Source organism: Jhaorihella thermophila (genome assembly GCF_900108275.1).
Lineage (GTDB): Bacteria > Pseudomonadota > Alphaproteobacteria > Rhodobacterales > Rhodobacteraceae > Jhaorihella > Jhaorihella thermophila.
Genome location: NZ_FNVD01000020.1, coordinates 1 through 42,708 on the forward strand (window position 1 = coordinate 1; position 42,708 = coordinate 42,708).

Genomic DNA, 42,708 nt, shown 5'->3' on the forward strand with positions numbered 1-42,708 from the left:
CCGCAAGCGCCCCCATTCCGCCCTTGGCGGCAAACCCCCAGCCGTGATCTACTGGCTGAGAAAAGACGAAACCCAACCCGGTCAGCAGGAGCAAAGAGTAGCTTAAATCAAGCCGGAAACTGTCCAGACATTGGGGAGTAGCTCAACAGCCAGCCCTCCGCCGTCCATATGCAAGAGATGTCGGCTCCCCATTTCCGGTCCGGTTTTTCGGCCTGGAAGTCCCGGTCGATCAGGTTGGGCGCGACAGGCCGGGCATGCTGGCTGTCCGTCGTGCGCTTGAAACGCCGCTTGGAGCGAGCGATCAGGCCGTTTTCCCTCATCAACCGCGCGACGCGCCGCCGACCGATCCGATGGCCGTCATCGACAAGATCGCGGCGCATGCGCGGGCTGCCATAAGTGCCGATGGACAGCTTGAACGCCGTCCGGATGTGAGCAAGAAAGACCATGTCGTCGCGTTGGCGGCGGCTGGCTGGCCGCGTCTTCCAGGCAAAGTATCCGCTCTGACTAACGCCCAAAGCGGCACACATCCGGGAAACTGGAAATCGGGCCTTCTCGGCATCGATGAACGCGAAGCTCATCGATTTCCCTCCTTCGCGAAGAAGGCCGCGGCTTTTTGGGAATGTCACGCTCCTGCTTCAGGATCGCGTTCTCCCTGCGAAGCCGTTTCACTTCCGCCTCTGGATTGTCCTTGACGTCCTGCGGTTCAGCTTCCCCTCGATAGCGGCTCACCCACCGGGTCAAGGTCGAAAGCCCGATCCCCGGATCGTCCGCAACCTCCCTTCTTGTCCTGCCGCTGGTCAGCGCCAGCCGGACTGCTTCACGCCGAAACTCCGGCGTCGGTCCATTTCCATGGGACATTGAACACCTCCTGTCCGTCCAGTTGGCGCTCTCCACTTTTGCGAAGCAAGTCCAGTCCTTCTACGAAACAGTCGAAGCGCTGCAGGCCGACCTTGATGCCTGGCTGGCTCACTACAACACCGAACGCCTGCATCTGGGCTACCGCAACCAGGGCCGCCGGCCCATCGAAACCGTCATGTCATTCGTCAGTCAAGAAGGTTAAGAGAACACTCTATCGTCACCCGGTGACCGGAGCAACATGGCCCGGTCGAGGACGAAAACCACGATGGCTCAAGGAACTGGAAGCAGCCGGAACGCCCCCGGAAAAAGCTGTCTTGGAAGAGTAGGGCCCAGACTGCGGCACTGGTTGGGATTGCTTGGTTTGGCCTCGTCTGGGAAGGTGGCGTTTATGTCTGCCGTTGCGTGTCGGCATTATTTGTTATTTGCTCAAAGGAACAACGGCAAACACCCACAGCCCGGAAGGGTGAATGCCTTCCGGACCGAGCTTTGATATCTTGTTACAACCGAAGCCGGCTCAGTTCGTGCCGGTGGTGGTCGTGGTGGTCGTGCCCGAGCTGGACCCGCCCGCCGCGGCGCCCAGCAGAATCAGGCCGCCACCGGCCAACAGAGCGCCGTTGACGCCGGTGAAGGCCGCGCCGCCGGTGCCGCCGGACTCCAGCAGCTTCAGGCAGGCTTCGAGTGCCTTGTTGGCGGGATCGGCGCAGTTGAATTCCTTGCCATCGACGGTGACGATTTGCGCACCGGCCGAGGTGGCAAGAACGGTTGCAGTCAAGGCTGAAGCGAGCGCTTTGCGGATCGTCATCTGGAATCTCCTAAAGTGTTGCCGTCATTCAGATACCACGCCGACCTGCGAAAGACAAAGAGCGATCTTTGCGCTGTCATCGGATCGGCGGCCGCATGGCCGCCTGCGGACAGCAAAGCCGCCCGCACCGGCGGACGAGCGTCGCGGGTCTCTCGACCTTTTGCACGAACTGTGACCCCAAAGCCGCAGCGGCGGACAATTTTCGGGGCCAAGGCGGCCGGAACGCCGGCAGGATTCGCTTGCGGTTTGATTTTGTGGCGGCGGTTTGGCAAAGATGCGGTCAAAATGAAACGGTCGCACTTGACGAGCAGCGGCCCATTTTGAGGCAGTGAACAGGCAGGGCTCCGGTTTGGCGGGCTTTTCAAGACGTATTTTTTATGGCGCGGGCGCAATCGGCGCCCTTGTCGCATCGTCGGTGCCGCCGAGCGCGCAGAACCTGTCCACTTACGGCACCCCCGGCCTGATCGACATGCCGACCGCCGAGACCATGCCGGACGGACAGCTGGCGGGCACGGTATCGGTCTTCGAGAATACGCAACGTTACACGACCACGTTCCAGATCCTGCCGAGGTTGTCGGGAAGCTTTCGGTATTCGATCATCGGCGGGGACGGGTCCCAGAAAACCTATGACCGCAGCTTCGACGTCCACTACCAGTTCCTGACCGAGACCGCGCGCCGTCCGGCAATGGCGATCGGCTTGCGCGACATCATGGGGACCGGGATCTATTCTTCGGAATATGTGGTGGCAACCAAGACTGTCGCCGATCGGCTGCACCTGACCGCAGGCATGGGCTGGGGACGGCTGGGCAGTCGGGGCGGGTTCACCAATCCTCTGTCCATCTTCGGAAATGGCTTCAAGACCCGGCCCGGACGCGGCGCAACCGGTGGTTCGCGGGGCGGCAAGCTGACCACGGATGCCTGGTTCCGGGGCGATGCGGCGCTGTTCGCGGGTCTGCGCTATGACGTGAACGACCGCTGGTCGGTGATGGCCGAATATTCGTCGGACGCCTATTCCGAGGAAAGCGCCAAATACGGGTTCACGCCCGACATCCCCTTCAACTTTGGCGTCAGCTACCGGTTCCGGAACGGACTGACCGCCAATGGCTATTACATGTATGGTCAGAGCCTCGGCTTTCAGCTGAGCTATGCGCTGAACCCCAAGCACCCTCAGGCGCCGGGCGGCGTCGGGCCGGCCGCACCCGCCCTGAAGCCGGTGTCGCAGGTGGCGGCGGCAAGCTGGAACCAGGCGACCGAAGTCGCGCAGCGGCACGAGAATGCCCGCGACGTGCTGAGGGCCGAACTGGACCGCGAAGGCATCCGTATGGTGGGTTACGATGTCTATGGCGACACCGCCACGGTCGAGATCGAGAACAGGCGATACGACGCCTCGGCGCAGGCCGTGGGGCGGACCGCGCGGGCAATGGCGAACACGCTGGATCCTTCGGTCAAGACCTTCCGGGTGGTTCTGACCAAGCAGGGCGTTCCCGTCAGCCGGATCACCACGAGACGCGCCGACCTCTACAAGCTGGAACACGAGGTGGACGGGAGCTGGCGCAGTTTTGCCCGCGCGGGGATCGCGGATGCCGTTGTCGGCGTGCGCGGCGAACCCCTGCCCCATGCCTGGCCGCATTTCGCCTATCGTTTCGGGCCTTATCTGACCTTCTCCTTCTTCGATCCGGACGACCCGCTGCGTTACGAGGTCGGGGCACAATTCCGGGGCGACTACATGATCCGGCCGGGGCTGGCGATCTCGACCGATCTGCGGCTGCCGCTCTTTGGCACGATGGACAAGGTCACGCGCGTATCCAATTCGGTGCTGCCGCATGTGCGGTCGGACTGGGCGAAATACGCGCGGGAATCGACTTTCCGCATCAATCGGTTGACCACGGACTATTATTGGCGCCCCGGCAAGGATCTCTATGCCAAGGTGAGCGCGGGTTACCTCGAAGAGATGTTCGGCGGCGTGGCGGGAGAGTTGCTGTGGTATCCGCAGGGCAGCAAGCTGGCGCTTGGTGGAGAGATCGCCTATGCCCGCCAGCGCGACTATGACATGCTGCTGGGGTTCCGGGACTACGACGTGGTGACGGGCCATGCCTCGATCTATTACGACCTGCCCGCCGGGTTCCGCGCGCAGGTCGACGCCGGGCGCTATCTTGCCGGCGACTGGGGCGCCACCTTTGCGCTGGACCGCGAGTTCAACAATGGCTTCAAGGTGGGCGCGTTCTTCACCCGCACCAACGTGTCCGCGGCAGAGTTCGGCGAGGGCTCGTTCGACAAGGGAATCCGGTTCGAAATCCCGCTGTCCTGGTTCACCCGCGAACCCACGCGAGAAACCTTCGGCCAGACGATCCGGCCGCTGATGCGCGACGGCGGGGCGCGGTTGAACCTGGCCAACCGTCTGTATGACTACACGCGGGATGCAAACGGCACGCAGCTTGCCAACCGTTGGGGGCGGTTCTTCAGATGATCGGTCGTGCCACCCGTTTCCTTGCGCTTGTCGCGCTTGCCGCCTGTTCCAACGCCGCGAACGAGGATGACGTTTTCGTCAAGGCCCTGAACCTTGGCGGCGACAAGGTGGTGCCGCGGGCGCAGGCGCTTTACGATGCGGGCGCCCCGCGGATCGTGATCGGCATTCCCAAGACGGACAGGTCCGCGATCATGGTGCTGGAGGCGCGCCGCGACGGGCTGGAGACCTGGCTTTCGGCGGATGGCGCCGCCGTGATCCTCGATCGCGGCCTGCTGCGGGGCACGCGGGGGCTGGGCGCGGGGCTTCTGGCGTCGGACGTATCGCAGTCCGCCGCGCTGGTGCTGGCCGGGCGCGAGGGCCGGGCGACACGGTTCCATACCTTCCTGACCGGCACCGACGAGACGGTGACCCGAACTTATGAATGTCGGGTCGAAGACCGCGGGGCGCGGACGGTGGAGCTGGGCAGCCGCCAGGTCTCCACCCGCCTGATGGCCGAGAGCTGCAACAGCACCGACCAGCAGTTCGTGAACCTCTACTGGGTGGACGACGGAGACGGCCGAATCGTGCTGTCGCGGCAGTGGACCGGAGACTACCTGGGGGATATCTCGCTGAGGGCGGGCGATTCGCGGTCCTGATCGGGGAGATTCGTCAGCCCTTGGTGATGACGGGGGAAGGATTCGCTGTCCTGTGGGTGTCGGGACACGATTCGCAGGTGCCCGATCTGCCAATCCATTGAGATTGTTTCCAAAAAACGAACAAATTGTTTGCGGCTGCCGAGAATTTTAGCGTCTTACCGAGACTTTGCGGGTGACAACAGGTTTCCAGACCGTTAAGACTCCACCTGTCTGATCCTGTTTCTCGTCAGTTTTCGGCGCGGATGTCTCTTGCCGCAAAACGTTTCTGAATCAAATGCTTGCTGTCTCGGTTGCTGCCTTCGTCGCGTCATTGGCCACCTGCCTTGGGTTGATCGCCATCGCCCCGAAACTCGCCTTCCAGAAAGCCGCCTTGGCGGACACCAGGGCGCGTCAGGCGTCACATGTCAGACCCACCCCCAGGGTCGGCGGCCTGTCGCTGGCCGCCGCGGCGCTGGCCTTTCTGGCCCTGTTCGAGAGGGGAGGGTTCAGCGATCCGTCGGGTCTGATTCTGGTTTCGGCGCTGCCGATCTTTCTTGTGGGTCTCAAGGAGGACGTGTCCCGTAACGCGAGCCCGAAGGTCCGTTACGGCGCCGCTATTCTGTCGGCGCTGCTCGCCTTCTGGTTGCTGGGGCTGTGGATCGACCGGGCCGCCCCGTTCTGGCTGACGGCAATGCTGGCCTTTGCGCCGGTCGGGGTGGCGATCACCGTCTTCACCACCGCCAGTTATGCCCATGCCTTCAACCTGATCGACGGGCTGAACGGGCTGTGCGCGGGCACCTCGGTCCTGATTTCCGCCGGGCTGATCGCCGTGGCGATGCAGTCGGGGCAGGACGGGCTGGTGCCGCTCTTGCTGATGATGATCGGAGGGCTGGCCGGATTCCTCGTTTGGAATTTTCCGGCGGGCAAGATCTTTCTGGGCGATGCCGGGGCCTATACGATCGGCCATGTCCTGTCCTGGATCGGCGTCGCGCTGATCGCAAACAGCACGCAGGTCTCCGCCTGGGCGATCATGCTGATCTTTTTCTGGCCGCTGGCCGATACGCTCTTTGCCATCGCCCGCAGGGTCGGGTCCGGTGAAAGCATCGACACGCCGGACCGGATGCATTTCCATCAGCTGGTGATGCGGGTGCTGCAGCTGACCATCCTGGGCCGCAACCGGCGCGAACTGGCCAATCCGCTGGCGACGCTGGCGCTGATGCCCTTGATCGGTGGCACCGTGGCCTTGGGTGTGGTCTTCTGGAACGACAGCCGGGCGGCGGTGCTGGGTCTGATCGGCTGCGGCGCGGCCTTCGTGCTGGGGCACGCGCGCCTGCGCCGGCTGGCGCGGCGGTATCGCAAACCGGGCACCGTTGAGGCCCTGAAGTCCAAGGAGAGGAAAACCGCCGAGAAACCCGTGGAAAAGGCTGCATGAGCGACATGACCTCTGCGACCGATCCGGCCTGGAGCCTAGTGCAACTCAAGCCCAACGGACTGAATACCGCCCTGCGCAACCTCGGGCGGCAGGGGTTCGAGGTGTTCGTGCCCCGCCATTCGGTCACGCGCCGCGTGGGGGGGCGGTTCCGTGACCGGCTGGAGCCGCTTTTCCCCGGTTACATCTTTGTCGAGGTGGGCCGGGCCGCCAGCCCATGGCGCAAGATCAACAGCACGCTGGGCGTGGCGCGGCTGGTCCAGTTCGGCTCCGGCGGCCCGGCAATCGTAGCGTCCGCGCTGGTCGAGGGGCTGATGGCGCGCTGCAATGGCGACGGGGTTCTCGAGCCGATCTCGGAGATCGCGCCGGGCGACATGGTGCGGATCAGCCGCGGTCCCTTTGCCGATTTCGTGGCCAAGGTCGAAACCATCGACAAGGACCGGCGGGTCTGGATGCTGCTGGACCTGATGGGGCGGCAGACGCGGATCGCGGTCTCGGCGCGGGACGTCTCCGCTGCGTGAACGGAGGGACCAGGTTGCGACCTATTGGCAACGACAGGGAAAAAATCCTTTCCGGGCAGGTTGTTCCGGCAACCCGATCGGGGTCTATTGGAGTGTAATTTCGCGTCAAGCGAGTATCCGTCATGCCCGGCGACGAAACGGGCAGCCGGAGATCTCGGGACAGGGACAAAAGCAGAATCGGGCAGGTTCGCAGATGAAATGGAAAGTCTTGGCGTCAGCCTTGGTGCTGGCGGGTTGCGGCGTGATCTACAACGCCCCTCACGTTTCCGAAGGCGTCGATGATTCCGGCGTCAAGGTCCGGGTGGTGCCCGTGACACCGGAAACGGTCGCGATGGCAAACCGGACTCCCTATACGCCCAAGGCACTCCCGGCGGCGTTCTTTGCCTCGGCGGGCGGGGCCGGCGGGATGAAGGGCGCGGGCGCCCTGCCCGAACCGGCGCTTCTGCCCGAGGCGCGGCCCGGCCGCCTGGAGTTGCGGGTGCCGGATCCGGTGCCGGACGCGCCCTACCGGATCGGCGTCGAGGACGAGCTGCGCCTGGCCGTTCCGAAGATGGGTTCGACCGCCGAGGAACTCACCGGCCTTCTGGCCAAGGCAACCAGCCGCGAAGGCTATCGCGTGCAGGATGACGGCACGATCTCGATCCCCGATGTCGGGCGGGTGCGCGTGGCCGGCAAGACCCTGGAAGAAGCCGAGGACGCGATCTTCAACAAGCTGGTCGAAGCCGGGCTGAACCCGGTCTTCAGCCTCGAAGTGTCGGATTTCCGCTCGCAGCGCGTGTCGGTGGGCGGGGCGGTCAAGAAACCCACCGTGGTGCCGATCACGCTGTCTCCGCTGCGGCTCAACGAGGCGCTGAGCGCCGCCGGCGGCGTGGCCCTGCAGGATCTGGACTATGCTTCCATCCGGATCTTCCGGGACGGCAAGCTCTACCAGATCCCGGTGAAGGAGCTTTATCGTCGGCCCGACCTGCAAAACCTGCGGCTGAAGAACGGCGACAGCATTTTCGTGGATACGGATTTCGAACTCGACAAGGCCAAGGCCTATTTCGAGCAGCAGATCCGCCTGTCCGAATTCCGGCAAAAGTCGCGACAACTGGCCTTGGACGAGCTGAACGCCGAGATCGATCTTCGGCGCGGCGAACTGGAAGAGCGGAGAAGCAATTTCGAAGCGCAGTTGAAGCTGGATGCCGTGGACCGCGATTACGTCTATATCACCGGCGAAGTTGCCCGCCAGTCGCGCTACCCGCTGCCGTTCGAGCATCGGGCGACACTGGCGGACGCGCTCTACAGCGAGGGCGAAGGGGTGATGTCGCGCACAGGTGATCCTAGGCAGATCTACCTGCTGCGCGGCTCGAACGATCCGGCGGAATTCGGCGCGATCACGGCTTGGCAGCTGGATGCCTCGAACGTGGCCAACCTTGTGCTGGCAACGCGCATGGAGCTGCGGCCCAGCGACATCATCTTTGTCGCCGAACAGCCGGTCACGTCGTGGAACCGCGTGCTGACCCAGCTGACGCCCTCGATCGTGACCTCGAGTGTGGCGGCGTCGGTGAACTGATCGGGCAACCCGTCGCCCGGGAACAAGGCACGCCGCGTTCGCAGGAGCGCGGCGTGTTTTCTTTCATATGCCGTGAGGTGCCGCCCTTTGAGCGCGCGGCGCCTGTGGGACGGGAGTGGGGCCGCTGCCCCCGTCCGCGCGGGTCGCGCGGACTCCCCCGGGGTATTGGGGACCAGAAAGAAGCAGGAGGGCCGACCTTCCGGTCTGGCGGGTTGGGGGTTGCGCGGAGCAGGCCGGCGGTCGGCGGCCGCCCTCTCTTCAATGCAAGAGCCCAGACCAGCGGTGGCTGGCCCGGGCTTTGAAATACGGGGCGGCGGCGGCGATCAGTTCTTGTAGTATTTCGCGCCGTAGCGGGCATAGGCGCCATACTTGCCGCCATAGCCGTATTTCTTCATGCCCTTGCGGTTGATCATGTTCAGCACAAGGCCGGTCGGGCGAATGTTGACGGATTCGAACATGCGTATCGCATCCACGATCTGGTCCTGTTCGGTCGAGTCCCATTTTACCGAGAACACCAGCGCATCGGCCACTTGGGCGATCGTCCGCGCATCCGGCACCACCAGAACCGGCGGGGTGTCGATGATGACGATGTCATAGCTGGCACGGGCCTCGGCGATCAGTTCGGAAAAGCGGTCCGACGCGAAGACGTCCGCCGCGTTTACCGAGGTCTTTTCCGCGCGCAGGAGATCCGCGCCCACGAGGCCGGATTTCTGCACCGCCTCGGTCAGACTCTGGCGCCCGGTCAGGACGGAAAGCAGCCCGCCACCGTCATGCTGGTCCTGGAAATAGCGCTTGAACGCCTGACGCCGCATGTCGCCCTCGATCAGCAGCACGCGCTTGTTGAGGCCGGCAAAGCTCTGCGCCAGCGCGATCGACAGCGTGGTCTTGCCTTCGCCCGGAATCGATGAGGTCAGCATGACGACCTGCGGCGGCTGGTCCACGTTGGAATAGAGGATCGAGGTGCGCAGGTTGCGGATTGCCTCCGCTCCGGCCGATTCGGGTTTTGCCGCGAGGTATTCGATCTGTCCGCGCCGCTTGCCGCCGGGTATCATCGGCACCTGCCCCAGCACCGGCAGCCGGGTGAGGTTTTCCAGATCGTCCGCAGTGCGCACCGTGCGGTTGGTGAATTCGCGCAGCAGCACGAAGGCCGCGCCCAGCATCATGCCCAGAATCGCAGCCAGCGCGAAGATCCGGGCCTTTTTCGGCGCCGAGGGAACGGTGGGGATCACGGCCTCGGACAGCACACGGCTGTCGGCCTGCTGGATGCCTTGCTGGGCCGAGGTTTCCTGCAGCCGGTTCAGGAAATACTCGTAGACCGAGCGCAGCGCCTCGGCCTTGCGCGTCAGCTGTTCCAGCTGCACCAGATCCTGCGACTGCATCTTGATCTGCTCTTCGATCTGCGCGACCGCCGCGCTCAGGCTTTCGATCTGTGACCGGCTGCGGGCGACGGCCGCCTTGGTCGAATTCATCAGCTGCAGATAGCGCGTCTGGAACACCCGGTCCGACATCGTCGGCGTCGGCGCGCGGTCGCCGCCGATCTCGGCCGCCACCTCTGCCATTGCGGCGCGGTCCTTGCTTTCCCAGGCCTGTTCGAGCCTGGCAAGTTGCGCCTCCTGCGTGGCCAGGTTCGACTTCAGGATCGCAATCCGGTCGCGCGTGTCCTTGGCCTGCCGGTTCAGCGCCTCCAGCGCCTCGGGGCTGACCAGTTCGGTGCGGGCGTTGAAATCCTTGACCGCGGTTTCGGCTTCGGCCAGATCGCGCTCAAGCAACGCCACCCGTTCGGCCAGCCAGTCGGTGGCTTTCCGCGTCGCGTCGAACTTCACGTCCAGCTGGTTGACGATGTAGAGATCGGCCAGCGTGTTGGCGATTTTCGCGGACTTCTCGGGATCCTCCGTGGTGACGCTGATCTTGAAGACATAGCTGTTGCGGATGTTGGAGACGTTGATCTTCTCCTTCACCGCGGTGACGACCTCCTCCAGCACGATCTCGGGCGTGGGCGGCGGGGCAACCTCCTGCTCGCCCGCGATCATCCCGCGCACCCAGGCCTGCAGCGTGCCAAGAGAGAAACCGGGTTCTTCGAGCAGTCGGGAGTTGAATTCGGGATCTTCCACCAGGTTCAACTCATTGACCAGCTTGCGGGTCAGGCCGCGGGATTTCAGAACCTCGAGTTCGGTATTGATCGTCGCCTGGTCACCCGAGAGCCCAGAGATCACGTTTTCGAAATCGACAACCTGGCCCTGCCGGGAATCCAGCGCCACATAGGATTCGGCCGTGTAGACCGGCACCGCGGCCACGAAGACGTAGTAACCGGCGATCAGGATGGCAACGAGCGTGGTGAAGGCGATCCACAGCTTGCCGCGCCAGAGCGTCCGTACCACCTGCAACAGGTCGATCTCGTCATCCTCGACCGGCTGCTGCAACATCAGCGGCGCCGTCTGCGCGCCGCGCGGTTCGATCAATTTGCGGTTGTTCCTGACCTTTTCGTCCAATGTCCGTTCCACGTTCATGCCGGTTCTATTCTCTATTGCGTCCGCCGAAGCAGCCTCGATTCAATCTTGTTCGGAGCAATTCCGGCGCCTGACTAGGCCAATTGGCGGCATTTTGCCAGTCTCCACCTGCCGTGGCGGCGAATATTCTTCCTTTCTTGTGCCCTGCCCGTTCGTGGTATATCCCACAGGCGGCATTCCGTCCACAACTCGGGCAGCGAAGGAACAGGGAATCAACCATGCGTGGAGTGCTGGGACAGGTCTTTTCTTCCCGTGACGAACGGCGTCCGAGGCATTTCCTTTCCCCGCTGACGGTTGCCCGGCCGGCCTATTACATCGGCGACATCCACGGCAATTACGATTCGCTTGCCCGCCTCATGGACGTGCTCGACAGGGATCCGGCGCGCGAATCGACGGTCGAAGTCGTGTTCCTGGGCGATTACGTGGACCGGGGCGAGAGATCCCGCGAGGTACTGACCCTGCTCCAAGCCATCTCGCGCGAGGCGCCGCAATCGGTCATCATGCTGATGGGCAATCACGAACGCATGATGCTGGACTTTCTGGTGGACCCAGCGCGCAAGGGGGCCTTTTGGCTTACCAATGGCGGGCTGCAGACGCTGGCAAGCTTCGGTATCGGCGGCGTGACCGAGAGCGCCTCGTCCGCGCTGATGGAAAATGCGGCCAAAGCCCTGGCCGAAAAGCTGACGCCGCCGCTGATCGAATGGCTTCAGGGGCTGCCGCTGTGGCATCAGAACGGCAACCTCTTCGCTGCGCATGCCGGAGCCAATCCGGACCTGCCCGTGAACCTGCAATCGGAAAAGACCCTGCTCTGGGGCCATCCCGAGTTTCGCGAGACCCCCCGCGAAGACGGCAACTGGATCATCCACGGCCACACCACATATGCCCATCCGCAGGTGGTGGATGGCCGCATCGGCATCGACACCGGAGCCTATCACTCGGGCATCCTGACGGCGGCCTATGTCCAGCCGCATGCCCCGGTGCGGTTCATCGACAGTCGGGCCTAGGCCGGCTGACAGGGCGGGATCCAGGGTCGTCTGCGGCCGAAGGCTCGGGCGGTGGTTTGATCCGGATCTGGCGTCGCCGGTTTTGGGCGGGTGCCTCGCCTCTCTCTTCCAGTGCGCTCGGAACCGCTGAACGGTTTCCAGAGCCGTGTAGAACGCCAGCCGTTTGGGAGTGGCGGCTGTAACCCCCGAGATGTGGCGCTGGCGGCGGCATTCACCGCATCAGTTCACCTCTCCTGCGGAGCGTATGCTCGCGCTGCGAGGCCTGGATTCGTCGTTCAGATCTTGCACATAGATCGTGGAAACTGCGCCCTCGTGCAGCTGAACCTCGGTGACGGGCCGCGCACCCATTCGGTGGTAGAAGCGGTTGGCGGCGTCGAGTTGCTTTCCGACGAGGATGCGGAAGGACGTAACCCCCCTGTCCCGAAACCCCGCGCAGAGGCGACGGTAAAGTCGTTCCGCGACGCCTCGACGGCGTTGATCGGAGGCAACGACGATGCTGAACAGTTCGTGCCGAGGCAGGGGCGGTCCATCGCCATTGCCGCCGGCGCCGCCGTGACCGGAGGCAAAAAGCACCTCGACGATGCCCTTGACGCGGGCCGGGCTCAGCAGGGCCGGGGCAAGCGCCGCGGCGAGGCGCAAGGGATGGCGCAGGAGCCGTTTGTAGATCGAGCCCATGCCGCTGCCGCCGGTCACTCAAGTTAAAATCGCCGACATGGAACGGAAACTAGTTGTCAGGGTGCCGGACCTTTTCACGGGTCCCGATGTTAACTGTGCGCGGCAAAACATTTATGCTCCATGGCTCAGTATCGCGCGAGATGACCGCACCGCCACCGACGACACTTCCCTCTCCAACTCGAACATTTGTCAACAACAACGCGTGGGCACCGACAAACGCATCCTTACCTATATGCACGGTTTTCCGCGTCTTCGCGCTTTTCGTCTATGCCGCGCGAAATCTGCGGCTCGACATAGAATGTCAGCAAGACTGTGCCAACGGAGTTCACGAGGCCAGAAAGTTGGCTGATCGAAGCTCGATGTTCGAAGTGCAACAGGGCGAAGTAGAACGAGATGAAAATTCCGGTGGAATAAATCGCGAAGACCATGCAAGCGCCGAAAGCAATCCGCAAGGCATCGGGCGTCTCGACGATACTAAGTATCCTCTCCGAATGGAGCCGGTTTCCGTCATGGTCGCCGAACGAGCGGCCAAACAATGAGGAAACAAAGGATCGACCGTTCTTATAGCGCCCAATCACAGACGCGTAGTACCTAACAATTCGTTCGCGCATTTGGAGCGCCAACAAGCTGAAAAGCGCGGCGAGGGCTAGGGCGCACAGCGTTACCGCGACGTAGGTGTCACTCGGTATCCGCATGTCGACGAGAAATCCAAGCATGGGGAGCAGCGACACAATGAACATTCGGGTTCCGACATACACGGCCTGCTGAATCGAGTAGCCGACGAGGTGGCTGGCCTTGCGGATGCCCGCGACCCGCGCGAGGATCGCTGAAAACTCTAGAAAGTGAATGGCAGCAAAAGCGAATGGGACAAGGATTATAAAGGCGGATATCACCTCCACACCCCCCGCGTGTCCACGATGCAGCCCTTCGGGGCGGTGCTGTTCTTGAACGGCTTATGATCCACGAGCATGACGTGAATGTCTGCCCTGGCGCTGTCAAGTTCAACCAGGCGCGCATCGGCGAGACCCGCGGGAAGTGCTTCCACATTGGGCTCCACGACCAGCACCGGACCGCTGTGTTCCGAGGCGATCTGTCGCGCGATCTCCAGCGCGGGGCTTTCGCGCAGGTCGTCGATGTCGGGCTTGAAGGTGAGCCCGTAGAGGGCCACCGTTACATCCGCCGCGGTCTTGCCCGGGTTCTCCATCAGGTAGGCGCCGATGGCCGCGCGGACCTTCTCCACCACCCAGCCCGGTTTGCTGTCGTTGACCTCGCGCGCGGTGCGGATGAGCCGTGACCGCTCCGGCGCGGAGGACACGATGAACCACGGGTCCACCGCGATGCAGTGCCCGCCGACGCCGGGGCCGGGCTGCAGGATGTTCACCCGCGGATGCCGATTGGCCAGCGCGATCAGTTCCCACACGTCCATGCCCAGCTCGTCGCAGATCAGCGACAGTTCGTTGGCAAAGGCGATGTTCACGTCACGAAAGCTGTTTTCCGTCAGCTTCGCCATCTCGGCAACGCGCGGACCCGAGGCGATGACGCATTCGCCGGCGACGAAGGTCTTGTAGAGCTCGGCCGCGCGCGCCGAACAGGCCGGAGTCATGCCGCCGATCACCCGGTCGTTGGTGATGAGTTCCTGCATGACCTTGCCCGGCAGCACCCGTTCGGGACAGTGCGCGATGCGGATGTCCGAAGCCTCTCCGGCGGTCTGCGGAAAGCTCAGGTCGGGGCGGGCCTCGGCCAGCCAGTCGGCCATCGCCTCGGTCGCGCCCACGGGCGAGGTGCTTTCCAGGATCACCAGATTGCCGGGCGCGAGCACCGGCGCGATCGCCTTTGCCGTGGCTTCGATATAGCTCAGATCCGGATCGTGGTTTTCACCCTTGAAGGGGGTCGGAACCGCGATCAGGAAGGCTTCGGCCGGCTCGGGGGCGGTGGTCGCGCGCAGATAGCCCTCGGACACCGCCGCGCGCACCACCATGTCGAGATCCGGCTCGACGATATGCACCTCGCCGCGGTTGATCGTCTCGACGGCATGCCGGTTCACGTCCACGCCGATCACCTCGATCTGACGCGAGGCGAACATCGCGGCGGTCGGCAGGCCGATATAGCCCAGACCGATGACGGAAATGCGTTTGAAGGAAGGGGTGGAAATCATCCTTGAACCTTGTCGATGTTGAAGAAATCTGCAACTGCGTCGCGAATGCGGCTGGAGGCGAGACCATCGCCGTATGGGTTGTGCGCGCGCGCCATGGCCTCGTGGGCGGCGGCATCGTCCAGCAGCCGGGTTGCCTCGCGCACGATCAGATCCGTGTCCGTGCCCACCAGCCGGACCGTCCCGGCCTCGACCGCCTCGGGCCGTTCGGTGGTGTCGCGCATCACCAGCACCGGCTTGCCCAGCGACGGCGCCTCTTCCTGCACCCCGCCCGAGTCGGTCAGGATGATGTGCGACCGCCGCATCAGGTGAACAAAGGGCAGATAGTCCTGCGGCGGGATCAGCGTCACGCGGTCCAGCGCGCCCAAGCTTTCCTCGACCGGCCCCTTGACGTTGGGGTTGAGATGCACCGGATAGACGATCTGAACGTCCTCGCGTTCGGCCAGCCGGGCCAGCGCCTCGCAGATCCGCCGGAACCCGCCGCCGAAGCTTTCGCGCCGATGCCCGGTGACAAGGATCATGCGCCGCTCTGGGTCGAACCCGAATTCCGCATCGAAGGCCGCGCTCTGGCGCGGATCGTTTTCAAGCCGCCCGACCACGTCCAGAAGGGCGTCGATCACCGTGTTTCCGGTAATCGTCACCGTGTCCTCGGCCACGCCTTCGGCGGCAAGGTTGGCCGCCGATTTCGGGGTCGGCGCAAAGTGCAGCCGCGCGATGGTGCCGGTGACCTTGCGGTTGATCTCTTCCGGCCAGGGGGAATAGATGTTGCCGGTGCGCAGGCCCGCCTCGACATGACCCACCGGGATCTGCTGGTAATAGGCGGCCAGCGACGCTGCCAGCGTGGTCGTGGTGTCGCCATGAACCAGCATCAGATCGGGCGAGAACTCCTCGAGGATCGGCTTCAGCCCGGCCAGCACCGCCGAGGTGATCTCGGTCAGCCCCTGCCCCGGCTTCATCAGGTTCAGGTCGTAGTCGGGCTCGATCCCGAACAGACGCAGGACCTGATCCAGCATCTCGCGGTGCTGGGCGGTGACGGCGATGCGGACATCCATTCCCGGCGCCTCCGACAGCGCCGCGTAGACCGGGGCCATCTTGATGGCCTCGGGCCGGGTTCCGAACACCATGAGAAGCTTTTTCATCAATCCCTCTTCAATCTGTTGGACCCACCAGCACATCTGTGCCGTCGTCGGGTCGCATTCGAAAAATTGCGGCGAACGGAGTGGTTCATGCGTCCTTGCGCGCCGGCCTGCCCGACGCGCCCTTGGGGGCATGATCGTCCAGTTCGGCGCCCAGGCTTTCGATCTCCTGCCTGAGCGCTTCGTATTCTTCCATCTTCCGCGCAAGAAATGCCCGGGTCAGGGCGGCCTTGCGCGCCAACCCCTTCGGCGTCAGAACATAGGCATAGCGGCGCTTGTCCCTTGCGGCGGTGAAATTGCTCAGCTTCAAATGCCCCTTTTCGATCAGCGCCTTGAGCACATAATGAATGCCGCCGACGCTCACGCCTACGGCCTCGGCAAGTTCGCGCTGCGACATTTCAGGGTTTTCCTGCAACAGGCGCAAAACGCGAAAATGCGTGTCTTCGCGCAGTTTGCTGCGATTGCTGCTCACGTCCGGGATTTGCCCAAGCTACCGCAAAAGGACTGCCCGCGGGCGCCTTGTTCGCAGAATACAAACCTGATCGACGACATCAGCATCGTTCAATTTTGAGCGATATCAGATGCTGCGCCTGCATACAAGTCGCAATGCGATACGGGCTTGGAGGGCTCAGCGAAAGCTTCGATGCCCGACCACCTGCCCGGCTCGCGAAAAGGTTGGCCGAACTGCGATAACCTCAGTAACCACGACGGCCGCAATACGCCCCAATCATCCGCGCTCCGGGCCGGAACGGCGGGTCGATAGCAGCTTCCTTTCCCTCGGGCAAGGGCGACAGGCTCGGGCGATGCCCGCCATGAAAGAGGGGTCAGGGAAGCAGTTGATTCCGACATGCCCGGTCCATGAGGCAGGACCGAGCCACCGACGTCTCCATTGTTCCCGGAGACGAACGACCTTCCCCGTTGTGGCCCTGCGCATTCCTCGCAGTTGGGCAAGCAGGCCTATTGCCCACAACATCTAGATTCTTCTTGCGCGAATCCGATTCATCGGCCAATAGTCACGGAAAAGAGCAGACAAACGCGTATTTCCGTGAACACGGTAGGCGGGTTCGAGGGCAGATGGACGCGACGGACCAACATGAAGACCTGAACGCGGTCATCCGTCAACATTCGGAGTGGTTGGCGACCCAGCTGCATGTGCAGCGCGAGAGCCTGTTTCCGCCCGATGCGAAAAAGGAGATGCGCAAGTTCACCTCCGGCGAGGCGGCGGCGCTTCTGGGCGTGAACGATTCCTACCTGCGCAAACTGCATCTCGACGGCAAGGGCCCCTCGCCCGAGCTCACCCCCGGCAACCGGCGGATCTATTCGGCGCAGGACATCCAGGAGCTGCGGGTTCTTCTGGAAAAGACCGCCCGTCGGCCCGGCGACTACCTGCCCGGTCGCCGCGAAGGGGACCATCTGCAGATCATCGGCGTGATGAACTTCAAGGGCGGGTCGGGCAAGACGACCACCTCGGCCCATCTCGCCCAAAGACTCGCGCTCAAGGGCTACCGGGTGCTGGCGATCGACCTCGACCCGCAGGCCTCGCTCACCGCGCTGCACGGGGTTCAGCCCGAACTGGACCTGCAGGAGGGCGGTACCCTCTACGACGCGATCCGCTACGACTCCCCTGCCCCGATCTCGACGGTGATCCGCAAGACCTACATTCCGAATCTCGACCTGATTCCGGGCAACCTGGAACTGATGGAGTTCGAGCACGAAACCCCCCGCGCGCTGGCGCAGGGCAATGCGGGGCTGTTCTTCTTTCGCGTGAAAGAGGCGCTGGCGCAGGTCGATCCCGACTATGACGTGGTGGTGATCGACTGCCCGCCGCAGCTGGGCTTTCTCACCATGTCGGCGCTTTCGGCGGCGACCGGCGTGCTGGTGACGATCCATCCCGAGATGCTCGACGTGATGTCCATGTCGCAGTTTTTGCGCATGACCGCCGACCTGATGGATGTGATCGCCGAAAGCGGCGCGGACATGTCGCATGACTGGATGCGCTACCTGCTGACGCGTTACGAACCCGCCGACGGCCCGCAGAACCGGGTCGTGGCCTTCCTGCGGTCGATGTATGGCGACAAGGTGCTGAACGCGCCGATGCTGAAATCCACGGCGATCTCGGATGCGGGGCTGACGAAACAGACCCTATACGAGGTCGAACGCAGCGCCTTCACCCGCTCCACCTACGACCGCGCAATCGAGAGCCTCAACGCGGTCAACGACGAAATCGCCGAGCTGATCCAGAAGACATGGGGGCGCAGATGACCGACAGCCGCAAGAAACGGATGGCCCTTCTCGACAATCTCGCCAATGCCGGGGCGCCCTCCCCTGCCCCGCCGTCGTCGATGATGTCGGCAAACCGGGCGCTGCGTTCGGCGCGCGACGCGGTGGACGCGCACCACGTCTGGGATCTGGACCCGGCGCAGATCGACGACGGCCGGCGCATGGAGGACCGGCTGGACCCCGGCGACGTTCAGGATCTGCGCGAGGCGATCGAGGCAAACGGCCAGACCGTGCCGATCCTCGTGCGCCGCAACCCGGAAAATCCCGACCGCTATCTGCTGATCTATGGCCGCCGGCGGCTCGAGGCGATCCGGCAATCGGACAAGGTGACCAGGGTCCGGGCGCTGGTGGCGAACATGGACGACACTGCCGCCCTGCGCGCCCAGGTGTCGGAAAACATGGCCCGCCGCGACCTGTCCTTCATCGAAAAGGCGCTGCTGGCGCGGTCGCTGGTCGAGTCGGGCTTTGGCAATCAGACCCAGGTGGCCGAGGTTCTGACCGTCTCGAAATCCGCGATCTCGATGGCGATCAACGTCGTCGAAGCGATCGGAGAGGATCTGATCCGCGTCATCGGTCCCGCCCACGGCATCGGTCGCCCGCGGTGGGAGGCGCTCGCCCGCGCCATCGCGGAAACTGGCGCCGACACGCAGCGGCTGATCGACGTGGCGATGGACGCCCGCGACAGGATCGCGCTGGAACGGCTGACCGAGGACATCTCCGCCGAGGACATCGACCCTTCGGTGGCCGCCTTCGAAGCCGTTTCCAGGGCGCTCGATCATGCGCGGCGCCGGTCTGCGCCTGACGCGGCCTCCTCCCCCGCCCCCACGCGCAGCCGCAAGCTGACGCTGGGCGGCAAACCCGCCGGCGCAGTGCGGCGCACGGCCAGGGGGCTGACCATCGCGCTCGACGATGGTCCCTTTGCGGATTGGGTCGAGGCCGAGGCCGAAAAGCTGATCGACGAGCTTCACGCGCGCTGGCTGCAGCGCGGCGAAGACTGAGGAAGAGCAGACAACAAGAGGAGGCACGAGAAAGGCAAAAGAAAAGGTCCCGCAAAGACGACGCTCCACGAGACCCTGACTTGTTCTTAGCACCTTCAAGTTAAGGCGCGTGGACCATGACCGCAAGTCCAAAGTGATTCGCGGCGCGGGTATTTTTTGTCTTCGTGACAGTGAAAGATGGAATACACCCCCGTAACGCCGTTTCGGCGAATGGTTGATGCTGTCCTGTTGCAACATCGGCAGGTGGTCGAAGAAGATCTGCCCGAACGGGGCGTCAACAAATGGGAAGCGCTGCGCGAGCTTTCCGCGGCCCGCAGCGCCTATGGCCTGTCGGACCGGGATCTGGCGGTGCTGCAGGCGCTCATCAGCTTCCATCCGGGCGAGATCCTCGGCGAGGACGAGCAGACGCTGATCGTGCATCCGTCGAACCGGGCGATCTGCGAGCGGCTGAACGGGATGCCGTGTTCGACCATGCGCCGCCATCTGGCGCGGCTCGTCCAGGCGGGCGTTGTCGTTCGCCGCGACAGCCCCAACGGCAAGCGCTATGCGCGCCGTTACGGTGAGGAGAAGATTGCCTTCGGCTTCGATCTCAGGCCGCTTGTCCTTCGCTTCCACGAGTTCTGCGAAGCCGCCGAGCAGGTGAGGGCAGGTGAGGCGCGCCTGAAGCGCCTGCGGGAAACCGTGAGCCTGATGCGCCGTGATCTCGCGGGGCTCGCCGAATACGGGGGCCGCATCCGTCCGGACCTTTCGATCTGGGACGCCTTCGAAGATCTTGCAGTTCTGACGGGCCGGGCGCTGCGCCGCAGGCTCTCCGAGGACGATTTGCAGGAAATGAAAGCGCGGCTGTTGGAGGCTCTGGAGCGCGCCCGAAAGATTCTGGAAGGCATGGAAACACAAAATGTGAGCACCAAAGCAGACCAATCCGAGCAGCACTATCAAAATTCAAAACCAGAAAGTCATGATTCTGAACTTCGCCAAGAAAAGGCGAAACCGGCGGCGGGCGGGCCAAAGCCAAAGCCTCGTAATGGTTGCGACGCTTGCAGCCCGTCAGAAGCACCCAAGCGCGCAGTCGATCAGCGCGAAGCGAACAACATTGCCATTGAAGCAGAACAACAAGACAATCGTCCGAACCTTCCTTTGGGCCTCGTCCTTGAGGCCTGTCCCGCCATTTCCGACTACGCCGAGGGTTCCGTTCGTCATTGGCATGACCTTGTGCGTGCGGCGGATCTGGTTCGGCCCATGATGGGGATTTCCCCGTCTGCCTGGGACGAGGCCAAGCTGGAGATGGGCCCGGAAGAAGCGGCGGTCGTTCTGGCCGCGATGCTGGAGCGTTTCTCGGAAATTCGCTCGCATGGAGGTTACCTTCGACATCTCACGGCGAAGGCTGCACAGGGCGAGTTCTCCTGCGGGCCGATGGTGATGGCGCTGATGCGGCGTGAAGCGGCGTAAAGGTTCACAGTTGTGAACTCTTGCGTGCCGAGCCGGAGCGGATGGTGTCTTCGCCCCAAAGTTCGGTCCATGAATCAGCCTGCCCATCCCATCTCTGGCGCCAAAGTTCACAGCTGTGAACTCGCGCGTTCTTCGCGCGGCGACCCACGCTTTGCGCTGCATGTTTTCCGCCTTCCAGCGGTGCTGGGTGGCGCAGGCGGTCGCTCTTGGCGACCCGCCGGCGGTGATCCGACAGACATCTGCCGCCGCTCTTTTCCTTGTTGTTTTCTATCTCCGTGTCGCCAGTTGGATCGCGTCGAAGATGTGTGTTTCCTGCGCAAATGGCTATTCGGCAACGTTCATGGTAAGGTGATCGCACGGGTTTCCGCGGCCTATGTTTTCATTTGGGAAATGAGATGTTCCGGCGAGTTCTTGTCCTCTTTCTCTTGCTGTCCTATTCCGTAAAGGCCGAGGAAGAGCCACGGCAGGTTGCGATCGCGCGCCCGGCGGAGGGTGCAGTCAACGACTATTTCGACGACGCGTCAAAGACATCCGGCGGCGTTCTGGTCGGATTGCGGCTCGCTCCACGGGTAGATCTCTCATTCGACCCGGAGAATGTGGAGATCACACTCCCCCTGGAGCAAGGCAATTTCGTTTGCGTCAGCGGCGTCAGCAGGGATGGGCTCTACTGGAGCCGAACGCCCTATCGTATCGACACGGTCACGCCATCTGCCGTAGTTCTGAAATTGCAGCCTTTCGCCCAGGAAAGATATGCGGGCCGCCTGCGGAGCTACCCTTGGTCTTCGGTCGCGATCATTGCGTTCGAGAGCGCCGATCCCGATTGTTTCCTGTTCGATAGCCGTTTGCTGCCCGAGGTTCCCCCGAACAGCGATCCCGCCACTCTGGCCGTTTATGTCAATTCCAACAGCCAGAAACTCAAGGCGTCCCTGGATATCGCGGGGGCCACGGTTCGGGCGGATTGTTTGCAGCGGACGGAAGCGCGCGTTGCTTTCGACTACGCCTGCACCCTCAAGTTGCCGCACCGGGACAGTGCAGACGTCGCCACGCTTGTGCTCGAATTCGATGATGGGATGACCGTGGATTCCGAAGCCTTCACTGTCGTCCTTCCTGCGTCGGGCAACAGATAATACGACACTTTGGAAACAGCGCGGCGCGGCCTTCGCCGGATGGGCGCATGACACAGCGATGGACGCGAAGGAGACTATGAAATGGGCCCACGAAAGCTGACCCGCCGGCAGCACGGATGGCTGGCAATTGCCAGCCTGTTGCTGGTGCTGGTCGCAGCGCTGGTTGCGCTTCGCCTGTCGTTTCAATCCCCGCCGGTCCTTTTCGTTTCGGTGAAATCAAACCACCTCGAGTATCGGGTCAAACGGCCGGTTCTTGCGCGTCTGGCCATCGTGGGCGGCATGTGGATTCGGCCGGAAGTCAAATGCAGGGGCGTCGCGCTGTCGCGAGGTGATCGTCATACCTTTCTCCTCAGCCCCCCTCCCGGCAGCAAGGTCGAATATCTCAGCCTGCCGCAACACATCCAGGTGACGGTGACGCCGGAGCAGGGGGACAAGGTGAGACTACTCAACACGCGCAAGAGGATGGGGTGTGATCTCGACGGGACGGTTTCGGTGTTGATTCCCGTCTCGGAGGTCGCCCGGAACCAGCCATTTCCCGTGTTTGGCCCGGTCACGATCGGCAGTGACGCCGCGCGCAATGAGCCGCCGCACCACGAATACTTGCGCAAGCTGACGCCCGAGCTGGAGGTGGAAACAATTCCGGTGCGTTTCATCGAGAGCGGGAAGGTGAAGATGTTCGGTCGGATAGAGTGGTTGCGGCAATTGTATCCAGTCGGCGACGCCGAGTTTCCCATCCCGAGGGGCAGCCGGATCGAGTTCGACGCAGAGGATGTCTCTGGCTCGGTGATCCGGGCGCCCGACGGCGCAGTTTTCGATATCCAGTTCACCGTCGAATCTTCTGCCATGCGGGTGTTCAGGCCGGGAAAGAGACAGCAATACGAGACCTTTGCCACCGGCCTTGTTGTGCGGGCGTTTTCGGATCCGATCCTGTCCGTGATCTTCCTTGTCGTCGGACTCTCGGGATTCCTGCTGACCACCCTGTCCTATCTCCACAGCGTCTGGACAAGCCGGGGTGAGAATACATGAGAGCATTGACGGGATGGTGTCTTCTTGTGTGCCTTCTTTCGCTGGGCGGACTGCATGCGGAAACCGTGAGGATAGAAGGCGGCTATGGACACCAGGGCAGCGGCTGGCTGTTCGGGTCGCGCGAGGATCAGGCGTGCTGGATCGCCTTGCCGTGGCATATTGTGCAAGGCGCGTCGGAAAGGGGACGGCAATTTCGCTATACCGATCAGACCAAACGCATAGGCGAAGCCGGGCCGGCGATACATGCAAGAACGATTCCGGGGCTCGAGGGCGAAAACGATCTGGACGACCTGGCCTTTGCGCCTGTCACCGTTGGCCGAAGAACGGGCGAGTGCGCCTCGCGCCTGGGTCTGCCGACCAGCCTGGCCTATGTCGAGGCGCTGCGGGGGAGCCCGTCGCTCGAATTCGTCTATGTGCAGCGAAGCCGTTTCATGCGGCTGGATGTCGAGCTGCTGAGCGGCAGGCTGGACAAGGCCCGGGGCGGTCTTTTGCTGATGCGTCCGAGAAATCCGGCGGATGCGGCCCGGCTTCAGAAGGGGATTAGCGGTGGCATCGCATTGCTGCGCTGGCAGAACCGCAGCCTGCCCGCGGCGATGGAACTGGCGCTGGTGGATGACAGGGAATCGTCCTTCAAGGCCCTGCGATTTGACCGGATTCGCGCGGCTTTCGAGGCATTGGAGCGGGCCGCGTCCTCCAGCGAACCGACCGGACGTCGCGGCGGGTTGAATGCCGGTTTCGTAAGCGTTCGGGGCGCCGTGCTGGCACAGTCCTCAAGCCTGAGCGAATTGCTGAAGGACGGCGGGTGTTGGCGCGCGATGGCGCGACCTGGGGAGAAAGCGGTGGAACTCGTGCTGTTGGTGGACGAAGAACCCGGCAGTCGAATAGGCACGATCACGCTGCACAGCCAGCCGGGTTGCGGCCTACCCATCGCCGCCATCGTCGAAGGCCGCAAGCCCGGCGCTGGATGGTCGCTGATTTCGACCGGTTGCGCGGTGGCGCCAAGTCCGCGCGGATGCCGGATCAATCGCGCCACGCCCTACGAATTGCGGCTGCGCCTGGTGCCGCGTGGCGGCCATGTCGGGCTGTCGCGCGTCGTGCTGGAATGATCGGCAGGCAGTCAGCGGTTCAGTCCAGCAGGTCCGCCGTCACTGCATATGTTCCGTAGTTTCCGCAGTGGAAGATCCCCTGCAGCCTGGACCCTTCCGCCAGATCTGCCGACAGATTGCAGATATCACTTCCTCCGGGACCATAGATGCGGCCTTTCCAGACGATGCCGGCGCTCAGCACCGCAACAGTGCCACTGTAGTCATCGCTCGGCTCGACATTGTTGACCAATGTGTACCACTTGGCTGTGCCGGTCACCGGGTCGCCGTCGGTGGCTTGGAAGATCAGCCCGGTCTGAATCGCGGGATAAAGGCGGCCTTCCTTTGCCTCGGGGCTGACGCGAAACCGGATTCGGGGAAGCGCCGTGATGGTGGTGCGCAGCGCCGCGCTGCGCAGGTCCACGTTGTCCGACGCGAACACCTGGCGCAAACAGGCCTTGCGGACGTCGATATTCCCGGTGGCGACCGCGTCCGTCATGTAACCGATCACAAGGTCCGGGTTTGGATCGCTGCACGCGTCGCGCCAGCTTTGCAGGGCTGCGGCGATGCTTGCGGCATTCGACTGGGCCGCAGTCGGCAATGGTGGCGATACGACAGCCAGGATCGCAGCGAACAGAAATGCCTTTTTCATTATCTGGTCTCACAAGAATGAATCCAACAGGTGCGAACGGTGGCACCTGCGTTGGGATCGGTCAAGTTTCCTGCCGGCCGCAGGCCATATCCGACAGCATTGCCGCCGACTTGAAACGCGCTGATCCCAGCGATCTTCAAGGCGATTTGCGACGCCAAATTCGAAGCATGATAAGTTCATCTTATCGTGTTTTATGGGGCAAACGCCATGCATGACAAGGTGGCGATCATAATGGCCAATTAATGCGCGCCATGGCTCACACGATGTTGAAAACGCAGTGCGAAAAGCCGAGGACCTCGATGCGCGGTCGCCGCAGATCCTGTCGATTGCCCCTGCGCGACGGAGCGCATTCGGGGGAGGGCGACCCGTTCGGTCGCCGCTGAAGTTCGGGACGGCCGCCAACGCAGGGATCGCCGCTTCGCGGTTGGTCACCGAAAGCCGTATCGGCGTTTTCTTTCCGGCCAGAAACCACCACCCGATCAGATCCGCCCGGAGTTTGGAACCGACCAAGGTCCAAGGGTTTTTCGAAGCGGTCCCTTGCGGCGGAAACCCGCGTTTCCGATGCCCGCGATCCGGCAAGTTCATGCCCACTCGTCGAGCGCGGGTTTGTCGGCGTGGCGGGATGGAACCTGTCCCCGATACTTCGGGACGAACGCGTCAAATTCGTCACGGTCGAGGGATAGTTCTTGAACGTCTTGCCTGCTCTGTTTGGGACTGCGAAAGGCCCCGCCGGCGTGGCTCTGCGTGCGCTCTGGCTGCTCGCCTGCGTGCTGGTTGTCTTGGCCGTGCCGGCGGCGCATGCGCAGCAGACGGACGGGACAGGAGGGGCCTTCCGGTCCTTCGACCACTCGGTCACCGGGTTTGCGCTGACCGGGGCGCACGCGCCGCTGTCCTGCGAATCCTGCCATGTGGGCGGGAAATTGACAGGAACGCCCACAAGCTGCGCCAGTTGCCACGACGGCAGTCTTGCCAGGGGCAAGTCGAAGTCGCACCCACAAACGGGCGCGGCCTGCCAGTCCTGTCACACCACGTCGAACTGGATCGCCTTCGCCTTTGATCATCGCGGTATCACGGGCGGCTGTTCGTCCTGTCACGACGGCAAGAAGCACGCAGGTCTGCCGCGCAACCACCCCCCACAAGCAGCAAATGCGAAGCCTGCCATGTCACGACCGAGTGGCGAAGCGTTCGGTTCGATCACGTCGAAACCTCGGCGAGTTGCGTCACCTGCCACAACGGCTCGACCGCACAGGGCAAGCCGGGCAACCACATCCCCTCGTCGAACACCTGCGACGACTGTCACGTGACCACCAGCTGGGGCAGCGTGCGGTTCGACCATTCCGCCGTGACCGGGTCATGCTCGAGCTGCCATAACGGGGTTTCGGCCACCGGCAAGCCGCACGGCCACTTCCAGACCACCCTGCAATGCGACGAATGCCACCGGACGACCGGCTGGGGCAATGCCAGCTATACCCATTCGTCCGGCGCCTTCCCGGCAGGACATTCAACCGGGCTGGACTGCACCGACTGCCATCGGTCGAATTCGGCCAGCGCGGCCCATACGCACCCGGCCTATCGCCCCGACTGCGCGGGCTGCCACGCCAACGAGTTCCGCCCCGACAAGCACAAGAAATACGAAAAGCCATCCACCGGCTTCTGCAGCGTGGGCGAACTGCGCGACTGCACCGGGGCCTGCCACCTGTATTCGGACGCAACCATGACAACGATCAAGAAACGGCGCTCGGGCGAACACCGGGCCGGCCGCGGAGACTGGTAATCGGGACATGACGACAAAGGGACGAACAGCCCACCACGGGGCGGCATTTCGCGCAGGCCTTGGCGCGACCAGCATGCTGGCGCTGATCCTTGCAGGCGGCACGGTCAGCTCGGAAAGCCTGTCGCGGATCCGGGTGATCCAAGGCGACGCAAACCGCTGCCCGGTCATCCGGGTCACGCTGGACCCGAACCTGCGGTTCGGGTCGAACCCGGTTTGCAACAGCAGCCCGACCACCGCGCCGTTGCCCGCCCGCGCCGCGCGCCATAACAGCGGCGCGGCATCCTTGGGCATTTCGGGCGCGGGGCCAATGTCCAGAAGAGCCTGCACGAGATCGGGTCCGCATGTGCCGACCGCAAGGCCCAGCAGGTCGCCGCGGGCGGCCTCCGAGAGGTTCGCCGCCCCCAGCAATCGCAGCGCCATCGCCGTGTCCCCCGCCTTCACCGCAAGGTGCAGCGGGGTGTTGCCGCCATCGTCGGGGAGGGCGGGATCCGCGCCCGAGCGCAGAAGAAAGGCCACCATGTCGTCGCGCCCCTCGGATACGGCCTCGGCCAGTGCGGTCCGGCCGCGCGCGTCGCGCAGGTTCACGTCCAGCCCGGCGGCCACCAGCGTCTCGGCCGTCCTGACCCGCCCCGCGGCGGCGGCGTGGTGCAGCGCGGTGCGCCCCTGGCGGTCGGTGGCGCGAAGGTCGGCACCCGACGCCAGCAAGGTTGACACAACGCCCACCTGGCCGCGCCGGGCGGCCTCGATCAGCGGCGTCCGGCCCAGATGCCGTGACACGGGCGAGGCCTGAACGGGCGGTGGCGCGGCGGGTGGCGCGGCGGGTGTCGGGGCCGGTGCTGGGGCCGGTGCTGGGGCCGGTGCTGGGGCTGCGTTCTTTCGCGGTTCGGACGGAACCGCGCGGTCGAGCCGATCCAGCAGAACCCTGGCCCTGGCATGTCCCTGGCCGGCGGCGGCCGCGATTCGGCGCCGTGCCTCGTCGGGGTTCGGGTCGCCTCCCCGGCCGGACAGGTAGAGCTTGCCCAGGCCGTATTGCGCCTCGACCAGGCCCGCTTGGGCCGCCTTGCGCATGAGCTCCAGCGCCTTGCGGTCGTCGCGGGGCACGCCGCGCCCCAGCCGGTAGAGGTTGGCCGGCAGATACTGCGCCGCCGGGTCGCCCGACGCGGAAAGAGCGCGCAACGCCTCGGCGGCCTCGTCGTAATGCCGCGCCCGGACCGCTGCCCTTGCCGCGTCGAGCGCCTGCGCATCGCGGGAGGCAGAGACATCGGCCCCCACCGCCGCAGGCGCAAGGAACGCGGCGGCCAGCAGGGCCGGAAGTGAGCTACGCAGTGCCATATTTGGTTTCGACCTCGATGCCCATGGATTTCAGGAACGGCGTGGACGGGATGCCGCCCGCGCAGACGATCACCGCGTCGTTGGGCAGCGAGACTGGCCGAGATCCCCGCCGGGCCGGCGCCGACGATCATCACGTCCAGCATCCCGCTGCCTGCGCGCGGGCGCCGGGCGATTCCCGGCATCGCCTGCCGGCCCTGTTCGATCGCGTTGCGAATGAGCCCCATGCCGCCCGGTTCCCTGGCAATGTCGATGCCCGGCACGTTGGTCTGGAAATCCAGGCCGAACGCGGCGGGGATTTCCGCCGATGGCCGCGGATGGGCGGATTTTTCGGACTTTAGCCCGTAGTCGCGGCGCGGCACCCTGTTACCAAGGCGTGCTGCGCCCGACTCGCGCGGGTCGTTCCGGAACAATCGAAGTGGTGACGAAACGGCATGAGCAGCACGGATCACGCAGCCCCGATGACCGCGACGCGAAAGAGACGCCGCGGCGGACCCGCGCGCGGGGGGGCGGGCGCATGGGAACTGGCGGTCATCCTCGCCATAGTGGTCGCGGTGCTGGACTATGCCTGGACCCGCCGTGACGAAGGCGACCTGACCGCCGAGACCGGCCTGGGCTACTATCTCGGCATCGTGGGCGGGGTCATGATGCTGATGCTTCTGCTCTACCCGATGCGCAAGCGGTTCGCCGCGCTTCGCTTCCTGGGCGGGATTCGCGGCTGGTTCCGGGTGCATATGATCCTGGGCATCGTCGGCCCCGCGCTGATGGTGCTGCATTCCAATTTCACGCTGGCCTCGCTGAACGGCTCGATCGCCTTTCCAAGCATGTCGATCGTTGCGATCAGCGGGCTGGTCGGCCGGTTTCTCTATACCCGCATTCACCGCGGCCTGTATGGGCGACGGGCCAGCACGCGCGACTATCTGGGCGATTCCGAAAGCTTCAAGGCGGCGTTTCGCCTGGACGACGAACTGGCCCCGGCCGTCATGGCGCGGAACAAGGCCCATGAAGAGCGCCGGCTGACCCCGGCCGGCAGCCTGTGGACCGGGCTGGGGCTGGTGCTGAGCTCGCCCTGGGCGCGGTTCCGCTGCCGCCGGGATCTGCGCCGGCCGTTGCGGGGTCGCCTGCAGCGCGCGGACCGGCGGGCGCTCGACCGGACCCTGAACCGCTATCTGTTTGCCGTGGCCCGGGCCGAGGCCTTCGCCTATTACGAGCAGCTGTTCGCACTGTGGCACCTTTTGCATTTTCCGCTCTTCATCCTGCTGGTCCTTGCGGCGCTGATCCATGTCGTCGCGGTTCACCTGTATTGAGGGGCCGTCATGCGCCGCGAACGGTCCCTTCTTCTTGCATGCCTCGCGGGGGTCTGGCTGGCGCTGATGTCCCAGGCCGCGCCGGCCCAGTCCTGGTTCGAGCGGCTGGTCATGCCGGGCGATCTGATCCGGGGACACGCCAAGCTGGAAAAGGACTGTTCCAACTGTCACCTGTCCTTTTCGCAAGGGGCCCAGTCGGGGCTGTGCCGGGACTGCCACAAGGAGGCGGCGAAGAATCTGGACGACGGGACCGGCTTTCACGGCCGCGCGCCCGAAATGCGGGGCCAGGAATGCCGGCACTGTCACACCGACCACATCGGCCGCGACCTCCCTGCCCTGCCGTTCCACCACTCCGCCGACTGGCGGCAGACCCGGCCCTTTGACCACTCGAAAACCGCCTTTTCCCTGAAGGGCGCGCATGACAAGGCAGCCTGCAAGGCCTGTCATGCCCCGTCCGAACCGGCCAGCGCCGCCCCGACCGCCTGCATCGGCTGCCACCGCGGCGACGACCCGCACAAGGGCAAGCTGGGCGAAAGCTGCGACACCTGTCATTCGCCCGGGGACTGGCTGCGCGAGGTCGCCTTTGACCATGACATCACGCGGTTTCCGCTGATCGGTCAGCACGTTCTGGTGCCGTGCGAGGAATGCCACCCGGACGCCACCTATCGCGGGACCGAGGTCGACTGCGCCGCCTGCCATGGCCGCGACGACGTGCACCGGGGCGCGTTCGGCAAAGGCTGCGACCAGTGCCATGGGACCAGCAGCATCAAGGGCGCGCGGCTGAAACTGCGCAAGCCGTGACTGGCGAGGCGCGGAAGCGACGGATTGGCGCGGAAGGTTTGGCATTGGCCGGGCCGCGCCCCTATGTTGTCGGTGCCGGGGCGCGACCCCGCCGGCCAGAACAGCGGCAAGAGCCAGGCGGGGAAACGTGAAGCCAGACCGCAGAACATTGAACCGAATCGCGCTGGTCGCGCTGGCCGCGGTTTTCGCGCTTGCCCCGGTCGGGATTTCGCTGACGCCGTCCGGGTGGCCCACGCTCGCCCCCGCCGCCGCCTGGGCCGATGAGACGGCGGCGACGATGGCGGTGGAGACAGCGGCGGCGATGACGGTGGGGGCGACGATGGCGGCGGCGGTGACGGCGAAGGCGGGTCTGCTGGCGACGACAATTCACGGGACTCGGGGACGGATGCCGACTCCGACACCAACAATGCCGATTCGGATACGCCGAGACTGAACGATCAGGTCTTCGGGTCCGGCCGTGCCGTTGCAGCCGCCCGCGTGGCGGGGGGATAGAGATCACTTTCGGCGACGGCTCGCGAGAAACATTGGCCCGTGGGATGGTGACGCTCAGCTTTCGCAACGGCAAGGTGGTCGGCGCGCGCAGGGCCACGGGTGTGGACGTGGCTCGGTTTCGTCTGCTGCTGGATCGGCTGGGGGTGAACTACGCCGACATTGCCCGCCGCGACGAAGCGGTTCGCGCCACCCGGATCGTCGTGGGCAAGCGCAACATCAAGGTGGAATATTCAAACGGCTGGTCCGAAGAGGTTCGGAACGGACGTTACAGGCTCCGCGACGCGTTCGGGCGCAACGTCACCGAACGCCCGGCGACCGACGCGGACCAGGCCCGGTTGCGCGCGCTGCTTCCTGAATAGGTTCTATTCCTCGCGCCTGGTCAATTCGTCGATGGGCCGTTTTTCGGCTTGCGCGCCGGGGCGCATGATCTCCAGAACATGCCGGGCGACGGCGGGCGAAAAATGCGCCTCGCCGCGGGAAACGCCCCGCAGGATCTGCCGCAGCCGGTCGGCCGAAACGCCCTTGAGGATATAGCCGGTCGCCCCGATCCCGACCGCCTCGGCAACGTGGCGGTCGTCCTCGGAAACGGTCAGGAACGCGATTCGCGCCGCGGTTCCGGCGGCCTTGATCCTGCGCGCCGCCGTCATGCAGGTTTGACCCGACCCGGCGGATCGCCTTTTCGATCTGCGCGGTCACCCACATTCCGACCACGATCATGGCGGCGGCCATGACGATGCCCCCCGCAATGAGGAACTGCCCGGTCAGCGACAGTCGGCGCCATGAAGAACGCAGGTTCGTCAAATCCATGACCCTGTATTAACCGCATCAGCGACCGAATTTAATTGGAAGGAAGGATGCAGGCGCCAATTCGCGCATGGTGCGGCTCTGAACCTGTCACGGAATCGTTCCGCCTGGCGAACGTGCTCCACGTCCGGTTCGCGCATTACCGGATCAGCAGCACGGGCACCTTGCAGGAGCGGACCATTTCCGTCGTGGTCGATCCGATCACCAGACTGCGGATGCGGCTGTGGCCATAGGCGCCCATCGCCAGCATTCCAAAGCCGTGCTCCTCGACCATCCGGCCGAGTTCCACATCCGGCTGGCCCGGCACGATCCGCGTATCCACGTCAAGGCCCGCGGCGGCAAGGCGCGCGCTGGCTTCGGCCAGGCGCTGTCGCATCTCGGGCGTGTCGTGGCCGACGCTCACCACGGTGATCGGCAGGCCCTCGAAAAAGGAGCTGCGCGCGATGTGGTCCACCGCCTTGTTGGCGGAAGCGCCACCGTCATAGGCGACCAGAACGCTTTCGATGGGCTTGAAGGCGCGCGCGGCAACGAACACGGGGCGGTGCGCGGCTCGGACGATGCGTTCGAGGTTCGATCCGAGATGCCCCTTGGCAAAATCGGCGGCCTCGCCCCGCTTGCCGATCACGATGACCCGCGCATCCTGTTCGACATCGGAAATCGCTTCGACGATGTCGCCGCGGCGCAGGCGGGTGGTGACTTCGCTCACCCCATCCCGGGCGACGATGTCGCGCGCATCCTCGAGAATGGCGCGGCCCCGCTGGCTGAGGAGCCTCGCGCGTTGCGCATCGAGCTCGGTGAGCTCCTCCAGCAGCCGCGAGCGCGCGCCCAGGCGGAGCGCGGCGGACAGGTCGGCTTTCTCGGGGGGCTCGCGCCGGCCCAGCACGTGAATGATCTCCACCGGAGACTTGGTGCGCTGTGCGATCCAGGCGGAAAGGTGGCAAACGCTTTCCGAATAGATGGAGCCATCCACCAGCGCGATGATCTTGTTCGTCATGGGGTCCCCCTCAATGGCCCATCAGCGCATCCATCGCGCCGGGCTTGTCATGGATCGCGAGCTTGTCCACCAGCGTCTCGGTTGCCTCGTTCATGCCTTCGACGCGCACCTCGGCCCCGTCGCGGCGGAACTTCAGAATGGCCATGTCCAGAGCCTGCACCGAGCTGATATCCCAGATATGCGCCGCGCTCACGTCGATCACGACCTGTTCCGGCGCTTCCTTGAAGTCGAAGGCATTCATGAAGTCCTCCACCGACCCGTAGAAGAGCTGCCCTTCGACGCGGTAGGTGCGCACCCGCCCGTCGGGGCTGATGTCGGAGGTGACGCGGAACAGCTGCGCGATCTTGCCGGCGAAGAAGATGCCCGACAGCAGCACGCCGACCAGAACACCGATGGCCAGGTTGTGGGTATGGACCACGGTTGCGACCGTGGCGATCATCACGATCGAGGAGGAGCGCGGGTGCACCGCGAGGTTCTTGATCGAAGACCATGAAAAGGTGCCGATCGAGACCATGATCATGATCGCGACCAGCGCCGGCATCGGAATGATGCGCACGAGGTCGCCAAGGCCGACGACGAGAATCAGCAGCACGACCCCGGCGGTAAAGGTCGACAGCCGCCCGCGGCCGCCCGACTTCACGTTGATCATCGACTGACCGATCATCGCGCAGCCCGCCATGCCGCCGATGAACCCCGTCGCGGTGTTGGCCAGCCCCTGGCCGATGCATTCCTGATTTCGGTCCGATTTCGTGTCGGTCAGCTCGTCGACGATGTTCTGCGTCATCAGGCTTTCGAGCAGGCCCACCACCGCCACCGCCACCGAATAGGGGAATATGATGGCCAGTGTGTCGAAGTTGAGCGGAACATCGGGGATCAGAAACACCGGCAGGGTGTCGGGCAGGGCGCCCATGTCACCCACGGTGCGCACATCGAGCCCGAGCGCGAAGGTCAGCCCCGTCAGAACGATGATCGTGACCAGCGGAGAGGGAACGGCCGTCGTGATCCGTGGGAACAGGTAGATGATGGCAAGCCCCGCGGCCACGAGTACATAGGTGATCCATGTCACCTCGCGCGGGTCAAGTTCGGGCAGCTGCGCGATGAAGATCAGGATGGCGAGCGCATTGACGAAGCCCGTCATCACCGAGCGCGAGACATAGCGCATGACGAAGCCTAGCTTCAGAAGCCCCGCGCCGATCTGCAGAAGGCCGGCCAGCACGGTGGCGGCAAGCAGGTATTCCAGCCCGTGATCGCGCACCAGCGAAACCATGAGAACGGCGGTGGCTGCCGTTGCGGCCGAGATCATGCCGGGCCGCCCGCCGGTGATCGCGGTGATGACGGCGATCGAAAAGGAGGCGTAAAGGCCAACCTTCGGGTCCACCCCGGCGATGATGGAAAAGGCGATGGCCTCGGGAATGAGGGCCAGCGCGACGACGAGGCCGGCAAGGAGGTCGCCGCGGATGTTGCCGAGCCACTGGCTGCGATAGGCGTCGAGTGAAATCATGAAATTGTCGTCCGATGCCGGCCCTGCGGCTTGCGCGAGGCCGGTATGCGTGTGTCCCGTTGTCTATGGTTGTTCGGCGGATCGGAGGTCGGAAGAGCGACCCGGATTCGCTTTCAGGCGGTCGTTCGCTGCGGTGCGGCATATTCGATCTTGCCGAGCGACGCAACAAGTCAAAGGGCCGCGCCTGTGGGTTGCTGACGGCGTGACGGATCAATCACGCCGATCAAGATATCTGCATTCCGCAACAAGGGGCGCATTCCTCCGGAAAAAGTCAATGGGAAACCTTCGGCCCCGGTTGCGTCCACTCCGCCATGAGGTCAGCGATTCAGACTACGGTTCAGTATCTTGCCGGCGATATCAATAATCCGTTCCCGAAATCGTTCCCTGCATTTGACATGTGTTTGGTGCCCGGCCCGCATGAACACGCCATTTGGGGATCGCAGGTATCGGGCAGGACGTCGAATTCCGGCCATTTGATTTCGCTGAACGTTCCTTGGGTTCCCAGCGCCCGCCCGCTTCTTCCCCGCGCCTTCAGGGAGAAGGCGAAAGGGCTTTGGTCACCGCAGCCGCGTTCGGTGCGGGTCGCGAAGGGCGGTCTCTCGGCATCAAACGGCGGATCGGAGGGAATTGCGGCGTGATCGGTTCGGGCGGCGTGATCGGTTCGGGCGGCGTGATCGGTTCGGGCGGCGTGCAGATCATCCACCGGCCAACCCAACGACCGGGCGATATCCGCGAACGCCGCGCTGGCGGCCCCGGCTTTCGGCAGACCACTTTCATGTTCGCGCGGGGGTGCACGTTCTTCGAACAGATCGAAGGCAAGGTCGAGATTTTCAAATCCTTCGGCCGGCATGTTGCTGATCCGAACTACCGGCAGTGGCGCCGTAGGCAATCACCGGTTTTCGCCGGTGGCAGATATCAACGGTTGCATCATGGCGCGGTTCAAAAGATATAAATGGACAGATTGGCACGGGATCGGTGGCCGAGCGGTCGAAGGCACCAGTCTTGAAAACTGGCGTGCGCGGAAGCGCACCGTGGGTTCGAATCCCACCCGATCCGCCACCATCACCATTGCGAAAGATCGACCTCACCCGGCCAGCGCCGGAATTTTCCCTGTTTTCAAAGGGTTTTGCAGGATGGGTGCGAACCTCTGAGACGCGCCGCACCCCCGGTTTCGGTCTCTGAACCGCCACCGGTCTCTGGTCGAGCGAACCTCGCGCAATTCGATTCGGTGTGATTTTCACAAGCGTTTTCAATGACCTGAGTTTCAACCCCGCCAAAACTTCGCCCCCTGTTTCCAATGCCTACAAGCGGAACGTAGCTCGGACCAACAGGAGGCGTAGTGGATGGGACTGCTGGTAGTCCAATTCGTGGCAGTGAGGGGGTTCCAACGATAAAAGGGCGCGCCGTGGCGCACGCCCTTTCCAAGTCTTCGCAGTGTGTGCGAGCATGCCGGCCCGGTTTCGGTTTCACTCCTCTGGAGCGAAGCCGACATAGGTGCCAAAAAATGAGGGGGCTGGAACGTACCCGGCGAACTTGACGGCACCATGCATTTTGACCTGGCTGGTCAGTCCATCGATACCGTGTTCCGGCAGGTCGAGATCATCGTTCTCCACACCCGCTATCCCGAGAGCGGAGTCGAAACGCGCGCTTCGGTATTCAAAGGCCTCGTCATGGGCGACAAAAAGCGTGTGAGGGCACGCCGAATAGTACTCCTCGCCTTCGTGGGCCTTTTGGGGGTTCATGACTTCTTGGCCACAGAATGGACAGTGAAGCGTTGCGGTGTGAGGGACTTCAACACAAGCGATTGCTTTTTCTGTCATTGTTTTTCCTTGTGATCTCGCTGAATTGGCTTGTTGTTCCGGATGCCTATCTCAAATTGGAGCGCAACTTCAATGCATTAACGCAATCGTGCGAAGCCGATGTTCCCGGTTGAAAACCGTTTCGGGATCTTGCGCGAGCCCTTGAACTACGCTTGCCGCTCGACGTGCATGTCTCGCTGACGCTGACGACGTTTCAGGCGGGCTTTCATTGACGATTACGCAAACACCCTCTCCACCTGTTCCTCCCACGGCAGCGAGGCGATCAGGCACAGCTCGTAAATGGTGATCGCGCATGGTTCGCGGCGGATGACGAGGCGTTCCAGCACCTCGGGAGCGAGCCAGGCTAGGCGTGTGAGGCGGCTGAGGTAGCGGTCGGAGAGGCCCTCGTCGGCGGCGAGATCGGTGAGCGTGGCGACCTCGCCGGCCTCCAGCATCTGGCGCCAGCGCCATGCCCGGCCGATGGCGCGCAGGAGGCGGGGATCCTGACCGGTGGGCGTTGCGGCCTCCACGTCCTTGGGGGGCAGGATGCGCGGGCGGCCGCCGCGTTTGCGCAAGGTGAGCGGAACGTGGACGCGGATCGTGTCTTGCGTGGGCATCAGGCGGCGTCCTCGGTCTTGGGCGTCAGCAGGCTCGCCAAGGCGCCGAGCCCGTCATGGCGCAGGTCGATGTCCATGCCGTTCTCACCCACCGTGACCTGGGCCACCAAGAGCTGCACCACGCGCGCCTGTTCGGCCGGGAGTGAGCCCCGTCTCGCGTGACCGTCCGGGGGACGGTCACGAGGGGCGAACGCGGCCCACATGTCATCGAACTGGCCAAGCGCGGCGACGACGGTGTTCTCGTCGAGATCCGGGCGCTCTTTCGTCAACGTCCGTGCCGTGCGCGCCACCACCTCTGGCGTGCGCAGCATCCGGCGCACTTCCGCGATGACCGCCTCCTCGACCATCGCCGCCGGCAGCCGCTGCGGCCCGCGCAACTCGGCCCTTGGGCGGTCCCGGATCACGTCCATCGAGGTGTAGTAGCAGTATCGCTTGCCCTTGCGCTTGGTGTGGTGCGGCGTCATCGCCGCGCCGGTCTGGGTGAAGATCAGCCCGCGCAGCAGGGCTGGCGCGGCCGCCCGGGTGCGGCCGGCGCGAGCGTGCGTGTGGCCCTTGAGAACGGCATGGGCGGCATCCCACAGCTCGGAGCTGATGATCGCCTCATGCGCGCCGGGATAGACCGCGCCCTTGTGGGTGATCTCGCCGCGATAGATGCGGTTGTGCAGCAGCTTGTAGAGCGCACCCCGGTCGATGGGCCGCCCCCGCTTGGAGCGGATACCGCGCGCGTCCAGTTCCCGCACGACGGAGGCCGTGGTCTCTGACCGCGCGAAAAGCTCGAAGATGGTGCGCACGTTCTCGGCCTCGGCCGGGTTGATCACCAGCTTGCGGTCTACGGCGTCATAGCCGAGCGGGACGAAGCCGCCCATCCACATGCCCTTCTTCTTCGAGGCCGCCACCTTGTCGCGGATGCGTTCGCCGATCACATCGCGCTCGAACTGGGCGAAGCTAAGCAGGATGTTGAGCGTCAGCCGGCCCATGGACGTGGTGGTGTTGAAGGACTGCGTGACCGAGACGAAAGTTACGCCGTGGCGATCGAAGGTCTCCACGAGCTTGGAAAAATCCATCAGCGCGCGGCTGATCCGGTCGATCTTGTAGACCACCACCACGTCCACCAGCCCGTCCTCGATATCGGCGATCAGCTGCTTCAGCGCCGGGCGGTCCAGCGTGCCGCCGGAAAAGCCGCCGTCGTCGTAGCGTTCCCGCAGGCAGGCCCAACCCTCGGCGCGCTGGCTGGCGATATAGGCCTCGCAGGCCTCGCGTTGGGCATCGAGGCTGTTGAACTCCATGTCGAGCCCTTCCTCGGTGGACTTGCGGGTGTAGATGGCGCAGCGCAGGCGGCGGGCGGGCGTTTGTGTCATGGTCATTTCACCCCTCCCGTCCGGTCGAGGCCGAAGAAGCGCCAGCCGTTCCAGTTCACGCCGGTGATGGCGCGCACGGCGGCCGAGAGCGACTTGAAGCGCCGCCCCTGCCATTCGAACCCGTCCGCCAGCACGGTGACGACATGCTCCTCACCCTCCCATTCGCGCACCAGCTTGGTGCCGGGGGCGGGCTTGCGCGGGTCGGAGACCATGCCGCCCAGCTTGCCGGCGGCGAACTCCTCGGCGAGTGCGTCGAGCGTGCGCCGGGTCTCGCGCCCCAGCCCGCCAAGGGCCAGTTCCTGGATGCGGTAGCCCATCCGAAGCTCGAGATTGCCGCGGCTGCCATTCGGCGCAGGCGCGTCGAACAGCGCCTCCCATTTCTCGCGCAACTGCGCCACGCTCATCGCCCTCAGGGCCATTAGTTCCGCCAGGACGTCGGACCGTCCCGCCGCGTTTTCCTTCGTTCGAGTGTGTCTCATTCCTCGCCTCCAACTCGGTTTCGCAACTGCCTCCGACGACGGCGTCTGAGGGCGAGAATGTCCAGCGAACTGTCTGGGTCGGTGGGGGAATTCTCGTGCGTGGTCAGCGGGTTGGCGCGCGAAATGGCGCTGGCGATAATATCGGCCAGTTCAGAGAGCCGCTGGTTGGTCGTGAGCGTGTCGGCGGGCGGCGCGAAGGACAGATCGTCGGGCATGGGGAGCGAACCTCCTGAGGCAGTTTGCTTCGTGTTCGCCGCGCGCGGGGGAGGATTTCAAGGGAAATCAATATGGTACGGTGGCAGTGAGTAGAGCAGCGTAGCTGTTCGGGTCCGCAATAGAGATGGCTTTGTAGACGGCCGGTCTATGGTGGTCTGCATCAAATCGAACATTGCTAGCCAAAAGGAACCCGCATAGTATCGCTGCATGGGCGTGGGGGCTTTGGCAACATGGTTTTCCACGAAGTAAAAAAATGGAGTCCTCTATAGTAATGTCGATCATGGAAGAAGTTGATGAGGCGCGGAAAGATATTCGAACCGATGACTATCCAATGTCGATTGGGGAGTGGATCAACCTTTATCAGGATGGCGATCTAGATATACATCCAGAGTTCCAAAGATTCTACCGCTGGACCGACCAGCAGAAAAGTAACCTTATTGAATCGATATTGCTCGGAATCCCCCTGCCTCCAATCTTCGTCAGTCAGAGGAAAGATGGAGTATGGGATGTTATTGATGGTCTTCAGAGGCTATCAACAATCTTTCAATTTGTTGGCATTCTGCGGGATGAAGATGGAAACCCAGTACCACCGCTCCAACTGAACAGTACAAGTTATTTGCCGTCGCTAAGAAATATTCTTTGGGAATCGGAAGAAGAAGGCAATGCTCTACCCGATTCGCTTCGGCGGATCATCAAGAGGGCAAAAATCCATGTGAGCATTGTGCTGAAGGAGAGCGACGAGAATACAAAATTTGAGCTTTTTCAAAGACTAAACACTGGCGGAACTCAGCTAAGCGCTCAAGAGGTTCGGAACTGCATTCTCGTAATGGTGAATCGTGATTTCTACAGTTGGCTTGATGCACTCAAGAGAGTTGATGCGTTTCAGGAAACAATTGCGCTCAGTGATAAGCCGTTGCTTGAAGCGTATGATATGGAGCAGGTGTTGCGTTTCTTGATTTTGGCGGAGGCGCCAGACGATGAACTCAGCAGCATTGGCGATGTAGGGGCTTACCTTAACGAGCGCATGATCTCGATCGCAAGGGATGCGCAGTTCGATAGGGCTCACTGGCAGGGAAGATTTGTGGGAACCTTCGAGGCACTGCGGGCGGCGGTTGGTGACAAAGCATTCAAGCGCTACAGCGTCGCGAAACAACGCCATGAGGGCGGTTTTCTTGTGTCGCAGTACGAGGCGGTCGCATGCGGTGTGGCCTGGAACCTTGAGAGAGGAACGCTCCGTGAAGATCTATCTGCCGCGATACAAGAGATTTGGTCCGAACCGCAGTTCACAGATTGGGCGGCGTCTGGGATCACGGCTGCTAGGAGGTTGCGCCGTATAGTTCCTTTCGCGCGAGAGCATTTTTCTAATCAATGAAAGTCCGCACAGTCGATCAACTTCTTGACCGTATCAGCAGCGAGAGGGTGTGGCGAATTCGAGAGATTGCCGCTCTTCGTAGCCAGTGCTTCTCGACGAGTGTTTCGGTTGATGCTCAACGTGCTGTTCGCAGGTCATTTCTGCCCATCGCGTACGCGCATTGGGAAGGTTTCGTCAAGAAATCATCTCATTATTATCTGGAATTTGTTTCGATGCAGGGGCTGAAACTTTGCGAATTGAACTGGCCTTTTGTGTCGCTTTTTTTGATCAAAGAGTTTCAAGCTGATCTACTTGGAAGCGGTAGCTTTGCCCTTGAGGGGGTCTGCCAAGCGATTTCTAGCCGCTCGGAGGACAGGGTTAGATTGCGCTACAAGGATGTTATTTCAACGAAGTCAAACCTGAACTCGGATGTGCTCAGGGATATTTGTCGGTCGCTCGGGCTCAATTACTCTGATTTTCAGCCAAAGGAATTATTTATTGACGCCGGCCTTGTAGCAAAAAGAAATCATATTGCGCACGGAGAAGCTCAAGATATCGACGGTGAGGAAATTGATTCTGTCAAGGATGAAGTAATCTGGTTAATCGATTGCTTTCGAAACAAACTAGAAAACGCAGCGATCAACGCGGAATACAAGTTGGCGTGAATTCTTGAGATAGATGCGTGTTGCCTGTTCTATATCTCCCGCGCGAACCAACGAATGCGGCCGACGATGTGGATTTCGTCGGCCGTTCTTTCATAGGGGCTGTAGACGGGATTGTCCGAGATGACGCGCACCGCGGGCGGGTCGCTGTTGGGGATATGCTCGAGCCGCTTGGCGACCAGCCCCATGCCGTCGTCCAGCACGAAGATGCCGGGCGGGTTGGGCGTGCGGCGCGTCATGTCGACCAGCACCGTGTCGCCGCTGAGAAGCGTCGGCGCCATGCTGTCGCCCTCCACATGCATGATCCGCAGCTGCGAGGGGCTGGCGCCGAGGCTGCCCTTTATCCAGGAGCGGCGGAAGTGATAGGCGCGTCCGGCGCTGTCGTCGTGATCCTGCACCACCGCGCCGCCGCCCATGGACGGGCGCGGGCTTGCGTGGGCGATGGAGACGAAGGCTTCGTCCGGGTTCTCGATAAAGGGGGGCGTGCCCTCGACATCGCCGATGCCGTGGATCAGCCAGTCGCGCTCCACCTTCAGCACCCGCGCCACGGCGCCGAGGCGTTCGACGTTCGGACGGGTCGAACGGCCCCGCAGGATGTCGTAGATGAAGGAGCGGTTGACCCCGGCCATCTCCGCCACATGCGCGGGGCTGAGCCCAAGCTGGTGCGCGCGGGCCCTGAGACGGTCGGCCAGTGTGTGATGCAAGGTCATGTTGTCCCCAGCGAGGTGTGGATGAAATAGGATAAAACAGGATTGATTGCGCGCCGTCAAGCGAATAGGAACAAAGGGTAAACAATTGGGACGGGATTCGGAGGGCGCGCGTGCTTATCGAGAAGCTGTATTTCACGCTGCCCGAGATCCTGGAGCGCTGGTCGATCAGCGAGGATGACCTTGTCTATCTCGCCGAGAACGACAGGCTGCGGCTGTCGGTACGGGTCTTCGGCGTACCGATCGAGTTCGGTGATTTCGAGGAGACGCCGGAAGGAGAGCATTTCCCGGTGCCGTGGGAGCAGACCCGCTTCAACGGCCTTCTGGATCTGCACGCGCAGGACGTCTTTCAAATGTTTCGTAGTGGCCAAATCCATGTGAGCGCATTCCGAACCGACCGGGCCGGCTACGCAGTGGTGCAGGACGGCGCGGAGCCGGTCCTCGTGATGATCGGGGATCTCCTTCTGCGGCGAGATGAGCGAGATCGCTTTGAAATCCAATCCGGATTCTCCGGTCGTTCGGGAGCAGGCGAAGAGAACACCCTCATCGTCTCCGCCGACTACCAGGACGTGCGCTGCAACGGCTACCGCTTCAAGCTGGGCCCGATCCAGGCCGAGGTGGTGCGCGCGCTGCACGCGGCCGCACAGGTGGGCGAGCCCTGGCAGAACGGCAAGGCGATCCTCAGCACGGCCGGCTCGAAGAGCCTGCGCATGGCCGACGTGTTCAAGTCGAAGAAGAACTGGCGACAGCTGATCCGCTCGGACCGCAAGGGCGGCTATCGCCTGAACGTCGACTGAGTCGCCTCTTTCCCTCACGATCCGACTCGCGGATCGCGCTAGAGGGGGATCGGCTGGGGGATGGTGGGGGATCACCCATCCCCCACCTGGCCGGAAACCCCACTGCCGCATGGCGCAACTGATCCCCCTCCGAATCCCCCGCTGATCCTGACGACATCCCCTTGCAGGATTTGGCATCACGTCCCCGAAGCCAACAACGAGGGGAAGCACGATGCGGAAACCACATTGTCTCAACCAGAAGGAACTCGCCCGGCGCTGGACCATTTCCCACCGCACCCTGGAACGCTGGCGGTGGGCCGGTGAAGGTCCCGCCTACATGAAGATCGGCGGCCGGGTGGTCTACCGGCTCGAGGACATCATCGCCTTCGAGCGCAGCAAGTTGCAACAGACCGCCGACACCGCACCGGGAGCGGCGTGATGGGACGCCTGTCGCCCATCACCGAGGCCGAAGTGGTGCCGATCCACGGGCTGAACGGCCCCGGTCTCGACGAGGTCGGGCTCTGCGCCTGGATCGCGCAGGCCGAGCCTGGCGAGACGCTGGTCTATCACCGGGGCTTCCTCGCGGTGGATGCGACCTCGGTCGTCTCGCGGCTCTCAACCGAGCAACAGCGCAGCCTGCAACAGGTGGCCGCTGCGGCCATGCGCGCCGCGGACCAGGGGCTGGTGCATCTCGTGCAGACCCGGCTCGGCCCCGACGCATTCGCCTACATCGCCATCGCTCGTCCGAAACCCGGCCCGCCCGGCGCGTCCCCGTCCATGCGGCTGCTCGAAGCCGCCTGACACCCATCCCCCAACAGGAGATCAACATGCCATACCCCGAAAACACCCCGAGCATCGACGAGTTGCTCAACCTTTCCACCGGTGAGATCGCCCAGCTGCCGGTCGAGTTGCTCGCCGTCCTGCAGCGCGAGATCGCCGAGGCCGCCCGCCAGATGCGCGCCGTCTCCGCCCGGTTCAACGCCGCACTGGATGTCCGCTACGGCTCCCGCGCCGCCGAGGCCCGCCGCGCCTGCGGCAAGGACACCGGCACCGTCCGCATTGCCGATGGCGCCTTCACCGTGGTCGCCGACCTGCCCAAGCGGGTGGATTGGGACCAGGAGCAGCTCGCTGCGATGGTCGAGCGCATCCGCGCCGCTGGCGACGATCCCGCCGAATATGTCGATGTCACCTACAAGGTGCCCGAGCGCAAATACGCCGCCTGGCCCGAAGCGATCCGCGCCGGATTCGAGCCCGCCCGCACCGTGCGGCCGGGAGCGCTGAAGGTCGAGATCAAGCCGGAAGGGGCGGATCGATGACCCTCCCCATCATCACCGCCGATCAGCGGCTGGCCGAGACGCGCGGCGTCAAGGCCGCGATCTTCGGGGCGAGCGGCGCGGGCAAGACCAC

The 42,708-nt window shown here is 63.6% G+C and carries 43 protein-coding genes, 1 tRNA gene and 3 pseudogenes; 26 read left to right on the forward strand and 21 right to left on the reverse strand.

Features of this window, described 5'->3' with window-relative positions; genetic code table 11:
- Positions 1–292: 292 nt before the first annotated feature.
- Positions 293–858 (reverse strand): annotated as a pseudogene (locus C4S70_RS19205) (transposase); the annotation flags it as partial.
- A 55-nt stretch (positions 859–913) separates the two neighbouring features.
- On the opposite strand from C4S70_RS19205, the pseudogene C4S70_RS19210 reads away from it, so the two are divergent.
- Both C4S70_RS19210 and C4S70_RS19480 read left to right on the forward strand, forming a co-directional pair.
- Positions 914–1,060: pseudogene (locus C4S70_RS19210) on the forward strand (IS481 family transposase); the annotation flags it as partial.
- Between the two features lie 22 nt (positions 1,061–1,082).
- A complete protein-coding gene (locus C4S70_RS19480) occupies positions 1,083–1,184 on the forward strand; it encodes an H-NS family nucleoid-associated regulatory protein (protein ID WP_380219004.1) in 102 nt (33 codons plus the stop codon).
- Positions 1,185–1,372: 188 nt separating this feature from the next.
- Here the strand turns inward: C4S70_RS19480 and C4S70_RS15770 are convergent, their stop codons facing one another.
- Positions 1,373–1,660, reverse strand: coding sequence for a hypothetical protein (locus C4S70_RS15770; protein ID WP_104009071.1), 288 nt, complete (start codon positions 1,658–1,660; stop codon positions 1,373–1,375).
- Positions 1,661–2,075: 415 nt separating this feature from the next.
- Here C4S70_RS15770 and C4S70_RS15775 point away from each other — a divergent pair, with 415 nt between their 5' ends.
- From C4S70_RS15775 to C4S70_RS15795, 5 genes are all read left to right on the forward strand, one after another.
- A complete protein-coding gene (locus C4S70_RS15775; protein WP_235003856.1) occupies positions 2,076–4,127 on the forward strand; it encodes a YjbH domain-containing protein in 2,052 nt (683 codons plus the stop codon).
- A complete protein-coding gene (locus C4S70_RS15780) occupies positions 4,124–4,762 on the forward strand; it encodes a YjbF family lipoprotein (RefSeq protein ID WP_104009072.1) in 639 nt (212 codons plus the stop codon). The genes C4S70_RS15775 and C4S70_RS15780 overlap by 4 nt, the downstream gene beginning before the upstream one ends.
- A 370-nt stretch (positions 4,763–5,132) precedes the next feature.
- Positions 5,133–6,173: an MraY family glycosyltransferase gene (locus tag C4S70_RS15785; protein ID WP_160114896.1), complete on the forward strand. Its 1,041-nt coding sequence runs from the start codon at positions 5,133–5,135 to the stop codon at positions 6,171–6,173.
- The gene (gene nusG, locus C4S70_RS15790) at positions 6,170–6,691 is read left to right on the forward strand and encodes a transcription termination/antitermination protein NusG (protein ID WP_104009074.1); all 522 of its coding nucleotides are present in this window, start codon (positions 6,170–6,172) and stop codon (positions 6,689–6,691) included. The genes C4S70_RS15785 and nusG overlap by 4 nt, the downstream gene beginning before the upstream one ends.
- 193 nt (positions 6,692–6,884) lie before the next feature.
- Positions 6,885–8,246, forward strand: a complete 1,362-nt coding sequence (locus C4S70_RS15795) for a polysaccharide biosynthesis/export family protein (protein WP_104009075.1) — start codon at positions 6,885–6,887, stop codon at positions 8,244–8,246.
- Between the two features lie 323 nt (positions 8,247–8,569).
- Here the strand turns inward: C4S70_RS15795 and C4S70_RS15800 are convergent, their stop codons facing one another.
- On the reverse strand, positions 8,570–10,753 hold the full coding sequence (locus tag C4S70_RS15800) for a GumC family protein (RefSeq protein WP_235003857.1): 2,184 nt from the start codon (positions 10,751–10,753) through the stop codon (positions 8,570–8,572).
- Between the two features lie 218 nt (positions 10,754–10,971).
- On the opposite strand from C4S70_RS15800, the gene C4S70_RS15805 reads away from it, so the two are divergent.
- Complete coding sequence (locus C4S70_RS15805; protein WP_104009076.1) at positions 10,972–11,757, forward strand: metallophosphoesterase family protein; 786 nt, start codon at positions 10,972–10,974, stop codon at positions 11,755–11,757.
- A 219-nt stretch (positions 11,758–11,976) separates the two neighbouring features.
- On the opposite strand, the gene C4S70_RS15810 is transcribed toward C4S70_RS15805, so the two are convergent.
- The 6 genes from C4S70_RS15810 to C4S70_RS15835 form a co-directional block, all read right to left on the reverse strand.
- Positions 11,977–12,432, reverse strand: coding sequence for a GNAT family N-acetyltransferase (locus C4S70_RS15810; protein ID WP_146064237.1), 456 nt, complete (start codon positions 12,430–12,432; stop codon positions 11,977–11,979).
- Positions 12,433–12,481: 49 nt separating this feature from the next.
- Complete coding sequence (locus C4S70_RS19485; protein WP_104009078.1) at positions 12,482–12,670, reverse strand: DapH/DapD/GlmU-related protein; 189 nt, start codon at positions 12,668–12,670, stop codon at positions 12,482–12,484.
- Positions 12,657–13,331, reverse strand: a complete 675-nt coding sequence (locus tag C4S70_RS15820) for a lipid II flippase family protein (protein WP_160114897.1) — start codon at positions 13,329–13,331, stop codon at positions 12,657–12,659. Before C4S70_RS15820 ends, C4S70_RS19485 begins: the two co-directional genes overlap by 14 nt.
- Positions 13,322–14,587 (reverse strand): UDP-N-acetyl-D-mannosamine dehydrogenase, encoded by a 1,266-nt coding sequence (gene wecC / locus C4S70_RS15825; protein ID WP_104009080.1) that lies wholly within the window; start codon positions 14,585–14,587, stop codon positions 13,322–13,324. Before wecC ends, C4S70_RS15820 begins: the two co-directional genes overlap by 10 nt.
- Positions 14,584–15,723: a non-hydrolyzing UDP-N-acetylglucosamine 2-epimerase gene (gene wecB / locus C4S70_RS15830; RefSeq protein ID WP_104009081.1), complete on the reverse strand. Its 1,140-nt coding sequence runs from the start codon at positions 15,721–15,723 to the stop codon at positions 14,584–14,586. The genes wecC and wecB overlap by 4 nt, the downstream gene beginning before the upstream one ends.
- Positions 15,724–15,808: 85 nt before the next feature.
- Entirely contained in the window at positions 15,809–16,192 is a 384-nt protein-coding gene (locus C4S70_RS15835) for a MarR family EPS-associated transcriptional regulator (RefSeq protein ID WP_104009082.1), read from the reverse strand.
- Positions 16,193–16,794: 602 nt separating this feature from the next.
- Here C4S70_RS15835 and repA point away from each other — a divergent pair.
- The 6 genes from repA (at position 16,795) to C4S70_RS15865 (ending at position 23,706) form a co-directional block, all read left to right on the forward strand.
- Positions 16,795–17,982 carry a plasmid partitioning protein RepA gene (repA, locus tag C4S70_RS15840; RefSeq protein ID WP_104009083.1) on the forward strand — a complete coding sequence of 396 codons (1,188 nt, stop codon included), beginning with the start codon at positions 16,795–16,797 and terminating at the stop codon, positions 17,980–17,982.
- Entirely contained in the window at positions 17,979–18,998 is a 1,020-nt protein-coding gene (repB, locus tag C4S70_RS15845; RefSeq protein WP_104009110.1) for a plasmid partitioning protein RepB, read from the forward strand. The genes repA and repB overlap by 4 nt, the downstream gene beginning before the upstream one ends.
- A gap of 177 nt (positions 18,999–19,175) precedes the next feature.
- Positions 19,176–20,447: a plasmid replication protein RepC gene (gene repC, locus C4S70_RS15850; protein ID WP_104009084.1), complete on the forward strand. Its 1,272-nt coding sequence runs from the start codon at positions 19,176–19,178 to the stop codon at positions 20,445–20,447.
- A gap of 395 nt (positions 20,448–20,842) precedes the next feature.
- A complete protein-coding gene (locus C4S70_RS15855; protein WP_104009085.1) occupies positions 20,843–21,574 on the forward strand; it encodes a hypothetical protein in 732 nt (243 codons plus the stop codon).
- Positions 21,575–21,655: 81 nt separating this feature from the next.
- Entirely contained in the window at positions 21,656–22,600 is a 945-nt protein-coding gene (locus C4S70_RS15860) for a hypothetical protein (RefSeq protein WP_104009086.1), read from the forward strand.
- Positions 22,597–23,706 carry a hypothetical protein gene (locus tag C4S70_RS15865; protein ID WP_146064238.1) on the forward strand — a complete coding sequence of 370 codons (1,110 nt, stop codon included), beginning with the start codon at positions 22,597–22,599 and terminating at the stop codon, positions 23,704–23,706. Before C4S70_RS15860 ends, C4S70_RS15865 begins: the two co-directional genes overlap by 4 nt.
- A 19-nt stretch (positions 23,707–23,725) precedes the next feature.
- Here C4S70_RS15865 and C4S70_RS15870 read toward each other — a convergent pair whose 3' ends face one another.
- Positions 23,726–24,334 carry a hypothetical protein gene (locus tag C4S70_RS15870; RefSeq protein ID WP_104009088.1) on the reverse strand — a complete coding sequence of 203 codons (609 nt, stop codon included), beginning with the start codon at positions 24,332–24,334 and terminating at the stop codon, positions 23,726–23,728.
- 1,087 nt (positions 24,335–25,421) lie between these two features.
- On the opposite strand from C4S70_RS15870, the pseudogene C4S70_RS19490 reads away from it, so the two are divergent.
- A pseudogene (locus C4S70_RS19490) lies at positions 25,422–25,574 on the forward strand (hypothetical protein); the annotation flags it as partial.
- A gap of 261 nt (positions 25,575–25,835) precedes the next feature.
- Here the strand turns inward: C4S70_RS19490 and C4S70_RS15875 are convergent.
- Positions 25,836–27,440 carry an ankyrin repeat domain-containing protein gene (locus tag C4S70_RS15875; protein ID WP_104009089.1) on the reverse strand — a complete coding sequence of 535 codons (1,605 nt, stop codon included), beginning with the start codon at positions 27,438–27,440 and terminating at the stop codon, positions 25,836–25,838.
- A gap of 431 nt (positions 27,441–27,871) precedes the next feature.
- Here C4S70_RS15875 and C4S70_RS15885 point away from each other — a divergent pair, with 431 nt between their 5' ends.
- From C4S70_RS15885 to C4S70_RS15895, 4 genes are all read left to right on the forward strand, one after another.
- On the forward strand, positions 27,872–28,744 hold the full coding sequence (locus C4S70_RS15885) for a hypothetical protein (RefSeq protein WP_104009090.1): 873 nt from the start codon (positions 27,872–27,874) through the stop codon (positions 28,742–28,744).
- A gap of 9 nt (positions 28,745–28,753) precedes the next feature.
- On the forward strand, positions 28,754–29,545 hold the full coding sequence (locus C4S70_RS18865) for a hypothetical protein (protein ID WP_200822781.1): 792 nt from the start codon (positions 28,754–28,756) through the stop codon (positions 29,543–29,545).
- Positions 29,546–29,672: 127 nt separating this feature from the next.
- Positions 29,673–29,978 (forward strand): hypothetical protein, encoded by a 306-nt coding sequence (locus C4S70_RS18870; RefSeq protein ID WP_200822782.1) that lies wholly within the window; start codon positions 29,673–29,675, stop codon positions 29,976–29,978.
- A 91-nt stretch (positions 29,979–30,069) separates the two neighbouring features.
- On the forward strand, positions 30,070–30,396 hold the full coding sequence (locus tag C4S70_RS15895) for a hypothetical protein (protein ID WP_146064240.1): 327 nt from the start codon (positions 30,070–30,072) through the stop codon (positions 30,394–30,396).
- Positions 30,397–30,399: 3 nt separating this feature from the next.
- Here C4S70_RS15895 and C4S70_RS15900 read toward each other — a convergent pair whose 3' ends face one another.
- The 4 genes from C4S70_RS15900 to C4S70_RS18535 form a co-directional block, all read right to left on the reverse strand.
- Positions 30,400–30,684 carry a transcriptional regulator gene (locus C4S70_RS15900; RefSeq protein ID WP_104009093.1) on the reverse strand — a complete coding sequence of 95 codons (285 nt, stop codon included), beginning with the start codon at positions 30,682–30,684 and terminating at the stop codon, positions 30,400–30,402.
- A 296-nt stretch (positions 30,685–30,980) separates the two neighbouring features.
- Positions 30,981–31,835: a universal stress protein gene (locus C4S70_RS15905; RefSeq protein ID WP_104009094.1), complete on the reverse strand. Its 855-nt coding sequence runs from the start codon at positions 31,833–31,835 to the stop codon at positions 30,981–30,983.
- Between the two features lie 10 nt (positions 31,836–31,845).
- Positions 31,846–33,336 (reverse strand): SulP family inorganic anion transporter, encoded by a 1,491-nt coding sequence (locus tag C4S70_RS15910; protein ID WP_104009095.1) that lies wholly within the window; start codon positions 33,334–33,336, stop codon positions 31,846–31,848.
- A gap of 337 nt (positions 33,337–33,673) precedes the next feature.
- Complete coding sequence (locus tag C4S70_RS18535) at positions 33,674–34,186, reverse strand: hypothetical protein (protein ID WP_146064241.1); 513 nt, start codon at positions 34,184–34,186, stop codon at positions 33,674–33,676.
- 119 nt (positions 34,187–34,305) lie between these two features.
- Between C4S70_RS18535 and C4S70_RS15920 the strand changes: the two genes are divergently transcribed.
- Positions 34,306–34,395: transfer RNA gene (locus tag C4S70_RS15920), tRNA-Ser, on the forward strand.
- A gap of 407 nt (positions 34,396–34,802) precedes the next feature.
- On the opposite strand, the gene C4S70_RS15925 is transcribed toward C4S70_RS15920, so the two are convergent.
- The 5 genes from C4S70_RS15925 to C4S70_RS15945 all read right to left on the reverse strand — a co-directional run bounded on the left by C4S70_RS15925 (position 34,803) and on the right by C4S70_RS15945 (position 37,804).
- Complete coding sequence (locus tag C4S70_RS15925; protein ID WP_104009097.1) at positions 34,803–35,156, reverse strand: hypothetical protein; 354 nt, start codon at positions 35,154–35,156, stop codon at positions 34,803–34,805.
- 215 nt (positions 35,157–35,371) lie between these two features.
- Positions 35,372–35,752 carry a hypothetical protein gene (locus tag C4S70_RS15930; RefSeq protein WP_104009098.1) on the reverse strand — a complete coding sequence of 127 codons (381 nt, stop codon included), beginning with the start codon at positions 35,750–35,752 and terminating at the stop codon, positions 35,372–35,374.
- Entirely contained in the window at positions 35,752–37,110 is a 1,359-nt protein-coding gene (locus C4S70_RS15935; RefSeq protein ID WP_104009099.1) for a recombinase family protein, read from the reverse strand. The genes C4S70_RS15930 and C4S70_RS15935 overlap by 1 nt, the downstream gene beginning before the upstream one ends.
- Positions 37,111–37,112: 2 nt before the next feature.
- Positions 37,113–37,589 carry a DUF2924 domain-containing protein gene (locus tag C4S70_RS15940; RefSeq protein ID WP_104009100.1) on the reverse strand — a complete coding sequence of 159 codons (477 nt, stop codon included), beginning with the start codon at positions 37,587–37,589 and terminating at the stop codon, positions 37,113–37,115.
- On the reverse strand, positions 37,586–37,804 hold the full coding sequence (locus tag C4S70_RS15945) for a hypothetical protein (RefSeq protein ID WP_104009101.1): 219 nt from the start codon (positions 37,802–37,804) through the stop codon (positions 37,586–37,588). The genes C4S70_RS15940 and C4S70_RS15945 overlap by 4 nt, the downstream gene beginning before the upstream one ends.
- Positions 37,805–38,076: 272 nt before the next feature.
- Here C4S70_RS15945 and C4S70_RS15950 point away from each other — a divergent pair, with 272 nt between their 5' ends.
- Together C4S70_RS15950 and C4S70_RS15955 are read left to right on the forward strand one after the other, a co-directional pair.
- A complete protein-coding gene (locus C4S70_RS15950) occupies positions 38,077–39,177 on the forward strand; it encodes a DUF262 domain-containing protein (protein ID WP_104009102.1) in 1,101 nt (366 codons plus the stop codon).
- Positions 39,174–39,821 (forward strand): MAE_28990/MAE_18760 family HEPN-like nuclease, encoded by a 648-nt coding sequence (locus tag C4S70_RS15955; protein ID WP_146064242.1) that lies wholly within the window; start codon positions 39,174–39,176, stop codon positions 39,819–39,821. Before C4S70_RS15950 ends, C4S70_RS15955 begins: the two co-directional genes overlap by 4 nt.
- 29 nt (positions 39,822–39,850) lie before the next feature.
- Here C4S70_RS15955 and C4S70_RS15960 read toward each other — a convergent pair whose 3' ends face one another.
- Positions 39,851–40,528 carry an XRE family transcriptional regulator gene (locus tag C4S70_RS15960; protein WP_104009104.1) on the reverse strand — a complete coding sequence of 226 codons (678 nt, stop codon included), beginning with the start codon at positions 40,526–40,528 and terminating at the stop codon, positions 39,851–39,853.
- Positions 40,529–40,638: 110 nt separating this feature from the next.
- On the opposite strand from C4S70_RS15960, the gene C4S70_RS15965 reads away from it, so the two are divergent.
- From C4S70_RS15965 to C4S70_RS15980, 4 genes are all read left to right on the forward strand, one after another.
- Complete coding sequence (locus tag C4S70_RS15965) at positions 40,639–41,322, forward strand: hypothetical protein (protein ID WP_104009105.1); 684 nt, start codon at positions 40,639–40,641, stop codon at positions 41,320–41,322.
- Positions 41,323–41,533: 211 nt separating this feature from the next.
- Positions 41,534–41,740, forward strand: coding sequence for a helix-turn-helix transcriptional regulator (locus C4S70_RS15970; RefSeq protein ID WP_104009106.1), 207 nt, complete (start codon positions 41,534–41,536; stop codon positions 41,738–41,740).
- The gene (locus C4S70_RS15975) at positions 41,740–42,102 is read left to right on the forward strand and encodes a hypothetical protein (protein WP_235003859.1); all 363 of its coding nucleotides are present in this window, start codon (positions 41,740–41,742) and stop codon (positions 42,100–42,102) included. The genes C4S70_RS15970 and C4S70_RS15975 overlap by 1 nt, the downstream gene beginning before the upstream one ends.
- A 26-nt stretch (positions 42,103–42,128) precedes the next feature.
- Positions 42,129–42,617 (forward strand): hypothetical protein, encoded by a 489-nt coding sequence (locus tag C4S70_RS15980; RefSeq protein ID WP_104009107.1) that lies wholly within the window; start codon positions 42,129–42,131, stop codon positions 42,615–42,617.
- Positions 42,618–42,708: the final 91 nt, after the last annotated feature.

Coding starts and splice junctions, on each gene's coding strand:
- C4S70_RS15770 (WP_104009071.1), bottom strand. CDS start 1,660: ATGACGATCCGCAAAGCGCTCGCTTCAGCCTTGACTGCAACCGTTCTT.
- C4S70_RS15780 (WP_104009072.1), top strand. CDS start 4,124: ATGATCGGTCGTGCCACCCGTTTCCTTGCGCTTGTCGCGCTTGCCGCC.
- nusG (WP_104009074.1), top strand. CDS start 6,170: ATGAGCGACATGACCTCTGCGACCGATCCGGCCTGGAGCCTAGTGCAA.
- C4S70_RS15795 (WP_104009075.1), top strand. CDS start 6,885: ATGAAATGGAAAGTCTTGGCGTCAGCCTTGGTGCTGGCGGGTTGCGGC.
- C4S70_RS15800 (WP_235003857.1), bottom strand. CDS start 10,753: ATGAACGTGGAACGGACATTGGACGAAAAGGTCAGGAACAACCGCAAA.
- C4S70_RS15805 (WP_104009076.1), top strand. CDS start 10,972: ATGCGTGGAGTGCTGGGACAGGTCTTTTCTTCCCGTGACGAACGGCGT.
- C4S70_RS15810 (WP_146064237.1), bottom strand. CDS start 12,432: ATGGGCTCGATCTACAAACGGCTCCTGCGCCATCCCTTGCGCCTCGCC.
- wecC (WP_104009080.1), bottom strand. CDS start 14,587: ATGATTTCCACCCCTTCCTTCAAACGCATTTCCGTCATCGGTCTGGGC.
- wecB (WP_104009081.1), bottom strand. CDS start 15,723: ATGAAAAAGCTTCTCATGGTGTTCGGAACCCGGCCCGAGGCCATCAAG.
- repA (WP_104009083.1), top strand. CDS start 16,795: ATGGACGCGACGGACCAACATGAAGACCTGAACGCGGTCATCCGTCAA.
- repB (WP_104009110.1), top strand. CDS start 17,979: ATGACCGACAGCCGCAAGAAACGGATGGCCCTTCTCGACAATCTCGCC.
- repC (WP_104009084.1), top strand. CDS start 19,176: ATGGAATACACCCCCGTAACGCCGTTTCGGCGAATGGTTGATGCTGTC.
- C4S70_RS15855 (WP_104009085.1), top strand. CDS start 20,843: ATGTTCCGGCGAGTTCTTGTCCTCTTTCTCTTGCTGTCCTATTCCGTA.
- C4S70_RS15860 (WP_104009086.1), top strand. CDS start 21,656: ATGGGCCCACGAAAGCTGACCCGCCGGCAGCACGGATGGCTGGCAATT.
- C4S70_RS15865 (WP_146064238.1), top strand. CDS start 22,597: ATGAGAGCATTGACGGGATGGTGTCTTCTTGTGTGCCTTCTTTCGCTG.
- C4S70_RS15870 (WP_104009088.1), bottom strand. CDS start 24,334: ATGAAAAAGGCATTTCTGTTCGCTGCGATCCTGGCTGTCGTATCGCCA.
- C4S70_RS15875 (WP_104009089.1), bottom strand. CDS start 27,440: ATGGCACTGCGTAGCTCACTTCCGGCCCTGCTGGCCGCCGCGTTCCTT.
- C4S70_RS15885 (WP_104009090.1), top strand. CDS start 27,872: ATGAGCAGCACGGATCACGCAGCCCCGATGACCGCGACGCGAAAGAGA.
- C4S70_RS18865 (WP_200822781.1), top strand. CDS start 28,754: ATGCGCCGCGAACGGTCCCTTCTTCTTGCATGCCTCGCGGGGGTCTGG.
- C4S70_RS15900 (WP_104009093.1), bottom strand. CDS start 30,684: ATGACGGCGGCGCGCAGGATCAAGGCCGCCGGAACCGCGGCGCGAATC.
- C4S70_RS15905 (WP_104009094.1), bottom strand. CDS start 31,835: ATGACGAACAAGATCATCGCGCTGGTGGATGGCTCCATCTATTCGGAA.
- C4S70_RS15910 (WP_104009095.1), bottom strand. CDS start 33,336: ATGATTTCACTCGACGCCTATCGCAGCCAGTGGCTCGGCAACATCCGC.
- C4S70_RS18535 (WP_146064241.1), bottom strand. CDS start 34,186: ATGCCGGCCGAAGGATTTGAAAATCTCGACCTTGCCTTCGATCTGTTC.
- C4S70_RS15925 (WP_104009097.1), bottom strand. CDS start 35,156: ATGACAGAAAAAGCAATCGCTTGTGTTGAAGTCCCTCACACCGCAACG.
- C4S70_RS15930 (WP_104009098.1), bottom strand. CDS start 35,752: ATGCCCACGCAAGACACGATCCGCGTCCACGTTCCGCTCACCTTGCGC.
- C4S70_RS15935 (WP_104009099.1), bottom strand. CDS start 37,110: ATGACACAAACGCCCGCCCGCCGCCTGCGCTGCGCCATCTACACCCGC.
- C4S70_RS15940 (WP_104009100.1), bottom strand. CDS start 37,589: ATGAGACACACTCGAACGAAGGAAAACGCGGCGGGACGGTCCGACGTC.
- C4S70_RS15945 (WP_104009101.1), bottom strand. CDS start 37,804: ATGCCCGACGATCTGTCCTTCGCGCCGCCCGCCGACACGCTCACGACC.
- C4S70_RS15950 (WP_104009102.1), top strand. CDS start 38,077: ATGTCGATCATGGAAGAAGTTGATGAGGCGCGGAAAGATATTCGAACC.
- C4S70_RS15955 (WP_146064242.1), top strand. CDS start 39,174: ATGAAAGTCCGCACAGTCGATCAACTTCTTGACCGTATCAGCAGCGAG.
- C4S70_RS15960 (WP_104009104.1), bottom strand. CDS start 40,528: ATGACCTTGCATCACACACTGGCCGACCGTCTCAGGGCCCGCGCGCAC.
- C4S70_RS15970 (WP_104009106.1), top strand. CDS start 41,534: ATGCGGAAACCACATTGTCTCAACCAGAAGGAACTCGCCCGGCGCTGG.
- C4S70_RS15975 (WP_235003859.1), top strand. CDS start 41,740: ATGGGACGCCTGTCGCCCATCACCGAGGCCGAAGTGGTGCCGATCCAC.
- C4S70_RS15980 (WP_104009107.1), top strand. CDS start 42,129: ATGCCATACCCCGAAAACACCCCGAGCATCGACGAGTTGCTCAACCTT.